The following is a 57671-nucleotide window of genomic DNA, read 5'->3' on the forward strand; positions in this document are numbered from 1 at the left end:
AAACGCGTAAACAAAAAACAAAACGCTATCGAGATCAAAACCAACAAACCCACTCGCGCGAAGTTCCCCTCGCACCGGGGGACCCGATTTTAGAGCACAGAACTCCCTCAGCGGTTCATTCCGTAGCTTTGCCATCCGGCCCGATTTGCTACCCTACCGACTTAGTCAGTCGCAAGAGCAACGGATATATAACTTAGTAGGTTTCCTACGCAGTGTCAAATCGAAGTTAATCGTCCGCGTTTTCCCCCAGTTTTCAACTGTTTAGGACACTGCTTCCCGGCGCAAAGCATCCTTCAGTTTTATGCGTTCACCGGTGGCCAGGATTCCTCTGCGATACAGCCGCGCCCCCAGCCATACCAAAATCGGCAAAATCGCCAGGTTTATCAACATAGAGAGCCAAGGCTCCCACCACTCCACGGTGGAGGAGGCAAGCTGACGTGCCGGCATCGCGTAGCAGTTAAGGAACGGAATTAGCGAGACCACTTTGATGAACACGCTTCCGGGAGTGAGTACCGAGAAAATGGCGGCGTAGAACCCGCCCAACTGCAGCAAAATGAGCGGAAGCGTGGACTGGCCAACATCTTCTTGACGCGATGCCAGCGCTCCCGCCCCGGCGAATAGCACCATATAGGTCGCTAAGCCCAAGATAAACCACACCAGGTACCAGCCGGAGAAACTGGCCAGGTCAATTCGGATTCCGCTGGTCAAGCCCGAAATTAACAAGGCCACCAGTCCGGCTGAACCCATGATTACGATTTGCAGGGCTCCCAATAATGTGATGCCCAGAATCTTGCCGATGAGGAGCTGCTTAGGAGTAACCGTGGAAACCAAAATTTCCACTATTCGTGAGGACTTTTCTTCGACTACCCCGTTAGCCACCAGTTGTCCCGACGCCATGACGACAATAAATAGCAAGGTAATCAGCACCATGACCACCAGGTAAGCAGCGAAGTTAAAGTCATCCCCGCTAGCCTCGGACTCTGAGATGTCTCTCACCTCGACCTGCACCTGCTGCATTTTCTGACCGATTTCCTGGAAACTACCGCCCAGATTCCCGATATACGAGCTCAACATGACGCTTTGCGCGGTGGCATTAATCATCAACATCGCCGTGGGAGAAGCCGGTCCATCACTAAACACCACCGGCTTGTCCGCAGTGCCACCAATCCCCAGGCTAATTTCTTTGTTTTGTACCGCTTGTTCCAATTCCTGGTCGTTGGCGTATCCCTTGACCTTATACATCGGCACCATCGGGGAAGCCGTATTCAGAAAGGGATTCGCCTCGGGTTCAAAGGCCGGTGCGTAACTTTGGGTTTGGGTGGTTACGCCGATTTTCTCGGTGTCCGCTTCGGAGAGGTGAAAGAAATTTGCCAATCCCCCTGCTATTAGCACCACCAGCACCACCACGATAGTAGAGATAATGGCGGATTTGGATTTCATTCGCACCGAGAACTCGCGCCCGGCAATAATCATGATTTGTTTCATTGCTGACCACCTTTCACATCCTCAGTTTCGGTGCTGACCGTCTCGGTTACCCCGGATTTTGGTTCGCTTTCTTCCACGGCGCTGCGGAAGATTTCCGCAAGCGTGGGGATTACGGGGACAAATTCGGTAACGCCCCCTGCCTCCACCGCTGCTCGCAGTATGGCGTGAGCTGCAGAGCTTTCTGAGAGAACCGGCACCAGCAAACCGCCGGGAATAAACTGTACCGATTGGTTTAATTTCCGGGCAGCTTCCGTCCCTGCCGCAACGGCAGCTTCATCGCCGCACAACCGAACCATCGGAGTCCCCGCCTCTCTTCGCAACTTTTCAACCTCGCCCGAGGCAACTATGGAGCCGCCCGAAAGAATCGATACGTGCGTACACAGCGACTCCACCAGGGACAGCTGATGAGACGAGAAAATGACCGGCACCCCTTGTGACGCGTACTCCTGCAAAACTCCACTCATGACATCTACCGCCAACGGATCCAAGCCCGAAAACGGTTCGTCGAGAATCAACATCACCGGATTGTGAACCAACGCCGCCGCCAGCTGCACGCGCTGTTGGTTGCCGAGGGAAAGTTTTTCCACGTTGTCTTTTAATCGCTCTGACACTCCCAAACGTTGTACCCAGCGCTGGGTTGATTCGCGTGCAGTGCTTCGAGTCTGACCGTGCAGTCTGGCGAAGTATTCCAACTGCTCCCCGACTTTCATCTTTGGATACAGGCCGCGTTCTTCTGGCATATAGCCGATGGAGGTCCGGACCAGGGCGTCAATAGGTTCGCCCCCGAAAGTCACCTGTCCTCGGTTCGCATCAGTGATGCCCATCACGATGCGCATGGTTGTGGTTTTCCCGGCTCCGTTCGCCCCCACAAAACCCATGACCTGGCCAGGTTCCACGTTCATGGAAACACCTCGCAAAACTTCGCGAGTCCCAAAAGATTTGTACAAGCCCTCTATACGCAAAGCTTTACTGTTTTGTTCCAAGATTTCCCCTCACACCAAATCTTCCACCCAAAATGAGGATACAACCATCCCCCGAGCTTCCGGTTCCGTTTGTCCAAGTTTACCGGTGTGGCGTATAGGATAAAACCCATGTCATGGTGGGAAGCGCTAATCCTCGGTATCGTCGAGGGCATTACAGAATACTTGCCGGTCTCTTCAACGGGACACCTCACGATTACTGAATACCTGATGGGTAAACAAATCGATGACGTAGGGATGGTTGCTTTCACAGCGGTCATTCAAATCGGCGCCATCGCAGCGGCAGTACTGTACTTTTGGAGCGATATTTGGCGCATCATTAAGGCTTGGGTGACGGGGGTATTTCACAAGTCCGCCCGCCGCCATCCCGATTACCGTTTCGGCTGGGCCATCATCATTGGGTCCGTGCCGATTGCAGTGGTGGGCTTACTGTTTAAAGATTTTATCGAGACTGGCTTGCGTTCCATGTGGTTCGTGGCGGCCGGATTGGTGGTATGGTCAGCGGTACTGTTCGCTGCCGACCACTATGCAGCCCGCCGGATGGCAAAAAAGCCCGCTCACAGCTTGCGAAACCCCAAATCTGATAATCAAACCACCATAATGCAGGCGTCACTCATTGGTTTGATGCAGTGTGTATCGCTGATTCCTGGGGTTTCGAGGTCCGGAGCAACAATTTCTGCAGGATTGTTCCTCGGCTTTGACCGGGTGCTAGCGACCCGGCTGTCCTTTTTCCTGGGAATTCCGGCTTTGGTCGCCGCGGGGGCTCTCGAGGGCATCAGCAACTTCGATACTATCGGGGAAACCGTAGGCTGGGCACCCACCGTTTTGGGGCTGGTCATGTCGTTTGTAATCGGGTACGTATCCATCGCCTGGTTACTAAAGTTTGTCTCAAAACATAGTTTTAATTCTTTCATCATCTATCGTCTGTGCATCGGCGGGCTGATTGCGGTGCTGCTGATTGCCGGCATTATTCCGGCAAACTGATTTCGGGTATCGTGGAATCCATGAAGACTGAACTGGGGTTGTTTATCTCAACATTCACCACATTGTTTGTAATCATCGACCCTTTTGGGAACCTCCCCGTGTTCATGTCTCTGACCAAAGACCTCCCCAAGAAACAGCGTCAAACCGTCGCTTGGCAGGCTAACCTGTTGGCGATTATCATCCTGTTCGTATTTGGGTTCTTTGGCTTTCAACTGTTCGGCCTGTTAGGAATCAGTCCCGCAGCTTTACAGATTTCTGGCGGACTGTTGCTGTTGATTGTGGCTCTGCAGCTGTTGACCGGCGCGGAAGGGACTGTCGGCGAAGAGGGTGGCTCGTTGAATATCGCCGCCGTTCCTCTGGGCACTCCCCTGTTGGCAGGACCGGGAGCAATAGTAGCTCTGATGGTGGCCATGGGACACGCCGGACAACATCCCCTATCCGTCATCGCGGTGACGGGTGGAACTCTCGCAGTGATGTTCACCTCGTGGCTCGCTATGCATTTTGCTACGCCTATCATCCGGTTCCTAGGCAATTCTGGCGTCGCGGTGATGACTCGATTGGCAGGCATGCTTCTCGCCGCCATCGCTGTGGAGCTGATGATTACCGGTGTCATTTCAATCGTTCAAGATGTAGCAAAAACTCTTTAGTAATCAATAAATAATAAATTATACCTAGATTATGTATTCTATTGTTCCGACGAATATGTACCTGCAGCGGATAAACCCAGCACGGCCCATAGGTAATTGAACTAAGCTGAGGTGGCGACAGGGCGAGTCGACGCTTCACGATTATGCGACACCGCGGCTTCGCCAAAACCTGAGGAGGAAAGCAATGACGCAAGTAAAAGCTTATGCGATGGACGGACCTGATCAACCCTTTCACCCGGTAACCCTGGAACGCCGTGAGCCCGGCCCTACCGAGGTGTATTTCGAAGTGAAATACGCCGGGGTCTGCCACTCCGATATCCACACGGGCCGTGGCGAATGGGGGTCAGTCATCTACCCGCTCACCCCGGGTCATGAGATTGCGGGCGTTGTCACCAAGATTGGAACGAACGTTACAAAATTTAAAATCGGTGACCGCGTCGGCGTGGGCTGCTTCGTGGATTCCTGCGGGCACTGCGAGACTTGCCAAGCTGGCAGCGAACAGTTTTGCCGCAACGACGGAGGCACCATCTGGACTTACAACTGCGTGGGACGTGATGGACTGCCCACAGCTGGAGGCTACTCGCAGGGAATCACCGTTGAACAAGACTATATTTGCCACATTCCGGATTCCATCTCCCTGGACAAAGCTGCTCCGATTATGTGTGCGGGCATCACCTTGTACTCCCCTCTGACTCGCTGGGGCGCGGGTCCCGGCAAGAAGGTTGCTATCGTGGGGATGGGCGGTTTAGGCCACATGGGAGTCCAGATTTCTGCAGCTCTGGGGGCAGAGACTCACGTCATCTCACGTACGCGCTCTAAAGAGGCTGACGCCATGCGTTTCGGGGCAGTGCAGTTACACCCCACCAGTGAAGATGGCGCTTGGGAAGCTATGGCTGGACAATTCGACCTCGTCGTCTCGACACTGAGCGACGGGGTAGAACTTGATGATCTGGTTGCTTGCGTGAAACCTGAAGGTGTCGTGGCTGTAGTCGGACTGCCCGAGCATAGGCAAGAATTCTTGATGCGCAGTGTCGTCAATGATCAAAAGATTATCGCTGGTTCCAGCATCGGAGGCATCGCCAAGACTCAAGAAGTCCTGGATTTTTGCGCCGAGCATGGCATTGCTCCTCAGATTGAAATCATCAGCGGGGATAAAATCAACGAGGCCTGGGATAACGTGGTGAATTCCAAGGTGCGGTATCGCTACGTGATTGACACGTCAACTTTCTGATTCACGCGAGTCCAAAAAGATTTTCCGCGTCACGAAGTTCCACACCGCAACAACCACGGTGGCAAGGATTTTTGTGATGAGAGGGTCGATACGGAACACGACATCGCCGACATAGAGCATGATTTCGTTGATGCCTAAGCCGATGACGGCACCTACGAAGAAGAGGACGATTTCACGTCGGCGCGTCATGTCACTCTTGTGACTGAAAACATAGCGCATGGATGCTGCGTAGTTAAATGCCAGAGAAACACAAAAAGAGATAACCGCCGAGATGAGGTAATGAATTCCTACGATTTTGTACAGAAAAGCAAAAAGTGCATAGTCAATAAAGAAAGCCAGTAATCCGACAATCCCGAAACCGATAATCTGCTTGCACAGATGCCGCAGTTTCTTCCAGAGATGAGACGATTGCGGTGCTGTGGCCATTTCCATATGCTCTACTGTTGTTTACTGCAAAAAAACGGAATCGGTTTCATCCGATTCCGATTCTGATTGTGGAGCATAGGGGATTCGAACCCCTGACCTCAACATTGCGAACGTTGCGCGCTACCAACTGCGCCAATGCCCCGGTTCGTATAGATTGTAGCGGTTGGAGGAGCTAACTTCCAATTTTCCCGGCCCTATAGACAGGCCGGCAAAAATGCGCCGGAGATAGAACGAAAATGCGCTTTAGTCTCCGCTGACGCGACGCCGCTCCAGGATGCTCTCCAAGTCCACCGGGTCCGCACTGACGTCTTCAGCGGCCAGAGCCTCGCCGGCAGGCAGAATCTGGGCTGTCTGAGGACGCATGGGTACCGGGGCATATTGCCAATCGGCACGAAAATCTTGCTCCACCACTACCTGGCGTATGGCACCAGTCTTAAGCGTGTAGGACGGGGTCGGAAGATCAGCCGGATTCCACTTTGTGGTGGTTTCCTGCACAGTTTCAACAGGATTCTCAACGTTTTCAATACCGGAGGCGGTCTCGGATTTCGCATTTTCACCGCGGCGGGAGTCTAGCTTTGCTGCTGATACCTGAGCTTCAGCATTCGTGTCATTTTGTACCGGACGTTCCACATCGGTGCGGCAGTCCGCCTCTTCGGCTAGGCTCACCGCCGTGGCAGACGCGGCTTCATTTGCTATCCGAACCGCTTGAGCCAGCGTACCGGACGCCGGCTTTCCTCCCGCCAGCGAAGCCGCAGCAACCTTGGCCCACTGCTTAGCTCCGCGCATCTCGACAGACTGCAAGGCCGCGCGCCCCGCGGGGCTTTGCGCCAAACGCTTTTCGAGAACTCGAATGGACTGCTGGAAATGACGATCCTGCTCGCGGCCGCGCTTTGCCGCTATCGCTCCCCACGAGATTGTCGCAACGATGCCCAATATGGGTGCCGCCAACACCCACCACGCCAGGAAACCAGTGGCCGCAAAGGCGCTGACTATCGCCAAAGCTAGCATCATGCCACCCAACAGTCCTGCACGACGCCGAGCCGAAGTGACACGATTGGAAGCTGCCGCCGCACGGTCGGCTTTCACTTCCGTGTAGGCTCTCAAATCCTGGGCCATTTTGATGGGCCGAGTCGCCGCACGTCCGAGTTTACCTTGGTTTTTGTGCAGAGCGACCTCGACGGAGTGCGCTTGTTTAACCTGTTGATCCAAGTCCAAGAGGCGCACCCCGTCCGAAAAACGATCATCATTTCGGGCTTGACCCATCAGACGTCGCGATTTGGCCACCTGAGGCAATAGCACCACGGTGACCACCAGTGTCAGGCCTAAAAGAATCCATGCAGAGATACCCACAAACCCAAAATAACGACCGTGCGGTACAAAACGGTCACGCCACTCCGTACTCCCCTCGGAATACCACAGTTTGACTCACAACGAAAACCTCAATAGTTAACAGACACCACAGTGCTAACACTGTTCACGCTGTCTTGCTAGCTAATGTAAACCAGCGGCTAGCCACGCTAACGTGCCGTCTCCAACCTGGCCACCATGCTGCCGGGATGCCATTCTTCCGTAGTAATCGCGAAAGAACTATGATCACGCCACGCCCCATCAATGTAGAGAAAACGCTGGCGCAATCCCTCATAGCGCAGACCGAGCTTTTCTACGACCCGCAGCGAGGGACTATTTTCCGGCCGAATATTAACTTCTAAACGGTGCAGACCGTAGGAGGCGAAACCCCAATCGATGACCATAGCGAGTGCCAGCGGAGTCAGGCCTCGACCGGCGAAGCGAGAGGTAATCCAATAGCCCAGGGCAGCACTCATCTCCGCTCCACGTTGCACCGAGCTGAGAGAAATTTGACCTGCTAGGCGGCCCTCGGCAACGATTCCGAAATACATCCCCTGCCCCAAGCGCACGGTGCGTGCGGCATCTTTCACGAACTCATCAATACTGACCGGGTGCCCCAACCCCGGCGGTGCTCCGGCTTCCCAAGGTGCCAGCCACGCCCGGTCTCCCATTCGCAACTTTTCGATAGCAATGAAGTCGCGACCCTTTAGTTGGCGCACTTCTAACCAATCGAAGTCCGTCTGTAAACCTCGTTGTTTCAGGTTTTCTTCCCGGATAATAACCCGTCGGTACGCCCCCGGGTAAACGGTTTCACCTCGCAAATTACGCATTTTGTAACGCTCATTCCAAAACCATGCAGTGTAAGGTTTGCTGCGGCTGGACTTCCGTAACGTCTTCCGGAACGACCGCGAACGCATTGGCCTGGGCCAAAGCCGCTAGGCGGGCCTGCGGATGCGACCCCAACACTTTTCCGCGGTAGTCTCCAGGTTTTCCAGTCAAAGCCACGGGAACGAACTCACGACGTTCCGCGGGAGAAACCCAACCTCGTGACATTTTGGCCGGCACGGAACTACGGTACAGATTCGACCAGCCCGCCATCTTTCGCAAAGCCGGACGCACAAAGGTCTCAAAAGCAACTTGGGCAGCCACCGGATTACCCGGCAAACAATAAATCGGCACCTCGCCCAGCTTACCCACCCCCAACTGGCGACCCGGAGCAATGGCCACATTGTCAAACCGTACCGAGCCTAAAGGCGTGAGCACGTCCTTTACAGTGTCTGCCGAGCCGTAAGACAAACCTCCCGTGGTAACAATCACATCAGCACGCACCAGCTGGTCTTCGATAGTCTCACGCAACTGCGAGCGCTCATCGGTGACCATAACCCGAAAAGTTTTCGCGTCAACTTCTTCGGCAGCCGCGGCCAAGCAATGACCATTCGCATCATTAACCTGACCCGGTTCACGATGAGCTCCCGGCTCTACAAGTTCATCACCTATGCTCAAAATCACGACCCGAACTCGGGGATGGACCCGCACCCGACTCCTGCCCAGAGCAGCCAATAAGGCGATTTTCTGCGCATCCAAACGTTGGCCGGCGCGCAGTACCGTGGTACCGCCGGGGACATCAATATCGCTGGGAATGACCATAGTGGCGAATCCCGGAGAAACCGGCTGATTGATAGTGACTTGGGAAATACCCATATCTGTAGACTCCACCGGCACAACAGCATCCGCCCCAGGTGGCAGCGGAGCCCCTGAAGCAATCCGGATGGCGCTGCCCGGCACCAATCGAGTCCACACGGTGTCACCCGCTTGAATATCCGCGGTGACAGGCAAGATTGTGGGAGCGTGAGCCACGTCCTGCGCCCGAACCGCGTAACCATCCCCACCAGCCAAATCAGTTGCGGGAAGGCTGGATTCGGCAACAATATCCGCCGATAATACGCAACCCACCGCATCTTCCAGGGGTACTGCCAGTTCCGGCAGCGGCTCGGCGGCCAGTAGGCACAGATTGAGATGTTCCCCAACAGAACGCATCAGCAAGCGCCTGCCTTCCTGCCCTGACCCGCGGCGCTTTCTGTGGAAGTGGGAGCTGCTCCCGGTCCGTCAGGCGAACCGACTAAGCCCCGCATATATTCTCGAAGATGAGCACCGAAATCAGGATTTTCCAGGGAAAGTTCCATTTGCGCCTGCAGGTATCCGGACAAATTACCGGTATCGAAGTGGCGTCCGCGCGAAACAACCCCCCAGACACCGCCGCCTTCCGTAACCGGAATCTCAGCAAAGGCCGCCAGCGCATCCGTAAGCTGGATTTCATTGTTGCGTCCCGGCGGGGTTTGGGCCAAAATCTCAAAAATACGAGAATCCAAAACGTAGCGTCCCATCAAGGCATAAGGCGAACGAACCTGATCCGCTTCCGGTTTCTCAATAATGTCAGCGAGCTTGAACACTTCGTGCCCCGCTGCTGCTGCACCCAGTTCTACCGGCTCAACCCGTGCGGAACTGTAAAGTTTTGCCTCTGCCGCACTGACTTCCATCAGCGCCACCACGCACCCTCCGGTCACCGCGTGCACGTCCAACATAGTCTGCAACAGAGGATCTTCCGGGTGATACAAATCATCCGGAAGCTGCACGACAAAAGGCTGCTCTCCCACGTAATCACGAGCCTGCAGAACGGCGTGACCCAATCCTCGAGCCTGTCCTTGCATGACCAAATCAACCTGGGGCAAGGGTAAATCCTGGGGATTCAACTCGCGGTCGGCGTGGGTAAAAAAATCTCTCAGAGCTGGCTTCCGAGGGCTCGTCACCACGTGAAACTGCTCAATTCCACAGCGGAGGGCTTCATCAATCACTGTCATGATTACCGGCCGATCCACCAAGGGAAATAACTCTTTGGGTACTGATTTCGTCAGAGGATACATCCGGGTTCCCTTCCCAGCGGCGGGGATGACGGAGCACCTAACTTCTAAACTCATGAATCAAGCCTAATCTATCCCGATGTAATAACAAGATAAATAAACGTAAATAAGGCACAATGTTAAGGTGCATGAGATGGAGCTAAACTTACCGGATTTACGTGGGCAAGAGCCCGAAGATGCTAAGCAACAGTTAAGGCAACTCATTCGCAGCGCTCGGGCTCGGCTCAATGATAGCCAAGTTTCCCAGGCCGGTCAGGAAATTAGGAATCGAGTGCTGGAGTTCGCGACAGACTTTCACACAATTGCCTGCTACGTCTCAGTTAAGAACGAGCCTCCGACCTTGGATTTAATCGAGGCACTCTATCAGCAGGGCAAGCGACTGTTGGTGCCAAAGCTGGGCTCGAAACTCAACCGTGATTGGGCTTTTTATGCGGGTCGCGATGATTTGGCTAACCGCTCACCGAACCGGCCAATGGAACCCAGCGGGGAGGCTCTCGATTCCTCTGCCTTAGCAGCTGTAGACCTGGTCATCACCCCTGCTCTAGCGGTTGATCGACAAGGAAATCGCTTGGGTCAAGGCGGAGGTTGGTATGACCGCGCTCTGCCCTATGTCCAGAAACAGACCCCAATCTATGCACTGTGCTACACCCATGAGTTGCAGCGGGAACTGATTCTTCCCACGGACCAGTACGATATTCCGGTAACCGGGGTATTGACGCCCTCTTGTTGCTTCAAGTTGGAAGGCTCCGAGTTTCAAAAGTCGGGAATTTTGCCCGCTTAATTCCCTGCCATAGACCCATTGTCCTGCTGTTTTACTCGATTACAGAGGGTTTTCCACAAGGGTGATAAAAATCGGGTTTTCCACAGGTAGATAGCCCCGGTAGTGGCACGTTTTCCGTCATCTTCCTAGCGTGGACTCATGAGCATGAATCGTTTTTGGAATTGGCGTTACCCCCTCGCCGCGGGTCTGGCTATCATGGCCGTGTTCGTTGTGGTGACGCTCTTTTTACCTGAAAAAGCTGGAGCCACCGTGGTGGTGGTCAAACACGAAATCTGTGCCGGCTGTGAAATTACTGCAAAAGACGTGAGGCTTTCCACCCTGACTCCCTCCGGTGTCCCCCAGGACCACTTTCAAAAACCTGACCGTGTCATCGGGAAAACCGCAGCGGTGAACTTAAGTTCCGGAACCGTGCTGCAGCCTGCATTGCTAGTGGAAAACGCGGTTGAGGACCTGCGGACAGGAGAAGTCGCCTTTGCCATCGAAGTCAGCGACCCCGCGGTAGCAGGGTTCTCCAAGACCGGGCAACCGGTTGAAATTTGGTGTTCCGGGGGGAACGTAGATGGGGAACTGTTAGCTTCCAATGCTCGGGTTGTCGGGGTAAAAGCCGTCTCCGAGAGTTTTCTGGGTACCGGGAGCTCTGCCGCTATCGCTTACCTGGCGGCACCCGAGGACGAAGCTCGCCGAGTCATCGCCGCCAAAGCCGACTACGACCTGAGTTTCGTAGTTCGTCGGTAGTAAATCCCCGCTTACAGTTTCCCGAAATGCGGGGGAATGTCGGCTTTCAGTCGTTTGTCGTTGGTTTCGTCGATTTCATCTGGCGTTTCCGGAGGCGCCTCGAGACTTCCGCCACCGGGAACCGCAAAGGGGTTGTCTTTGCCTTCGTCTTGCCGGGAGATATAGGTGGCCCTACGGTGACGGCGAATTCGCTGGCGTTCCCGTTTCGGTTCGGGCTGAGTCTTTTGAGCGGCAAAAATGTCTCGTGGAGTAGGTTTGTTCTGTTCCATCGTTCTCCTCACAAGGCAGTATTGCGCCGCCGTACCACGTGGCGCAGCACGGCGTCGACTTGGGCACCACGGCGCGATAGCTCTAAGGTCTCCCGCAGTTCCTGCACCTGTTGGTCCTCACTGCGTGCCACCCCGTCAGATTGAATCCACTCCAGCAACTCGTCCAACTGGTCGTCTCCATAAGCTGCCAGGGGCAACCCTTTAGCGACGGGGGGACGCGAGCTGCGAGTGGTGCCGACTACGCGAAGGTTTGGGGCAGCGGGATTTTCCGTAACGGTCTCTCCTGCAGGGTCAGTCTTGACGGAGTCCTCAGTAGGAGTTTCCCCAGGTTTCTGCACCGCAGTGGCTGCCGATGAAGACATTTCTGTACCGTTCAGTACAGGATTTGGATTCTCCGATTCATCCGGGACTTCAATTTGAGGAGCCGCGATGAGAGGAACCGAAAGGGCATTTTTACGGCTAGCCAAAGTCTTTTCCACCGCGTGACGAACTTTTGCCGCCTGTGCCGCCGGGTTGGCAAAAACTTCCATGGTGTAACAGGTAATAACTGTCCAACCGGCCGCCTCAAGGCGAGCGGGCCACAGTCTTTCCCGCCTGCGCAGGGAAGGTTCTCTCACGTAAGTGTCGTCATCGGTCAGCACCGCCACCAGCAGTTCGCTGGGCAACTCGGCGGATCCGATGGCCAGGGGAATCTGAATGCCGTCTTTCAATCCGAAACGAGGAACCACCGTCAGCCCCGCCCGCCACAGACGCTCCGCCAAATCCACCAGAAGACGATCGGGTTCAGATTCGAAAGATTCCGGGGTAGTTAAAGCCCGCTCCATGCCTTCGGGGTTGTCGGCGGACCCCAACAGATCCACCAGCATTCGAGCCCCCGGCTCGCTAAGTTTGGACGCATCGACTTCGTTGGCTCTAAACGCGCTGACGATTTCGAGTCGTTGACGCACGACTTCCAGACAACCAACCACGTGCGCAACCCCGGAAGGGCCAGAAACCGGACCAAAGTTTAACTGGACCCGCCCGTGCGGCGTCTTGGACATACCCAAACTCATAATGACCACGTCACGGCGCAACCCGCCAGCCGTGGCAGAATCGACCACAACGAAAGGCTCCCTCCCGCTCTGGAAGAAATCCTGAGCCTGCGGAACTTTTGCCAAGGCATCGTTCAGGGCGGAACGAATCCGCACGACTGCCCCGGGGTTCAAGCAGACTACCGCCAGGGACTGAGAGGCCCGATTCAGGGCATGATCCAAAATCAGCTCCACCACGCGGGAAATTTCGACCCGAGAGATGACCGGCAATCCATCCCGCGCCAAAGGAGACTCTGAACCGGTTACAACGTGGAGCTTCACCAAAGAAGCCGGGCGTGGGGACGGCACAGGCGCCACGGAGTCACCGTAACCGTGACTGGCCAGGAACAGCGCGACCTGCTCGGAAAGCTCACCCAAATCCGAACGCAGAGAAACGACCGGCAAAACCTTCGCTGCAACCTGAGTAAATCCAGTCCATCCTCGCCGAGAATCACCGAGTACTACCAGCTGCTTGGCTCGCGCAATGAGCGGAATCACTTGAGATAAGTTCATAAAATCCAGATGATCCAGCACCAGGACTTCAATTGTGGAATTTCCATAAATCTGGGCCAGCAGATAGGGCGAAAGCGCCCAGACCGGGCACAGCTGACGGATGAGCGGGGCAAAACTTTGGAAGTCTGACAATGCTCCCATGTCGCCGATTTCTAACACAGATTGCAAAGCTGCGGTGGCGGGAGCCTGTCCCTGGCGCACTCGGTTCGCTAGCTCGTGCATGGCTCGCGCCACGGGATAAGGTAGCGATTCGATTTGTGCCAAATCTAAGGAACGTAAGGTATCCGCCAATTCGTGCATGGCGGCCCCGTCAATACCGGCCAAGACCGGGTCGCTATGCATAATTTTTAGCAAAATGGCTGACCACCAGGCCAAATCTAGTTCTGCCAGAGCTGAATCAGCGGGTACTCGCCGAGCCCGCAAATCATCGAGAAGCGGGCCTAACCCGGACTCTTTCAATTCCTTTAGCAGTTGCACCTGCCGGGGCAGCCGTAAGGCCTGGTCCGTAGTTTCATCGAGGGAGTTTACTAAATTCAAAAGGTCGGCCAGCGGCACTTCCTCCGGTTTCGTTCCTTCCGGAGTGGTGACTTGGCAAAGGATGGGGGCAACCGCCGCAACTTCGGCGAAAATTTGCGCCGAAAGTTCCTGTACCGCCTCGAATTCTTGCGGAATTCGGGGCCAGGCACCCGGCAGTGCATGACGGCGCCACAGGTCACGAAAACTTTGGACGCGCACCAGTTCGCCGTGTAAATCCTGAGGCGTGATTCCCGGACGCAAAGCGTCTTTGGCCTGCTTCACCAGATTGCGCTTATCCTTCCCCTTAATCGGTAAGGAGCGTTCTTGTCGCCATTTGCGACTGGCTGTAGCTATGACCATGTCCGCGGCCGAATGCTCAAAAATTTCGGGTTGGAAAATATCCAGAGATTGCGCCACCCCGGTCAGCATTCCCAGCTGTTCTTTCCAGGCGTTCAGGGTCGAAGGGAGGACCAGCCCAGTTTCTTCGCTGACCCGTTCTAATTCCTGATGCAGCCTTTCCAGGCGACCGTCTGCAAGCGCATGAATTTTTTCGATGGCATCCTGGGCATCTGATTCGGTGGACAACACCACCCCTTTCCAGGGGGATTCTTGCAAGTCTGGTTCAAGCAGACCGGCATCTTGGGCTCGGGTCAACAGTTCACGAGCCCGTTCGCGTCCTTCTTTGCTGGAGTGTTCGTCATCGGCAAGTTCCAGTTTCACTTTTGTGCGCGGCCCCGGCTGAGCGCTGGTTAAATCTGCGAGAGCCTGCAGTGCGGCATAGGCGGAAACCCCCCACGGTTCACGCACCACGTGCAAACGTTGCGTATAAGCGCTGAGCTTGTCTCGAGTTTGGCGCAGCCTCTCGTGTGCATCGCCCAATTCCGTAACTGGTACGGGCGGTTGCGGATACGCGGTGTCCCCGCTCAGCAGTTGGTTTCGGAGAGCGCTACGCCACTCACTAGCTCCTGTCAGATCCAACACGAAACGGCCCAATCCGGCCTTTTGCAAGCCTTCCACCGTCGCCTTACCAATCCGGCGCACTCCTGGTACGTAGCAAACGTGTTTCCCGCTAGCTCCGCAATCAGCCAAAATGGCTTGTACAGTAGATGAACCGGGAGCACCCGGAGGAACCTCAACAAAAATGGAACGTCCGCTGGCAATCAGCTCCACAACTCGAGCCTGGCTTACATCCAAGTCGCCGATACCGCGTTCCAAATCCGGGTCGCGATCCGCCGGACTGGTTTCTGGTAGCGACTCTAAGAGCTCAGCAGCTGCCGATTTGTCTCCCGCAAAGGCTCTGACCAGCGGATTTTTACCGGCGACCGGAAGGATGGTGTCCCAGTCTGAGCTGAGCACCGCACTGGAGACCCCTAGATTGGCAACTAGCAGGTTTTCCTTGAGGTCAAACCCCGGGATGAAGTCCTGTCCCATCCGGCGAATCGCTTCGAGAGCTGGGGTGACGTTCAATCGGCCATCCTCTAAGCTCGAAGCGATTATGGCTTCGGGATTGCAGTCGATATGACGATCCTTAAATGCTTTCACCAAGACCGGGTTCATCACGACCGATCCGCCCATTTTTAATGTGTAGTCCCCATCAACCGCTTCTAGTTCCAACGGACGCATCAGCACGGGCAGGTTAAATTGTTCCAGTTTGAAATGACTCAGCTCAGGGCGAGTCCCCCGTTCAGATTCTTTAAACGGCGGTAGTTGAGTCCAGTTGGCTACCCCAATCACCAGATTCGTGGGGTACAGCCCACAGCGGGACACTGAAGATTTCTTTTCCGCGTCGAGCTTCCTCATCACCGCTCGGGCAGCACCCAAGGCAGCGCTATCACGCAGCAAAGAAGATAACTTTGTCAGCCGGCCGCCATAGAGCTGGGCTATGCCCGCGGGATGCGCCCCGGTTAAATCAAGAAGGTTCTCCAGGGAGTCGATGTCACGGATCCCCTGGGCTCCCGGTGAGGCTGAGGCTTCGCCGGCCCATAGTTTCAGACGCTCTTGGACCGGGTCTACCTCTACAGACTGTAAAACCTCGGTGGCAGCGTCATTCTGGTCAGAGGAATCGGGGTTGAAATTTTCCGCACTCCCCCCAGAGTTTTGTACCGGCTGTTCCAAATCTTCTTCCACATATCCACGATATGTGAAATATGGCACAATTCCGCGATGGCACGCCAAAAAGAGGCGAATCTAGGGAAGTAAAAATGCAGAACTTGCAGTCATGATTACCCCACGGTTTCCAGCTGCCCCAATAAACGCTGAATTACGGTTCCCAGCACCGCAATCAGGTCCTCGCGGCTCATGGAGGCGAGAGGCTCCAGCTTGACCACGTAACGGGACAGCAGAACCCCCAGCATCGCGCTCATCATGAGCTCGATGGGCAAATCCAAATCCGTCCCAATATATTCCCTGATGCTGGCCATAATCTGGTTTTCCACATAGTTCGCAAAAGTCTGTTGGGTCGCCGAATCTTGCAGCAATAGATTAAACAGCGTCTCCAAGGTTCCTGCGGTAGCGGCTTGTTCCCAAGTATTCAGGATGGTGGCAGCCAAACGGTGTCCGGTTTCTTCCGGAGGACCATCCGCCAATGCTGCTGTCATCAACTGTTTGGGGTCTCCTGGCAATGCCAACGATTCCCGCAGGAGCTGAGACTTGGAACGAAAGTAATACGCAATGAGGGCCGGATCGACTCCAGCGCGGCGGGCAATTTCGCGGTAGGTAGCGTGTTTATAGTCCAGTTCGGTAAATGCCGCGTTGGCAGCTGTAAGGATTCTTTTTCGGGTTTTCCCCCGCGGCCCCGTGGGTCCTCTTCGTGATGCGTTAGTATTCTTACCCATTTAGCAAGCCTTACGTTACGTAATTATTTTTTCGAGTTTCAATATTAATTCTCTAGGCTCTACGGCCATTTTCCCGGTAAGCCCAAGGATTCTGTGTTCTATATTATTCTAATTTCAACGCGTTAAAATTTCTCAGTTTTCTGGATATGTTCCTAGCAAGCACGGCAAGCAAATGAATTGAGGCCAATCGTATGAGTGTTACCCCCGCGAACATCATCCGCCTCGGAGTTGATGTGGGCTCCACCACTGTCAAAGCGGTGGCCCTCAACGCACAAGGGCAAAAAGTCTTTGCCGACTATCGCCGTCACAAGGCCGATGTGCGTCGCGAACTCACTCAGCTTTTGGAAGATGTCCTCACCGATTTGGGCGACGTGACTGTGCAAACCGCAGTCACCGGTTCGGGCGGTCTCCAGGTTGCTAACTCAATGCGAGTTCCTTTCGTCCAGGAAGTCATTGCTGAAACCGAAGCGGTGCGCAAACATAGTCCTCACACTGACGTCATCATCGAGCTGGGCGGGGAAGACGCGAAACTGACCTACCTGCATCCGACTCCTGAGCAACGAATGAACGGGTCTTGTGCGGGAGGAACCGGGGCCTTCATCGACCAAATGGCAACCCTGCTAGACACCGATGCCGGGGGGATGAACAGGCTTGCGTCGCAATCACAAACGATTTACCCCATCGCTTCACGTTGCGGTGTGTTTGCCAAATCCGACATTCAACCTTTGCTGAACCAAGGTGCCGCTCACGCGGACATTGCCGCCTCTGTATTCATGGCGGTAGCTACGCAAACTATTGCGGGCCTCGCCAACGGCCGCCCTCTCCGCGGCAACGTCATGTTCCTGGGCGGCCCACTGCACTTCCTGCCGGAACTGCGCCAGGCTTATGAAAAACTGCTTCCCAAAGTGGAAAACTTTTACACACCCCCCGACGCGCAACTCTTTGTGGCCCTGGGCAGCGCCCTACTGGCCGACGGAGGGCGTGCGGGAGGCCAAGCTGCCACCCCGGAGCGCCTAGAAGTCCTGATTGAACGCCTGAAACAGGCCGAAGTCGTCCACGAGTCCACCCGGATGCGCCCGCTGTTTAACAACGACGCGGAACTGAAGGAGTTTCGTCAACGTCACCAGCGCAATTGCATCCAGTCTCTGGACCCAAAGGAAGCGAAAGGACGCTGTTGGCTGGGGATTGACGCCGGCTCTACCACCATTAAAGCGGTGGTCATCGATGAGTCTGACCGCATTGTTTTCTCTCATTACGCCACGAATGAAGGCAATCCTCTCCGGGCAGCCATCGACATTGTTCGCCGGATTCGCCAGGATCTTCCGGCAGGCACCACTATCGGGCGGTCTTGTTCTACCGGCTACGGGGAAGGCCTGATAAAGGCCGGGCTGACCCTGGACGAAGGGGTCGTGGAAACTATGGCTCACTACCGGGCGGCCAACCATATCGCTCCGGGGGTGACTTCGGTGGTGGACATCGGCGGCCAGGACATGAAATTCATCAAGATTAAGGACGGTAGCGTCGACTCGATTTCGGTCAACGAAGCGTGTTCTTCCGGTTGTGGTTCGTTCCTACAAACGTTTGCCGCCACAATGAGCACCACGGTGCAGGAGTTTGCCGCCGCCGCGGTGCAGAGCCCCGATCCGATAGACCTGGGTACCCGGTGTACCGTATTCATGAACTCCTCGGTCAAGCAAGCCCAGAAGGAAGGCGCCGATACCGGGGCTATTGCCGCGGGTCTGTCGTATTCGGTGGTGCGCAATGCCCTGTATAAAGTCATCAAACTCAAAGATCCCTCAGATTTGGGCGACAAAGTCGTGGTGCAGGGAGGTACTTTCCTGAATGATGCCGTCTTGCGGGCTTTCGAGTTACTGACGAAACGCGAAGTGATTCGCCCCAATATCGCCGGTCTGATGGGAGCCTACGGGGCGGCCTTGAGCGCCAAAATGCACGACGACCCCACCACGCAGTCCACGTTAGCCAGCTTGGCGGATTTGGATGCTTTCGATGTCGAAACTACCCACAAAACCTGCAATTTTTGCCAAAACCACTGCAAGGTAACGATTTCTACCTTTGCTAACGGCTCTCGCCACGTCACCGGCAACCGTTGCGAACGCGGCGCTAGCTTGGAAAAACGGCCTCAAAAGTCCCAGACTCCAAACCTTTATGACTGGAAATACCGCCGGTTGTTCGCTTACCGTCGTCTGACTGAGGACAAAGCCACTCGCGGGGATATCGGCATCCCTCGGGTCTTGGGGATGTATGAGGATTACCCACTGTGGTTCACAATTTTGAGCCAACTCGGTTTTCGCGTCATGATTTCGGGGCGGTCCTCCCACGAGCTGTTTGAACAGGGAATGGAATCAATCCCCTCAGAAAATATTTGTTATCCGGCGAAACTGGCTCACGGGCATATCGAGCAACTGCTGGAAAAAGGGGTGAAAACAATTTTCTACCCCTGCGTGAATTACAACATGCCCCGCAATCCTAAAGCGGATAATAACTACAACTGTCCGGTCGTAGCCACCTATCCCGAGGCTCTGCGTCACAACCTGGAAAGCCTCGATGCCCCCGGAGTGCGCTTCATCTCGCCGTTCTTAAACATGGCAGACCCAGACTTTGTGGCGAAACGTCTGACTGAAGTCTTTGCTGACTGGAACGTCACTATCGAGGAGGCCACCGCTGCAGTTCACGCCGGTTATGCCGAGGACGCGCGGGTCAAAAACGAGATTCGCGAGCAGGGTCGTCTGGCTCTGGAATGGATGCGCGCAAACGGCAAGCGCGGTGTGGTGCTAGCAGGTCGTCCCTACCACTTGGATCCGGAAATCAATCATGGGATTCCTGAGGCGATTATCAGCTTGGGCATGGCCGTACTGACGGAGGACTCTATCGCTGACGGACGTCTGGAACTACCCCTGCGGGTGCGTGACCAGTGGACTTACCACTCTCGCTTGTACGAGGCAGCCGCACGAGTCGCCGCGGAACCAGACTTGGAGCTGGTACAGCTGACCTCCTTTGGCTGTGGTCTCGATGCCGTCACTGCAGAGCAGGTGCAAGAAATCCTGGAAGGCCAAAACGATATCTTTACCCAACTGAAGATTGACGAAGTCTCAAACTTGGGAGCGGCAACCATTCGGCTGCGTTCCCTAGCCGCGGCCTCCATAGAGCGCGAGGAACGCACCAAACGTAAGGAAAACACCATCAACGTCGCCGGCCTAACCGGCAGCGCTAACGTTGACAACACGGGCAGTGTAAACATAAGTTTCCTGCCCAATACTTCGACCGAAACTGCTCAAAACGATTACAAGGCCGCTGGTGAGGCTCTCACGTCGGCGACGGTGGCTACTTTCCCGGTCAGCCCCACCCGCCCGGAGGGGGTACCCAGTCCCCTATCCTCGGTCTTTGCTGCCGCCAAGAATCCTGCGAGCCACATCTACGAGGCACATCCCTTCACGAAAGAGATGCGAGACGCGGGCTACACCATTCTGGTGCCGCAAATGGCCACCATCCAATTCCGTATCGCGGAGCCGATTCTGAAACGCAAAGGGTACAACATTCGGCTACTGGAAAATGTTGACGCCCAAACCATGGAGACCGGGCTGAAATACATCAATAATGATGCCTGCTACCCCTCGCTGGTGGTGCTGGGTCAGCTCATTGACGAATTCGTCTCTGGACGGGCCGATCCGAATAAAACTGCCGTAGCCATGAGCCAGACCGGCGGTATGTGCCGGGCGACGAACTATGCTTCGCTGTTGCGCAAGGGACTGCGAGATGCCGGATATCCGCAGGTTCCGGTTATTGCCATGTCCTTGCAGGGGCTGGAGGAAAATCCCGGGTTTACGTTTACGATTCCGATTTATCATCGAATTATTCAAGCCTTGGTCATCGGCGATGCCATTCAAAAGATGCTGCTGCGGGTACGCCCTTACGAGGCGGCTCCCGGTTCCGCGATGGCTCTCTATGAGCGCTGGAACGAATTGTGGCGCGAATGGTTTGCTTCGGGAGGAAAACGGGTCGGCGGTTTCGGGCGCGTCAGCTACTCCAAGCTCACCAAGATATGCGTGCGCGAGTTCGATGCCCTCCCGCTGCGGAATATCCCCCGCAAACCGCGGGTCGGGATTGTCGGAGAGATTCTGGTCAAGTTCCACCCCTACGCCAACAATCACGCGGTACAAACCATCGAGGATGAAGGCTGCGAAGCGGTCCTTCCTGGCCTACTGCAGTTCTTTGAGTACTCGCTGGCGGACGGGAAATGGGACTGGGAAAACCTGGGGATGAATCCGATATCCCGGTTTACAAAACCGCTGGCACTGTGGGTTTTGCGCCAATATACCGCAACGGTGAACAAGGCGATGTCCGCCACCAACGGCAAATTCCTGCCCGGTCGCAACATCATGGATATGTATGAACGTTCCAAAGACATTGCGTCCATGGGTAACCAAGCTGGTGAAGGCTGGTATTTGGTTTCTGAAATGGTGGACATGATTGAAGATGGCTGCCCAAATATCATTTGTGTGCAGCCCTTCGCTTGCCTGCCTAACCACATTGTTGGCAAAGGCATGTTTCGACCGTTGCGCAACCGCTATCCCCAGGCAAATATTGTCGGAATCGACTATGACCCCGGGGCTTCGGCCGTAAACCAGCTGAATCGGATTAAGCTCATGATTTCGACCGCAAAGATTAATGAGGGGCGCGATTTGGACTTCAGCAAGTCGGAGGCGGAATTGCCCGAATTGTCAACGGCTAAATCCGCCGCAACGTGTTGTCCCACCCCGGACGAACCGGCACTGCTGGGTATGCCGACCTTGCCCAGCCAAGAATAAACGAAAGCGCCCCCGAGCCGATTCGAACGGCCGACCTACCGCTTAGGAGGCGGTTGCTCTATCCACTGAGCTACGAGGGCAACGTTACCAAGTCTACTGTGTTTTCAGCGTGATTTTAAACCTGACTGACACAAGACCGACTGTGATAAAAAGTGAGAGTGGAGCCGGAATCCCGACTCCACTCGACTAAGTTATAAAGTTACTGGCCGATGCGCACGTATTCAGGGTTGCCGTAAACCTGCTGCACCCTCACGGATTCGCCAGGGCGCGGAGAGTGGACCATCTTGCCTTCGCCGAGGTACACGCCAACGTGGCCGCCATAGTAGACGATGTCGCCCGCTTGGGCTTCCCCAGCGGAAACATGCTTACCGGAGGCGCCTTGCCCCCACGAAGTGCGGGGCAGGGCAATCCCAGCCTGGTTGTAGACGTACCCGACGAAACCGGAGCAATCAAAACCATTAGGAGAGGTTCCGCCATAAACGTAGGGCACTCCCTGGTAGCGCAGGGCAATGTCTGCAATAGAACCACCGGCGATATTGGCCGGGATGGAAATGGGAGCGGCCGAAACCGCGGCGTGGCCGACGTTGCGATTAGCAGTGCCGTGATTGTTATTAGCACGCCGAGTCTGAGCCTGCGCTTGCTGTTGCTGAGCCGGTACCTCGACTTGGCCTTCGGTCCAGGCCACGTTCTCCGGGGCAGTTACCACCGGGTTGGCGGCAACGGCGAGGTGTGCCTGCGCAACAGCATCGCCTACCTGGGCGGAAACCGGTACTTTAGCCTGGGAAGGGGTGTCTGCGGCTTCTGGAGCAGCGATGGCCGAGCCGGCCCAAACGGTGCCCAATGCCAAACCGGCGGAGGCCGCGGCTACAAACCCTTTCTTTCCATCGATATTTTTCAAAGAATCTAAAGGTGTAACAGGCTTTGTTGCGGCGCGATGCCGAGCCCGTGAAGTGGTGTTAGCCAACCTTGTCCCTTTCCTTGAAGGCCTGATTTCAAGTTCAGGTTCCGGACGGTTCAATCCGTCCTAAGAACGTGTTCCTAACACTACACCAAAGAAATTCAAATGTCACATTTGGATAACAATTCCCCGTGATTTTGACAAGACTTGGACAATTTTTGCCTATAGCTTTATGAAAAAATGCTTAAAAAGGTCGCGAGGAATTGCTACTACCGGCGAGTCTTTTTCACTACTTTTCCCTGTACTTTCAAGGAAAAGTGCGGCAATCTCAGCACCATCATCAAACCTGAGTGTAACCTTAGAGCCAGGTAACATTTTGGCTTCACTTAATTTCTTAAGAACACCCTCTGAGGCCTGCACCGGCTCTCCGATTCTTCCAATCTGGACAGTTCCTCCGTCAGGGTGACGGCGCCAGTAAGAATCCAGGGTAGCTCCTTCAACGGCGGGGTCGAAATTCTTATAGTTCTTAACCCGGCGGGGTATCGGATTGCCGTAGGGATCTTGGTCGGGCATTTGCAGCAGAGCCAGGAGCAAGGACTCAACTTTTGCGCTCATGACGTGCTCCCAACGGCAGGCTTCATCGTGGGCTTCGTCCCAGGGCAGACCAATGACATCGGTTAAGAGCCGTTCCGCCAGCCGGTGTTTGCGAATGACTTCGGTGGCCGCGTGCAACCCCTGTTCTGTCAACGTAATTTTCCGGTCGTCTTCCAAACTCAGCAGTCCGTCGCGCTCCATGCGAGAGATGGTCTGACTGACTGTCGGCCCTGAATGGCCTAATCTCTCCACGATTCGGGCTCGCAACGGAGCCACTCCGTCTTCCATCATCTCGTAGATGACCTTGAGATACATTTCCGTAGTATCGACCAGTTCACTCATTCGCGTGGCTCTTTCTGCATCGTGACTTCTCAGCAACAATCAGGTTTTACGCCGCCAAGAACAACTCTAACTTATCAAAATTCTTAACTAGCGGGCACCTCTCCGGTCAGGTTCGTTCCTTCAATCAGTGTTCCCGGTCTGATTCTCTATTCTTCACAAGAGCCTTGGGGCTGGCTTCCGCGGATTGTTCGGGCTGATGCGGGTGGTGGCATAATCAAAATGTGAGTGAATATGCGAACTTAAAGATTCCCGCCGAACTTTTACCGAAAGACGGCCGTTTTGGCTGCGGCCCCACCCTGATTCGTCGTGAGCAACTGGAGCATTTGGGTAATTCAATCCTCATGGGTACTTCCCACCGTCAGCCCCCGGTAAAGGATTTGGTGGCCGACTGTATCTCTCGGATGCGTACCCTTTTTGAGGTTCCCGCTGATTACACGGTGGCTCTAGGCAACGGCGGAGCCACCACCTTTTGGGCTGCCGCCACAGCGTCTTTGGTTCGCCGCCTTGCCGCCCATGCCGTTTTTGGTTCTTTCGGTGAAAAATTTGCCACAGAGACTTCGGGGGCGCCCTTCCTTGAGGAATCACTGATTACCAAGGCGGAGTTGGGCGACTCGACCCTTCCGCAGCTTAGCGAGCAGGCCGATGTTTACGCTTGGCCGCAGCAGGAAACTTCTACCGGGGCGATTGCGCCGGTGAAACGCCTGGGTCACGCGGATCAGCTGGTGTTGATTGACGCGACTTCCATCGCCGGTTCTGTACCGGTCGATTTAACCCAGGCTGATGCTTACTATTTTTCCCTGCAAAAGGCTCTGGGGTCAGATGGCGGGCTGTGGTTCGCTTTCCTCTCACCCCAAGCGGTGGACCGTGCCGCTGAGATTACCGAAAAGCCCTCCGCGGGTCGCTGGATTCCCTCCATCTTGAACTTGAAAACTGCAGTGGCAAATTCCGTAAAGAACCAGACTTTGAATACGCCGGCCATCGCTACGTTGGAATTGCTGCACTCCCAACTGCAGTGGTTGGATAGCCTCGGCGGGCTTCAGGCGGCGCAACAGAGGGTTCGCGCCAGCTCGGATGCAATCTATACGTGGGCCGAATCGAAGCCGTTCGCTTCTCCCTTTGTCTCAGACCCCGCAAAGCGCTCCCCGGTCGTTTCTACCGTAGAGTTCGATGGCTCTGTTGACACCGCGGCTCTGCTCCAGATTTTGCGCGCCAACGGCATTGTAGATGTCAGCCCGTACCGCGCGGTAGGACGCAACCAGTTGCGCATCGGAACTTTCCCCTCGACCGACCCCGCCGCCACGGCAGCGCTGCTGGCGTGTCTCGACTACGTCGTCGAACGCCTCTAGCCGGAAATAAATGTCAAAAGACCCGACCAACGTCTTGGCCGGGTCTTTTGTTGCGGGACTCAGTTAGGCAAAAAGAGCCTGAATGGGTCCCAGGGCGAAGTAGATAACGAACAAGATACCTACCACCCACATCAACGGGTGAATCTCTTTGAACTTACCGCGCGCTAATTTCACGATGACGAAAGCAATGCAGCCAAAACCAATACCGGCGGTAATCGAGTACGAGAAAGGCATCATGGCGATAGACAGGAAAGCCGGAATCGCGTTTTCCGCGTTCTTCCAATCTATGTCCGCCACCTGCGTCATCATCAAAAATCCCACAAAGACCAGAGCAGTTGACGCAGCTTCTGCCGGCACCAGCTCTACCAGCGGAGCAAAGAACATGGACAGCAGGAAACACACCCCAACCACGACGGAAGACAAACCGGTACGGGCTCCCGCGCCAACACCGGAGGTGGACTCCACGTAGGACGTGTTCGAGGAAACACCGCCCAAGCCGCCGGCCATAGCAGCCAGAGAGTCAATGAGCAGAATCTGGAGAGTGCGCGGCGGGTTGCCTTTCTCATCGAGCAAACCACCGGCGGCGCCAACACCGACCATCGTACCCATGGTGTCAAAGAAGTCTGCCAGCATCAGGGAGAAAATCAGTAGCAACACGGAAATTACCGGGAGCTTAGCGAATGCCCCAAAGAAGTCAATTTGACCAAAGGTGGCGAAATCCGGAAGTTGTACGGGCGAGCCCTCCAGAGCAGGAACATTCTTGGTCCAGCCGGTCTCGTTGACGACTTTGCCAGTCTCATCAGTCATCAGCGGAATCTTGAGAATCGCTTGGAGAATGACCGCGAGAACGGAAGACACCACAATCCCGATGAGGATGGCCGCCTGAACCTTGCGAACGTAGAGAACCAAAATGACTACAAAACCAATGAGGAACACGACCATCGGCCAGCCGGCAAAGGATCCTCCAATACCGAGCTGAACCGGGGTGCCTCCCGGACGAACCACCCCCGCGTTGATGAGGCCGACCAGCGTAATGAATAAACCAATGCCAACGGAGATAGCGACTTTCAGCTGGCTGGGGACGGCATTAAAGACGGCTTCGCGGAAACCCGTGACCACCAGCAACGTGATGGCGACGCCCTCCCAAAAGATGAGTCCCATCGCTTCGCCGTAGGACAGTCCGAAAGGACCAAGCACCAGGGTAAAAGACACCATCGCGTTCAGCCCCATGCCGGCAGCCAGCGCTAGGGGGAAGTTTGCTACCAGCCCCATCAGGATAGTCATCAAGCCGCCGACCAGAGCCGTTCCAGCTGCGATGGAAGCGGGGGTGACATTTTCAGCTCCACCGGCGCCGGCCGCCGCAATCAGGATGGAGGGGTTGACGACCAAGATGTAAGCCATCGCAAAGAAGGTCACCAGGCCGCCGCGGATTTCTTGCCTTACGGAAGATTTACGCTTGGAGAGTTCGAAAAAACCATCAAGTCCTCTGTTGGTGCGCGGGGAACCACTAGTGGTTTTATTACCGGAATTGTTTGCAGTTTTCGTTGTATTATTGCTCACCGCTTAACGCTAGTCTTTTCTGTGACGATAAACCAAAACGCAACGTCACAGGCTTATGCGTCCGGAGCTTTTCCCGAAAGGGTAATCTCATCCGGATTGAGTTCCTGCAAGGATTTGTCGTCCAAAAAGGTCCTCCCCACCGGCAGCGTACTCGGTGTCAGGTCTGCATCTGTTTCTGAGTGCGCCCCACAAGTGTGATCCATCGCCACCACGTGTCCGTCGTCAGGACTCCAGGCATTGGTACACAAGCCAAACTCCAGACGCAGCGAACCACTGACTTTCCAAAGGTAACCGCAGGTAGAGCAGGGATTCTCCGGCGGGTTACCGTGACGGTCCAGTTCGGTACGGGAATGCACGTCACGCAGCCAGCGTTTCACCGCCGCATTGCGGCCTTCCCGGTTCAACACCCGTTTCCGTCCCAGTCCCAGTTCCCACAGAGCCAGTTGATCAGCGTCCTCGTCGGTGGCTTCATATCCTTGGTCGAGGTTCGGGTCGTCAGGATCGTAGGGAGTCCGGTCCTTGCGCCCCAGGTCACCGGGCTCTAACCGCTGTGACCACGGCACCCACGGGGGTGCCAACAAGGCGCCTTCAGCAGGCAGCAGGTCGGTTTCACACACCGTACCAATCCGTCCATGCGGAACTCGGGTCAGGCTGACTGCCCACACCCAGCCTTTGTATCCCGGTTTCAGGCACTCAAAAAAGTGCGTCACCAACCGCTGGCCAGTCGCCTCCACTCGCAGGTGGTTCCCCACTTCTGTGTCTTTAGTAATAGATTTTAAAGCATCGCGGGCCAGGTCGGACTGTTTAGCCAGTACTGAGTCGGGTTCCGGCGTCCCGGTTGGCTGAATAGTTTGTATTTGTTTTCGAGCCATCAAAAGCTCCTTCGTGTCACTTCTTGGTCTGGTTCATTCTGGAGATGCTCACGCTTCGAAAGACTGCGCCACAATTTTCAGCATCTTGGCAATCTGTTTGCCATTTTCGGGATATTTTCCCCGTCGCAGACTTCCCGAAGCATCATCAAGAATCCTGATGAGATCTTCTACGATAGGAACCATATCGGCAGCTTTTTTGCGTTGCGCTTTGGCGACGGAAGGAAGTTTTTCTACCACGGTCACATTCATGGCCTGGCGTCCGCGTTTACCATCGACCACCGAGTATTCGACCTTGGTACCGGGATGCAAGTCCACCACGGTCTCAGGCAGAGCCGAGGCATGCAGGAACACCTCTTCACCATCAACTCCGGCTATGAACCCGAAGCCTTTGACAGCGTCGTACCATTTCACTTTCCCGCTCGGCACATGTCCTCCTCTGTAAATCTTGGTTCGCTTACCGCTCAAATCTAACGATTTCGGCAAATATCTCAACCCAACCAGTCTAACTGCAAGCCCCAGCTGAGATAAAGTTGTAGGTGACGTTTGTTCTGTTCGGAAGAAAGTAGCAAAGTTACTGTGTTCTCAAGAATTCGTTCCATAGCGGTAGGTTTTGTTTTACTGATGGTGGGGTTCGCTCCAGCGAGCTTCGCTCAGGCTTCTCCTGTTATTCAACCCGCAGCAGATCCCCTGGATATCTCCAGCAACCAGATTTACGACCCCGACAACAAACTGGGTGATGACGGCATCTACCAGGTGAAAAGTTCCATTGAAGCCGCCAAGAATTTCAACATGTCGGTTTATATCGCCATCGTCCCCGATTTCGGTGAGCTCTCTCCCCGCGAATGGAACGAAAAAACGATGCAACTGTCGCACATGGAAGCCAACTCTTATCTGCTTTCAATTGCCTACAGCCCCAATGAGGACGGCGCGGGTGAGATTGCGGCCTCTTCCACCGCAGGTTCAGCTATCAACAGCGCCCAAGCGGGCGACCGGGCAATGCAGGTTTTGCCTTATCAGTTGAGTAACGGCGAATACGCTTCAGGCGTGAGTTCTTTCGTCCAGCAGTTAATGGATCTGGCCATGTCCGCAAGTTCTGGTGCGGCGGCCCCTGCGGACAACGCCGATGTTTCAGGACGCTCCACCAATAACTGGTTCATCCTCATGCTCATTTTGGCGATGTTGGTCGCCGTCGCTCTGGCTATCGCGATTTATCGGCGAAATTCCTACAACACCGCAGCAAAGCCTCAAGATACCGTGGACTTCGACGCGGTTGAGAGTGCTGATCACGACAGCGAATTTGAAAGCAGCGAAGCGCTTACCCCCGGAACTGCGGCAGGAAGCATACCTCCAACTAATGACGAGCAACCCTTCGTCACCCCCTATGTTGCCGAGGCTACCCCAGAAACAGTTCCGGCAGATGTCTACGCTGTGGCCCCACCGGTGGAACAGCTTCAGCCGGAAGCACCGGTCTATCCAGAGCCAGAAATGCTCTTTGATGAGGCCGCCGCCGCGGAAAGCGAAGCTAACTTTGAACGTGGACTCAAGGCTTTGAAAGACTTGAACGAGTCCATTTTTGCAGCTACCGAAGATTTGCACGCTTCCGTGGAAGCCTTCGGAGAAGCGGAAACCCGTAACTTCGCCGCTACCCTGGAATTCTCTCGAGAACAAGCCAATGCTTTGTTGAACTGGCTGGCGGGAGCGGATTTAGTCAGCTCCGAGGAAGCCGGACAAGTTGAGGATTCGGCTCGGCAAGTAAAGCAGGCTCTGTCCGCTGAGGTACTGGCATTCGCGAAACGTCGCCATAACCCTGACCAGGTCGGAGCTTCCCTGAATCGGTTGGCAGCTTCCTGGAACCGCGCCCGGAAGTCTCTGGCCCAAGTTGAGACTGTGGAAAAACAGCTGGAAATTGACTATCCGCAAGCGAATTTGGGGCATGCCAACGCGAACCTAAACCAATCGAAGCGGTTGTTAAAGGCAGCCTACAAAGGCATCCTGTCCGGGCAACAGTGCCTGAAGGAGGGCGAGACCAAGACCGCAATCCGCTACACACGCGGTTCTGAACGGGCTGTCACCCAGACCGAATTCGCTTTGGAACACATCACAAAACTCGGCACATTCTTATCCGAAACCACAAAACACCTTTCCACCATGTTGGAAACACTGGATAAGAACGTGCAAACCATCCGCACTTACGACCCCGATGCAATTGGCCAAGAGATTGCCATCACCTTACGAACAATGGAAAAGGCCCGCCAGGCTCTGGCTGGGCAGGGAGATCCAATCGAGGCCTTGAGTAAACTCTGCGGACTGCAAGCCAACCTGTTCAATGTTTATGGCACTTCGGTTCTGGCCCAAGATTTGGCTCAGCTGCAAGCACAGTTCCCGCAGCGTCTAGCGTGGGAGCTACAACATCTGGAGCTGTTGCGCACGAATATAATGCTGCGCCGCAAGAGCATTGACCCACAAATAGAGCTGGAACTGTCTCGCTGCGAGCAACTTATCGCCCAAGCGCGAGAGAAGCTCCCACAAGAACCGCTCATCGGGATGACGATGCTCTCCACCAGCGCAGAAATGTTGATTCAGCTGGGTAGCGGGATTCCAGCAGCTTTCCCTACCCCGGCTAAATAGCCAGACAATTTGTTTTAACCCGGCTGGGTGAGAGATGTTTTTCGGAAAGTTATCCGACTGACGCCACGGTTAAAAAGTTGTAAACTACTGAGACGTTTTGAAAATTTCGGGATTTCTGTGGGAAATCTCGGCTGTTCAATTTGTGAAAATTTAAAGAAAACACCATAAGCAAAGAAAAACTCAATGAAACTGCAAATTCCTGAAGAAGAAACAACTTACCTTCTGGTCGATGGCGAAAACATCGACGCCACCTTGGGATTGAGCGTGTTGGGACGTCGCCCCGACCCTGACGAACGCCCCCGCTGGGATCGGGTTCGCGACTACGTTTCGGAAACTTTTCCCGGACAGACCAAAGGGCTGTTCTTTTTGAACGCATCGGCCCATATGCCCATGACTTTTGTCCAAGCCTTGTTAGCGATGGATTATCAGCCGATTCCCCTCACCTCTGAGGGGGATGAAAAGGTCGTTGACATTGGCATTCAGCGCACCTTAGAGGCCATCGACAAACAAGAATACGGAAATGTGGTATTAGTTTCTCACGATGGGGATTTCGAGCCTCAACTGCGCAGTTTACTGCGTAACGACCATGATGTTACGGTGGTGGGATTTGAAGAATTTCTCTCTGGCGAGTTGCGCACTCTTGAGGAAAGCGGTCTGAAAATCGTGGATTTGGAGCGTGAAATTCACGCTTTCAACGCGCCGCTGCCCCGTATCGGAGCAATTGTGCTAGACGAATTTGTCCCGGAAGATTTTATTTAATCGCCGCTAGACGTTCTTGGCGCAAACGCTGCAGCCCTGGAATTTCCGGTATTGCCAGCGGAAGGGCCGCCCCCACAGCGCGTGCTAGCAACAAATCCGCCAGCTGCGGGTTACGCGCTAAGCACGGTCCGTGCATATAGGTCGCAATGATGGATCCCTGGACGCAGCCCTCCACCGCTTTTCCGTCCTCTGTGGCACGGTAACCATCGGGAATCTCCCGACTCACTTCACGTCCCTGCTGCACTCCGGCTTCTGCGCTGACCCCGTCAGCCAACCCCGGAGCCACCCCGGGCTGGCCGTTGCCAACGCCATAGGTCACGAAGCCCAACGGTAGCGCATCCCTACCTAAGAGGGTTGCACCACCGTGGTTTTCAAAACCGGTCAGGGGCTCGGTCAACTCACGCTCCAACTGTAAACCGCTGGCGGAACTGACCAATTCTCCGATGGCCCGAGCCCCTTGCGGCAAGGTCACCACGTCCAGTAGCCCTGCCCCCTCGGTGCGTTTGCCTTCCGCGTCCGTATACCAAGTTCCCAAGACCTGGAAAGCGGCACATATGGCCAGCACGGGACTCCCATTTTGTACCGCGCGTTCCAATCCGCGGTCCGTCAACAAACGGCGCGAGGCAATGGTTTGCGCGATATCCTCCCCGCCACCCAAAGTGTAAATATCCAAAGTCTGCGGAATCGCATCCGTGCAGCTCACATGCACAATCTCAGAATGGTATCCCAATAACTTGGCGCGATGAGCCAGCACCACCGCGTTTCCACTGTCCCCGTAGGTGCCCAAGACCTCGGGCATCAGCACCCCGATACGCAACGTTGATTCATTCACCGCAACCACCCCTGTGCTATAAATTCTTCCCGTGCGTCACGAAAACTCGTGTAATTCAACAACATATCAACCTCGCCGGGCTCAACCATCTCGATAGCTTCCAAAACTGTCGGAGCCCAGCGCGTTTCGATGCCCGCGTAGTTCAAACGTACCTGTAAATCTGCACCGCGTTCGCCCGTGGCCACCACAGTTTTTCCGCTCAATGCTTCAAAGTTCACATCCCACAGCCAGCTCAGGTCAGTTCCATCGGCGATTTGACCGTTGACTCCCACGATGATCTCAGCCTGCGGATTGAGCATCGTCAAGGATTCCATCCACCCGGCCGGATTCTTTGCCAACAACATCCGAATGTGGCGTCCCTGCACGTTAAAACTCGCGTAGCGTCCCGCCACATCCCTCACTCTGGCGATTCCTGCGGCAGCATTTTGTGCCTCTACTCCCAACAGCCTCGCGGCAACAAAAGCCTGCAGGGCGTTGCCGCGATTGGCTCTCCCCGGGAGCCACACCGTCGCGGTCGTTTCTTCCCCACTGGCAGTATCGACCAGCCTCATGGGGGAACCGGCGTGGAAATTCTCAGCTTTCCAAATCCACTTCGGATTAGGACGGGCAAAATCGGACTGGGTTGGGGGCCTGTCCCAAGGCACCTCTTGGGCCAGCAAATCCTCAACCGGAACCGAACGCCACGACACCGTTCGGTCAAAACCGGAAGCCAGTTCACGCGGTTCGCCAGTCAGCGTATCCGGCTCATCCTGGGAATAAATAATCGCTCCGCCGGTTCGAGGTGCCGTCAGCGAGTCTCCGCTCCAGCCTTTGCCCGCCGCGACCCAGACAGGGTGCGCACTGTCCCAAGCTGCCGAGGTCACCAGGGGGTCATCCACGTTGGCGACCACGTAGGCCTGCGGATTTTCATCGACTGCGGCACGAATGCGCTTTTCAATGACCGCAATCTCCCCCACCCGATCCAGCTGATCACGCGAGAGATTCAACAGCACTATGACCCGTGGACAGGTCGCTTTCGCGATAAGTTCCAGGTGCATTTCATCGATTTCCAGAACTGCCACTCCAGCATGCAAGTTCGACATCAAAGCTGTAACAACACCGGGGGTCATGTTGTCCCCGCCGCGGTTTGAGGCTACAGCCGAGCCCCCCTCCAAAACCGCTTCACTGAGCATCCGCGTAGTTGTGGTTTTCCCGTTAGTGCCCGTGACCAGGGCAATAAGTCGATTCGCCGCCAAATGTTCCAGAATCTCCGGTTGCAGCCACAGCGCCACTCGACCCCCAATCATGCCCCCACTGCCGCGCCCAGTGAGTCGGGAGACTCGGGCAGCGGCATTGCCTACCGCAATCGCGAAGCGATCGCGCCACCCCAGTCGAGGCTGCGAGGTGGGGGGATTGGGGGCAGGCACGTTGCCAGCTGTAGAATTAGTCACAGGAAAAGTCTAGCGAAAAACTTTGCCCCACCCTTATCGCAGCTTCATAAAATTTAAATACTAGCATGAAGGAATGCTGAAAATACTGCCAGGGTGTGTGCTATGTAAAAAATGAATCTCAGGAAGTAATTCTGCCGTGACCAAGGAGATCGCGATGAAGCAAATTGTCATTCTCGGTGGCGGCACGGCCGGTTCGATTGTGTCAAACCGGCTGTACCGACAGCTACCGCAGAACGAATACCAAATCACGGTGGTGGATCGCGACAACAACCACCACTATCAACCGGGGTATCTCTTTGTGCCTTTTGGGATGTACAAACCTCGCACCGTGGTTAAGAAACGCTCCAGATTCTTGCCCTCCGGGGTGCGTTTTGTGATGGACCGAATCAAGAAAGTCGACCCCGTTGCGAAAACCGTGGAACTGGAAAATGAAACCATCCCCTACCACTACCTAATCATCGCCACCGGGTGCACCATTCGTCCCGACCAGGTACCGGGAATGAGCGACCCGAAGGTTTGGCGCAAGAGCGTCTTTGACTTCTATACCCTCTCGGGCGCCGGACGTCTGCACCAGGCTCTTAAGAACTTCGAGCGCGGCCGCCTGGTGGTGCATATTTCCGAGATGCCCATCAAGTGCCCGGTCACACCCCTGGAGTTTGCTCTCCTGGCAGATTGGTACCTATTTATGCGTCGACGCCGCTACGACGTTGATATCACCTTCGTCACCCCGCTGGACGGCGCATTTACACAGCCGGTAGCCAAAGCAGAACTCGGAGACTTGCTGCGTAAACGAGATATCGAGATAGAAACCGATTTCAATGTCAAGAAAATCGATCCGGACAGCAAAACCCTGGTGGGATATGACGGTCGTAACATTCCCTTCGACCTGCTGGTTACTATTCCGCCAGTGATGGGTCAACAGTATGTCGCAGATTCTGGCCTAGGCGATGAGAGCAACTATATTCCCATCGACAAACACACGCTGCAGTCCGAACAATACCCCGATATTTTTGTGCTCGGGGATGCCGGAAATCTGCAGACCTCTAAAGCGGGGACGGCGATTCACTTCCAGTCCGATTCCTTTATCCCGAACTTCATTAACTACCTCAACGGGTGTCCGATGACCGAGTCTTTCGATGGACACACCTCCTGCTTTATTGAGTCAGGGTTTCACAAGGCGCTGCTGTTGGACCTCAACTACGATGTGCAGCCCGTTACCGGCAGGTTTCCCCTCCCGTATGTCGGCCCGCTGCGTCTGCTCGGCGAATCACGTCTGAACCACCTGGGGAAACTTGCGTTCTATGTTTTCTATTGGGGGGTTTTGGTTCGCGGGTTGACGCTACCTTTCCCGCACGATATGTCCAAGGCGGGCAAGGACTTCCGCAAGTGGGGGTTGCAGCCTGACGGGGTGACGCCTCTTCCCCGCAGAAAACCCGCCCCCGTCGAGGCGGAGCCGGAAATCAAGATACCAATCGTCCGGGTCATCGACTCCAGGCCTATAGCCACCCAAACAACTCCTCAACCAGCCAATATACCGACCAACACAACCAAGGGCGACCTCATTCCCGTGATACACGAAGTTAACGGCAAGCCCATAGATGTGACCGATGAGGGTTTCATGACACGAAAGGATCAGTGGAATGAAGAGGTCGCCGCGGCTCTAGCGCAGGCACTACACATCGAGCTTGATGATCAGGCGTGGTCCGTGATTCGCTTCGTGCGTCAAGACTTCGAAAAACATTCGGTATCTCCCACTCTGGGACGTATCTCCAAAGCTGGCGGCTTCGACGTCAGAGCCCTGTTTGCCATATTTGGCACCAAACCAGCCAAGAAACTCGCCTATATCGCGGGAGCGCCCAGACCAATCGGATGCGTCTAAACAGCCCGCCAGGAATCTAACGACCTATTCCAGACATATCGAAGGAGAAAAAATCATGGCACCAGCAGCGGAGGAATCACAGTCTCAACCCCGGAACAACCAGACTGCGGTCAACGCCGAAGACACGCCTGGCGAAACCATCACCTACGTAAACCGTAAAATGGCTTTCATCTGTTCAAAGGGAAATCTCGATATGGCTTACCCGGCGCTGATTATGGCGCACGCCGCACTCAACCAGGGCGTCCACGTAGATATCTTCTTTACTTTTTGGGGACTCGATATCATCAATAAACGCACCATGGACGACCTCAAATTCACCATGCAGGCGAACACCGCCATACACATGCCCGCCCTGGACAAATTTTATCCCGGCTGGGGCAACGCCTACATGCCTCCCTCGCTCGGAGTCCTTCCCGGCATGACAAGCTTGGCCACCTGGTACATGAAACGCGAGATTGACAAGATGGAGATTCCACCCGTACGAGACCTTTTGGAACAGGTCGCACAGATGGGTGCGAATATGTGGGCCTGTAAGATGACAGCAGACCTACTGCAGCTCAAGCCGCGGATGCTACACAAAGCGGTGAAAGGCATCATTGATGCCGGTACCTTCATCGAGTTGTCCGAAGGGTCACAGATTATCTTCATCTAAGTTTCCCCCCGGGTAGGTTGCCTCGTCACCAGTGGGGTAAAGTGGCTTGGTATCCTTTATTTGAGAGGTGAGCGATGTCAAAGATATGCGTCATAGGAGCGTCAGCGATGGGCACGGCGCTCTGCCGACCGCTCATCGACACGGGCTGGGATGTAGCCATGTGGGGAACCGAATACGACGATGCAGTCCTGGATGCTTATGCTCTGGGACAAACTCACCCGGCGATTCATGTCCCCCTGGCGCCCCAGGTTAAGACCTATCGCGCCAAGCACCTCGACGCGGCAGTAAAAGGTGCGGAAGTCCTCGCTATTTGCGTTGCTGCCGTTGGTTTACCTGACATCACCAGACGTTTAGCACCTTACTTCAGCCGCGTGCGAGCGGTATGGGTGCTGACGAAAGGTTTTATCAAGGACGAAGCAGGCCACGTACATTTGTTGGCTGAGGCGATGGAACAGATTGCTGGCGAAAACGGAGCCGAGCTGCCGACTTTGGTATCCATTGGAGGACCGGTCATTGCCCGCCAATGCGCACTGAGCGAGCCTACCGCAACGGTCTATGCCTGCCAGGATTTCGGAGCCGCGATTCACTATGCCCGGACGGTACGCACCGATTACTACCGGGCCTTTCCTACTGAGGACACGACCGGAGTGGAGGTTCTGGCTCCTCTAAAGAACAGCTATGCCATTGCTTTGGGCGTGACCGAGGGTATTCAGGAATCAACCGGTTCTCCGCAATCCAACTTGCGCGCCGCCGTGTTCGCCCAAGCAATTCGAGAAATGTCTCTGGTTTGCGAGGCTTTGGGTGGACGCCAGGAATCCGCCATTGGCCTGGCGGGAGTAGGCGACCTGGAGGTTACCGGCATTTCAGGGCGTAATAAATTTTTCGGAATGCGCCTGGGGCGCGGCGAGCACCCGGTCGAAGCCGAAGCACAGATGAAAGCGGCGGGACATACGGTAGAAGGGGTGCACTCAACCCCCTTGGCGGTAAAACTCATCGAGCAGCGCTGCCCGCAGCTGTTGGACGAACTGCCTTTGCTGCGCGCTGTGGATGAGGCAATTCGAGGCGAGGTGGACATTCGTAAGATTTTGGTCTCGGCAGCTCTGCCCGCTTATCCCGCGGATGTTTTCGCGGCCTCGCAGCAAAGCAGTTGGAACTCGGACTGGAAGCCTGTCGATGCCGGTCGTGTGTGGGGGCTGACGAAGCTTGTCAACCGCGTTAAAAATCTGTTTAGCCAGGAGTGAGGCACCCAACAGGGCACGTAGCAGCACAAATTTCGTTAGAATTCTTAATGACTTTCAAAGATGAAATCATGAAGCGGTGGGGCCTGGTATGAAAAACGTGGTGATTATTGGCGGAGGCACAGGCGGCACAGTCACAGCAAACTCACTGGTGCGCCGCTTGGACAGCAAAGAATACCGAATCACTGTCATCGATTATTCCGCCCGGCATTACTACCAGCCCGGTTTTGTCTCGCTGACTATGGGAAAAGTTCCCAACCCACTACTGTGGCGATGGCGGCGGCGAACTTTTCTACCCGGTATCCGATTCCTTCAGGATAAAGTCATCGCGGTGGATCCGGTCGCGAAAACGATTACCACTCAGGCCAAAAGCATTTCCTACGATTACCTGGTTTTGGCGACGGGATGCGAGTGCCGTCCCGAGCTGGTCGAGGGAATGACGAGGGGAACTGTCCTGAACACGGGGATTTATTCTTTCTATACCCTGGCCTGGGCGCGGCGCTTGCGCCGGGCACTGCAGACCTTCGACCACGGCCGCCTGGTGGTGCATATCTCTGAATTTCCTATCCGCTGCCCCGTAGCTCCGATTGAGTTCGCTCTGAAAGCCGATCACTATTTCTTTGAACACCGGGTTCGCGACGATATCGAAATCATGATTGTCACCCCGCAATCCCAGGTTTTTGAGCAGCCCGTAGCCGCTCGGAATCTTTCTAACCTCTTGCGCCTACGCGACATCGAGGTTAAGCCTGACTTCGTGGTGCGCCACATCGATGCCGGAGAAAAACGAATGTACTCCTACGATGGGAAGGTTGTTGACTACGACATGCTGGTGACCGTTCCCCCCATGCGCGGTCAGCAGTTCATCGTGGATTCCGGACTGGGCGATGAGATGGGATTTATTCATCCCGACCTGGAAACCCTGCAACATCGTGAATACCCGGATATTTTTGTCATTGGCGACACTGCCGATTTACCGACTTCCAAATCAGGTTCCGCAAGTGTATACCAATCTCGGGTATTAGTTTCTAACTTGCTTGATTACATGGCCGGCAGACCGATGGTTCGCCATTATGACGGTCACGCCATGTGCATTGTCGACACAGGTTACCACCAGGCAACCGTGATTGACCGTTCTTACACCGTGCCCGCAGTGACTGGAAAATGGATTTTTCCCTATTTGGGCCCCCTGTCCCTGCTAAAGCAGAGTCGCAGAAACCACCTCATAAAACGGTTCATGTTCGTGTTCTACAGTGTGCTCATGGTGGGTCTGCGAATTTTCGATAGAATTTCTCATATACAGCTTTTGGGTAAGGAATTTAGTCGGTGGGGTCTGCGGCCTGACGGTACGACTCCACTCAGCACTCCGAATCTCTCTCAAGATTCCGCAAGTTTTATCGCCCCCACTTGGAAACGCCATCCCAACGCTTGTCTGGCGGCGGCGATATCCACAAAAGTTTTAGAAATTCCTGTGCTTCGCGAGGCCGGTGGGGTGCGTATTGACGTGAACTCGGAAGGGTTCATGACCAAGCCACATCAGTGGACTCCCGAGATTGGGGCTGACCTGGCTCGCGCAATTAACTTAGAGATGACGCCCCGACACTGGGAAGTCATCGAATTCGCGCGGGACAGCTTTGCAAAATACCATGTCAGCCCCACGCTGAGACGTCTCGAAATGGCGGGAGGCTTCCCGATTTCCGAACTGTTCGAGCTTTTCCCCTTTAAACCGGGGAAACTTATCGCCTACGTGGCCGGAATTCCCAAACCAGTAGGCTGTATCTAGGTTCCTGCAGGAGAGTGAAGTTATGGACAAATCCACCGCTGATTTTTTTGACCAGGATTTCTGGCGCGTCTCGGAACCCCTGCTACACGTGGACCAGCGCAAGATGGCCTTTATCTGTTCTAAAGGTAACCTCGATATGGCCTACCCGGCGTTGATTATGTCAATCGCAGCTCTTACGGACAAAATCGACGTCAACATTTTCTTTACTTTCTGGGGTCTAGACATCGTCACGAAACGCACCATGGACTCCCTAAAATTCACCATGCAGGGAAACGCAGCTCTGCATCTTCCCTTCCTGGAAAAAATCCGCCCTGGTTGGGGCAAGCGCTATATGCCTCCCAGCCTGGGAAATCTTCCGGGAGCCACGCACCTCGCCACCTGGTACATGAATAAAATGATGGAAAAGAACGGCATTCCCCCCGTACGCGATTTGTTGGAGCAGATTGTTGAAATGGGCGGTCATCTGTGGGGATGCAAAATGACCGTGGACCTCATGGAGCTGCGCCAGAACATGATGTTTAAAGGGGTTTCGGGAATCATCACGGCCCCCGAATTCATCAAAAAATCGGAAGGCGCCCAAATTATTTTCATCTAATCGCGGTTCCTCAGCACACTGGCTTGAGCCGATGGTTCCGCGTGACACTGCCTAAGGGTGAAAGATAACCGGACCTGGGGGGAGGTTTTCGGGTCTCCAGGTAGTCGCGGCTTGTTGCAGGATTTCTTTCGTGGGACAGGTCAACAGTTCAGTCGCGTCAGTTTTCGCTACCGACCATCCCAACGTTTCCAACGCTCTCAAGAGAATCTGTTGGTCAGACCACCCCAGGAAGTTCAGCTCGGGACGGGTCACCGATTTATCTCGCTTGGCTAGGCGCTGCCCCTGCGCATTCATGACCAGCGGCACATGAGCATAACTGGCTGGGCGACCTCCCAACGTTTCGGTGAGCCAGGCCTGCACCGGAGCGCTGGAGGCCAAATCAGCCCCCCGCACAATCTGATTCACGCCTTGATTCATGTCGTCCACCACCACGACCAGCTGATAAGCCCAATCCCCATCGGTACGCCGCAACACGAAGTCGTGGAGCAGACCGGTCAGCGGCCCCAACAGGGAATCTTGTACCGTATATTCCACTCCTTGCGGGGCTCGCAGTCGCAAGGCCGGTTTGCGGCCTTGCGCTGCCAGGGCGGCTTGTTTTTCCACCCGCTCTGAATCACCCAATTCCCGGCAGGTTCCCGGATAAATCCCGGGTTTACCATGCGGGGCGCTGGCAGCGGCTGCGATGTCTGCCCGCGAACAGTAGCATTCGTACACCAGACCCTTTTGTACCAACTGTTCCAAAGCTGCTTGGTACAGCTCGTGACGTTGCGACTGGTATACAACCCTTTCATCGCTCTGCAGACCCAGCGCCGTCAGGTCCTCCAGGGCTTGGGCGGCAAAATCGGAACGAGACCGTCCGGTATCGATATCCTCTATTCGCACCAAGAACTCGCGCCCGCTGGACTTAGCAAACAGGTAGGCTGCCACCGCGGTGCGCAGATTCCCGAAATGCATGACTCCCGACGGGCTGGGCGCAAACCGGCCAAAGCCGCTTCGACCCACCCTACACCCTCTTGACCAGCGGGAACGTAATAGTTTCGCGGATTCCTGCTCCGGTCAAGGTCATCAGCAAACGGTCCAGACCCATCCCCATACCGCCGGCGGGAGGCATCCCCTGTTCCATCGAAATGAGGAAGTCCTCATCCACTTCCATCGCTTCCGGATCTCCGTTGGCGGCATCCAAAGCCTGCTGTTCAAAGCGTGCCCGCTGTACCACCGGGTCGTTCAACTCGGAATATCCGGTGGCAACTTCAAAGCCGCGAATCATCAAATCCCACTTTTGCACCTGGCCGGGCTTGTCAGGGTGCGTCTTAACCAGGGGCGAAGTGTCCTCGGGGAAATCACAAACAAAGGTCGGCTGCCACAATTTGTCGCCAACCAGTTCTTCCCACAGGACTTCCACGATTTTTCCGGAGGTATAGTAGGGTTCCAGCTCAATGTCGAGCCGATCCGCCAAAGCGACCAAGGCATCCTTCGGGGTACGTACCGTCACTTCTTGGCCCAGTGCCTCAGACAGGGAACCATAGAGGTCAATCCACTTCCATTCCCCGGATAAATCGAACTGAGTGCCATCGTTCAATGTCACGACTTCGGAACCAAACACGTCCCGGGCGCAGCGCTGAATCATCTCCCGAGTCAGGTCAGCAATCTGATGGTAGTCCCCGTAAGCGCAATACACCTCCATCATGGTGAATTCCGGGGAGTGCGAAGAATCCGCGCCTTCGTTACGGAAGTTCCTGTTGATTTCAAAAACCTTGTCTATTCCGCCAATCAGGCAGCGCTTCAGGAACAGCTCCGGGGCAATACGCAGGTAGAGCTCCGTGTCGTAGGCGTTCATGTGGGTCACAAAAGGACGGGCGGCAGCCCCGCCGTGCAAGTTTTGCAGCATGGGGGTTTCTACCTCGAGGTAGCCGTGCTCATCCAGGTAGCGGCGCAGCGTTTGCACCACCCGGGAGCGATTGCGCACCATGTCGCGAGCAGCGGGGCGCATAATCATATCCAGGTCGCGCCGACGAACCCGCATGTCTTCACTCAACGAGACTTCTTCGCCGGCTTCATTAACGTATGACTTCGGCAAGGGACGCAACGCTTTACAGGTCAGCTGCCAAGAATCCACAAAAATGGACAGTTCTCCGCGTTTGGAGCTGATGACCCGGCCGTGGACAAACAGGTGATCGCCCAGGTCAACCTCTGCCTTGTAGGCGGACATCGATTCCGGGCCGACTTCCCGCTCACTAACCATTATCTGAATGGTGGAACCATTGCCCTCTTGCAAAGTGGCGAAAGCCAGCTTGCCGCTGGAACGCATCAGACGAACCCGCCCGGCCAAGCCGACATAATCTTCGGTTTCTTCCCCCGCCTGCAGATCCGGATACTTCTGGCGAACTTCAGAAATGGTTGCGGAAATATCCACGTGTACCGGGTAGGGAGTCCTGCCCTCGGCCAACATCTTGGCACGCTTTTCCGCACGGATTCGAATCTGTTCAGGAGCCTCGGCCGCATACGTCTCATCGTCGCTCGCCGCCGGCGCTGGGTTTACTTTCTCAGTTTTGTTTTTGTTTTCAGCCACCGTCCTAGTTTAGACCATTCCCCGGTAGCGTTGTTCCGCAAGGGTTTTCCACCTTCAACCGGGTCCCCGACAGGCTTGCGGCAGGTAAAATAACGCCAAGAGGTTAATCACGTCGTTTAGGGGATTCAATGCAACTTTCCGCCGCTGACAAAATGACTGTTTCCACCCGGCTGAGCGAAGCTAAACAGTCCTTAGATGAGGTCATTGGTCTCCTGGATACTGATGCGGACGCGAGCGTATTGATTTCTAAGCTGAACGAGTCATCGCGGCGCTTAGACAGAGCCTCTTTCGCACTGATGGTCTCCAGCTTGCAGGGCACAGCCGAAGCCAGTGAACCGGAACGCGCGGCAAACATCAAGCACCTCGAGCAGCTGTTCCTGCACATCGAGTAAGCGGCAACACCCGGAGTTAGTTAACCGGATGGTTGTTCGCGTCTACGTGCACCACGCGAGGAGTCAGGTTCCGAGCTGTTTCTTCATCAACAGTGGCGTAAGCGATGATAATGACCAGGTCTCCAGGAACCACCAGCCGAGCAGCGGGTCCGTTCATCTGAATCGTGCCGGAACCACGGGTACCGGCAATCGTGTAGGTGGTCAGGCGCGAACCGTTATTGACATCGACCACATCAACTTGTTCCCCCGGCAGGATGTCGGCACGCTGCAGCAGATCCGCGTCAATAGTGATGGATCCGACATAGTTAATGTCCGCATCGGTCACGGTAGCGCGGTGAATCTTGCCGCTCATCATGGTTCGCATCCGCATATTTTCCCCTCAACAGGTTTCCCGATTCGCTCCTCAGGGAGTGATACCCCAGGGGTCTTTCACAGGGTAGTCCGAAAGATGGTACGGCCGCAACATTTCCCCCGCACGCAAAGCTCACCCCGAAAGGCGCGGCAGAACCCTTGTGACCTCTACAGTTGCACGTCCATATTATCTATCAGTCGTGTGGACCCGACTTTCGCCGCCAACGCTAGGATTGCGTTGCCGTGATAATCGCCAGTAATCGGCACAAACCCCACCGGATTCACCAGGGCGACATAATCCACGTCTATACCCGGCACCGCTTCGAGGCGCTGCCGCACTTTGGCTGCCAAATCGCCCGCACCAAGGCGGGATGCGTTTTCCCGCCCCCATTTCAGAGCCTGGGAAAGGTTGAGGGCGGTGTCGCGTTCCTGAGGTGACAGGTAGCGGTTGCGCGAGCTCAAGGCCAGACCGTCAGGTTCCCTGCGGATTTCCACGGGCAAAATAGTCAGGGGGAAGTCCAGATCAGTAACCATCTGGGAGACAATAGCGAGCTGCTGGGCATCTTTTTTGCCGAAAGCAGCCACATCGGGACGGGCCAAGTGGAACATCTTGCCCACCACCAGCAGCACTCCGGCAAAGTGCGTGGGGCGAGTTTTGCCTTCCAGGATTGTGGCGGCGCGACCGGGGTCGAAACGTACCAAAGTCTCGCCAGCCGGATACATCACTTCAGGGGTAGGCGCAAACAGCGCGTCAGCGCCGACCGCCTGGAGCTTGGCAGCATCTCCCGCCAGGTCGCGCGGATAGGTGTCATAATCCTCGCCGGGAGCGAACTGGGTAGGGTTGACGAATACCGTCACCAGCACGGTATCCGCCTGGTCTTTCGCGGCCCGAACCAAATCTAAATGCCCCTCATGCAGAGCCCCCATCGTCATGACCAGGCCGAGTCTGCCCTGAACACCTTTGCGCCAAGCCGCCAATTCTTCTCGGGTTTTCAGTAATTCCACGGTCTTATTCCTCTCTGAAAATATCTGTCTGTTCCTCGTTAGAGTCGGCACAAGGCTGCGTATTCGAGATGACGCGTTCCAGCCAGGCGGCTGGGGGTTCCTTCTCGCGCGCCATGTCCGCGTGTGAGACTTGCAGTTCCCACAGACTTTGCGCGGAGGCAGTAGGCAGATGGTACACCGTGGTTGGCACGACCCCCGGTACCAGGTGCAGTTTAACGTTCGCCATTCCCAAAGCCCGTTGCATCGGTCCTTGCCGCAGGGCTACGGATTGCATCCGGCAATGCGGCACGAAGGACACGCGGCGGGTGATTCTTCCGTCACGAATCATCACCATCGTTGTGGTCAGCACGGCAGCTTTGCGGTTCCACGTAATCCAGTCAAGCCAGCGGGCTTTCGGCGAAGCGGTAAAAATACCGGGAGCTGACCCGGAGCCGTACATCATGACTTCCAAGAGATTTGTACCGGCTGTTCCAATTTCGGTGCCGTTGAGGTCGGTGACCGCGCCGAGGTCTTGTTCCATCATCCACAATGCCTGCAAGGCCTGAGTTCGGGTTCCTACCGGCAGCATCACGTGGGAGCTGGTCTTGCTCTTATTGTTACCATTCCCTTCGGCGGCACCCTGATATCCGGCCATAGTTAGCTCGACTCGCCACCAGTCCTTGCCCCGCCACAACAGGGGCTGCTTCAAGACTACGGCGTGGACTCGTCCGGGAGGAATGGTTTGGGAATCATGGGTCGTCAGTCCGTGACGCAGTCGGATTCCATCTGCAGAAGCCGCCGCGGTAAAGTTCCACCCTTCGTTGACTTTTTGGCCTATCGCCGTGATAGTAGCAAAAATACCGGCAAGCACACCGAGCAGAGCTTGAGGTGCCAATAACAGCGCGGCCCAGAAACTGTCCGCGTCACCGCTCATGAAGATGGCTATCGCCGGGATTAACCCCAGTACCAACAGCAGGGGGATGAGCAGCACCGCGAACCAGGTAGAAATGGAACGCAGAATGGAACCTACCAACATATCGGTTGGCACTTCGTAAAGCGTTGTCTCAGGTGCTTCTCCGCTGGCGGCGGGTAAGGCTCCCACCAGTCCGGCCTCACCTATCCCGATAACTTTTGGACCATTCGTTAAAGAATTAGTGGTATCCGTCGCGGAGTCAGTTGGGGTTTTTTGACCGGATGCCTTCGATAGCACTTCAGCCCGCAACGCCTGAGCCTGGGAGGCTTTCAGATACATGATGTCAATCTGAGAACCACTGGCTCCCGCGGAATCTACGTGCAACTTCGCCAAACCGAACAGACGCGGCACTAACGGAGCGATTACGTCCACCGCCTGAATCCGGTTTAGCCGCATATGACGTTCTTTTTTGAAAATGATGCCGTGGCGAAACAAAACCGCTTCATCAGTCAGCGCGTAAGCGGTAAATCTCCAGCTCAGATAGGCAAAGAGAACCAGCAACAGCAGAAGCACCACGATTCCCAGCAGGGAAAAAAGCAGCACCGGCAAGACCTTTCCCCCTGCTCTTATCGCCGACATCGCCTGGGAAACGTCGCGTATCGAGTCAAGCTGCGAAAGAATGACCGCTACCAGCACCACCAGAGCCCCCCAAACCTGGGTTAGTGGTGTCAAGGGGTGCACTTTACGCCAAACCGGAGGTTGCGCGGCGACGCTGCTGAGGTCAGAACTGGCCGGAATCCCCTCCGACAAGCCCTGTGAGGGCAAAGCCGCCGAAGATTCTTTCGGCTTTTCATCCGAGGGTTCCCAGCCCGGATTAATTGGTTGTTTCATCTGTCGTTCCTCGCCGTGTTCACAATCCCGCTCGCAAGGATTCACCGCGCGCGGTGAGGATTTGACGTAAGCGATCTGCCTCGTCTCGATCCAGTCCGGGAATGCTCGCCGCCGATTCCATCGAAGCGGTCTTCATACTGACCTGGGCGATACCGAAAATCCTGTCGATAGGCCCCTGCTGCACATCCACGAACTGCATCCGCCCGTAAGGAATCGCCCACATTTTCTTAAACATGATGCCGCGACGTAAGAACAAATCCCGCTCAGACTCGGCGTAGCCCCATGCCTTAACCTGTCGCGGAATTAACCACAGCTGCCACACCAATAGACCAATCGGTACAATTTCTAGGAGCCAAAACCACGACACCCCTTGCGTGAACATCATTGCCCCCGCAAATATCCCGAGAGCCAGCGCGAAAACCACAACCCACACCAGTAGCCCCAAAATCCGCACCGTGATGAGCTTCATAGAAATCGGCTTAAACGTCACACCCTCAGGGTTAAATAATTCACCACTCATAGGGACATCTTATCCGGGTACACGGGGATTAATCGAGGCAGAATCTGCACTTAGTCCAATATTTTACGAAGCTGGTCGAACTGGGTGGGGCTCAAATTTCCGCGTAGCCTCAGACGTTGTGCCGCGGCTCTTGCCAAGGCGCGGTAGGAGTCGGGGACGTCAGCCAAATCATCAAAAGGCAGTGCCGGGTCCAAGTCGTCTTTATCAAGGACGGGTCCGTCCTGCAGCGCATTGAGGTGTAGGACGACGGTTTGAGAGTCTCCACGCACCACTGGCCCGGACAGTCCCGCTTCCCCCTCCTGTATAGCTCTGTCAAAAGCGGCCTTAAACAATGGCTCGACATAGGCTGACGGGTCGTCCAGACCCGCCATTCGCAGCGCTCGCAAGGCTTGGGACACCACAATCACCAGGTGATTTGCCCCGTGCGCTAGGGCTGCGTGGTACAGGGGACGTGCAGAATCAGGCAACACATGCGGTATCCCACCGAGGTCCAAAACTAGAGCTTGAGCCACGGCCAGCAATGCCCGTGGAGCATTGACTGCCCAATGGGTTCCCGGTAAACGCTGCAAATCCAAGGACGTCCCGGAAAACGTCTGCGCCGGATGCAAAGCCAGTGGAATAGTTCCCGCTGCGGCGGCGGGCTGCAAAACATCCAATCCGTGAGCCCCCGAGACGTGAGCGACCAGCTGACCCGCTCGAAACGCTTGTGACTGGGCTAATTCCGTAACCAGAGGGGCGATTTCTTGATCTCGCACGGTAAACACCACGAGGTCGCACTCGGGGACCAGCTGTGCTGGCGGCACCACCGCAACACCGGGGAGGATGGCGTCCACCCGTTCTTGGGAATTCTGCGAACGCGCAGAAACCCCCACTAAAGTGTGTCCTGCCTGCGTGAACGCTGCGGCCAGGATGGGGCCAACCGCCCCCATACCGATAACGCCTACCCGCAGAGCCGGGCTGGGACTCCCACCAATTTCAGACATGACACTATCGTAAACCACCCGCACCACGGGGGACACGGCGCGAGTCCATGCTGCCCAAACCAGATTTTCCCCACCCAGCTGCTGACCGGGGACTCGTGAATTCAGAGAATCTCAGGAGTATTCGATTGGAAATCCGCTCCAAGCTGCACCCAGCACTGACTTTTGCAGTTAAGATGTATGTAAGGAGTGCCGTGCCTCCTAACTTGCGCGGCAATTTGAACATTTTGTTTAACGAGGATGGTTATGGAACCTGCAGTGAGCGAAGCACGACTTTTGGTCGTGGATGATGAACCTAATATTCGCGATCTCCTGGCGTCTTCCCTGCGTTTTGCGGGATACGATGTCTTGAGCGCCGGGGATGGTACCGAGGCCTTGCGCCTGGCCACAACGGAGAAGCCGGATTTGGTCATCTTGGATGTCATGTTGCCGGATATGGACGGCTTTACCGTGACCCGTAAGCTGCGGGCTTCCGGCATCGATATGCCAATTCTGTTCCTGACCGCCAAAGACGACATGCGCGACAAGGTCGAGGGTCTGCAAGCTGGCGGTGATGATTACGTCACCAAGCCGTTTGGCCTGGAAGAAGTCGTGGCTCGTATCAACGCTATCCTGCGCCGCACGAAGCACTCCGCAGTAGAACAGCCGCTGCTACGCGTGGCTGATTTGGAGCTGGACGACAACCTCTACGAAGTACATCGCGGCGGTCGCCTCATCGACCTCTCCCCCACCGAATTCAAACTGCTGCGTTACCTCATGGTCAACGAAGGCCGGGTGGTCTCAAAGACGCAAATCCTCGATCACGTGTGGGAATACGATTGGGAAGGTGATGCCGCCATCGTTGAATCCTACATTTCTTACCTGCGTCGCAAACTTGACGCCCCTGACGAGAACGGCAAGATTCCGCCTTCGCTCATCCAGACGCGTCGCGGTGTCGGCTACCTGTTGCGTGACCCCAACGAGTAGGTATTGGAGGTTTACCGCCGCAGCGAAAGGTGAGAGCCTCTGGCGGTAGTAAACCAATTCCCCGCCACCTGGTGGAACGTGTCGGACTTTCGAAAAAGCACCCGAGTCAGATGAGGAGTGGCAAGTGCGTGGAATAGGGAAACTGTGGATCTCCCTGGCCTTGGCCACGCGGCTGACGATTATTTTTGCAGTCGCCTTGGTGACAGCGCTGTCGTTGGCTGGAACCGTAACGGTGCTGTCGCTTTCGTCGTACCTGACCAGTCAGCAGGACGCGCAGCTTTCCGCGGCGGCCAGGGTTATGGGTCCCAACGCCGCCAATCTCTCGGACACTACGGTGTTTTCCAATAATATGCCCAGCGATTACTACATCTACGTGCAGTTCACGGGCTCTATGCACCGTCCGGACCGCGAATTTATTACCCCGGCAACAAAGAGTAAGTCAGGCATTCCGCAGCGTCAATACTTGCCGAAAAAAGCCGATATCCCCACCATCAGTAATGCGTCTTCGCTGGTCATGCCCGGAACTACGGTCCCTTCGACCAAATCAGGTCAAAAATGGCGGGTTTTGTCGATTTTACTAACTTCGCAGGGCAAAGTCGCCGGGGCTGCGACTGTCGGTTTGTCGATGACGCCGCAACGCAATATGCTCCAGGCCATCATTTTCACCATCTCAATCTCGACTTTGATTATCGCTATTGTCGGCACTTTGATGACAAACTACCTGGTAGGGAGGGCTTTCCGGCCTCTGCATGAGATTGAGGGGGTCGCGAACAAGATTGCGGCCGGGGATTTGACCCAACGTGTTAAGAAAGCCCCTACCACCACCGAAGTGGGTTCGCTGGCGAACTCTTTGAACGTGATGCTTTCCAACCTGGAACAGGCGTTCTCAGCGGTGGAGCTGTCCGAACGCAAGATGCGGCGTTTCGTTTCTGACGCGTCCCACGAGCTGCGTACCCCCACCGCCGCGATTCGCGGTTATGCGGAACTGTCGCGCATGGGCGGAGTGGGCCCGGAGCGTCAGGCGGAGGTTATGGCGCGTATCGAGTCCGAGGCCACCCGCATGGGCAATATGGTGCAAGACTTGCTGACGTTGGCACGATTGGATGAACACCGTCCGATGACCTTCGAGCGCACTGATATTACCGCTTTGGCGCGGAACTCCCTGTCGGATATGGCCGTGCTGGATCCGGAACGCGACATGCAGCTGCTGAACATGGAAGATGAGACGCTGGAGGAAGTCTACAGTGTCTATGCAACCGTGGATGCGGAAAAGATTTCACAGGTTATCACCAATTTGCTGACTAACGTGCGGCAGCACACTCCGGCCAATACCCCCGTCGAGGTGGTGGTGGGTTACCACATGTGGCCTGATGAAACCGGAGCTCCCCTTAAAAATGCCGCGGCTTCAAAGATTCCTGCGTTCCAGCGGTGTGCTGTCCTGGAGATTCGTGACCACGGTCCGGGTGTGGCTCCCGAGGATGCCAAAAAGGTTTTTGAACGTTTCTATCGTTCCGATACGTCACGAGTGCGTACCACGGGCGGTACCGGACTAGGTTTGGCAATCGTTTCCGGTATCGTTTCGGCTCACAACGGTACGGTGGCTATGCTCCAGACTCCCGGCGGTGGCGCCACGGTGAGGATTAAGCTACCGTGCCAGGCTTCGCACGTGGATTCTCAAGGCGAGAACCCGAGCAGTCCAGCCGCGAAGTTCGCTGCGGCTTCAGCCGCTATCAACAAGGCTTCCAACGCCAAAGAAAGTTCCCGGCAGACCCCATCCCCCGCTCGTAAAGCGCCAGCCAGCGCTCCGAAGCCGCAGAGTATGCCTGTCGTAAGACCGGTGCCTCCGATGGTGCGACCTGCCGTGCCCACCCCGGTGGTACAGCCAACTCCACCCGTGGCAGCTTCCCCTCGGCCTCCCGCAAAACCGGTTCCCAAGCCGACGAAAGTTCCCCCGCCTCCACCCCCGCCGCGTTCCGCTTAGGTCTATGAGTTCTTCTCGACACCAAAGGTGGGGCTTCGAAATACGGTTTATACCGTCTGGAGCTTCGGTTTTAGGCGAAAGTCGTTACTACCGGGATAAACAGGTATACTTGGTAGGTTGCTTTGGGTTTCCCCAAGCTGGCAGAGGATGATGTGTATGGCCGAGATGATACCGGCTTGGTTATTGTCGGGTTTTGCCCGTTCTGTTGCCGCTGAAGGCGGTACAGCTCCACGAGACGTAGCCCAATCCGTAGGCACCGAGTTGGCGCAGCGGTGGATGGCTCCGGAGCGCCATTTTCATAACCTGGATTATCTGAAAACCACCCTGGAAAACGTTGATATTCTCAGCGAACAAGCTCGGGACGTGGATGCTATACGCTTGGCTGTGTGGTATCACGGTGCGATTTTTGATGTTTCCGAAGCGGCGGTTGAGCGCGGGGAAGCGGGGCTGAACGTGCTGGGTTCCGCCGATTATGCTGCTGATTCTCTAGCTGAGCTAGGCGTTAGTGAGCCGCAGATTGATAAAATTACCGATCTCATCCGGGGTTTGTACCGCCATCAGGCGGTTGACGACATCGATGCCCAGGTGCTTTCCGATGCGGATTTATGTATATTGGCGGCGGATCCTCAGGAGTACTTGGAGTACTTGCGAGCTATTCGCCGCGAATACGCCGCCTATGACGAGGCTTGTTTCATTTCCGCCCGTTCCAAAGTCATCGGCAGTTTGCTGAACCGCCCGCAACTGTTTTGGACGCACGGGGCTGCATCGTGGGAGGAACAAGCCCGTGAAAATCTCCGCGCCGAATTGGAACGTTTGGAAAAAACCGGTACTGCCGGGTTGGACATCGCTGGTGCCGGGGTTGACCCCACGGTTCAGACCGGCGCGATTCCCGCTGCGACACCGACATCGGAACTGCCACCCACTCCGCGGGAGGGCACCCCGAAAGTTGCTGTCACCAACCCCGAAACCGGGGACTTGTCTGGTAATTCCCCAGGGGATGGGGATACGGAGGATACGGATGAACCGGACGAGGTCAACCCTTATGCGCCTCCGGATGAAGCGGATTTGGGTTCGACCCTCGAGAACGTCGCTGAAGCCATGGATACGATGGTCATGAAAGCGCTAAAACCCGCTGAAGTTGACTCTAAAACCATCTCTGAAGTGCAGGAATAGAGTTTTCCACAGGGCGCACGATTTCGGGGTTTTCCACAGGTAGATTTTTTGTGACTGGGTAGCTCGCACGTATTGCCTTAGTTTGAAAGTGCGAAAACCAAAGTTTGGTTTTCCCTCACTTTAGAAGTGTTTCAAACGAAAGGAATCACCATGCAATTTCAAGTTGATAGCGATGCCGTAGCTGCCGCCGGCGCCCAAACTCGCGCCTGTGCAGAGGAAGTCAGTGCCCAAGTTTCAGCGATGATGGCGAATCTGACAGCCTTGCAGGAATCCTGGACAGGTGCCGCCTCCGGAGCTTTCGCGGCTCTCGCGGCTCAATGGCGCGCCACCCAAGCCACCGTGGAGGATAACCTCCGCCAGATTGGTTTGCAGCTAGACACGGCCTCCGCGAATTATGCCGAAGCAGAATCGAATGCCGCAGCGTTATTTGCCGGAGCATAAAGGATTTCGGTTCAAATCCCAGATCGCCAAATCAAAGAACTGAGAGACCCCGTTGGGAGTCTCTCAGTTCTTAATGATTTATGAAGTTTGCGAGGGGGCTTTGTCGCAATTTAGCGACGCAAACCCAAGTTGATTTTCTTTCCGGTCACGATTGAAATCACGACCGCAGCCGCAACTCCGGCACCCACGCACAGCAGCATGATAAAGACAAAGGAAACCACACCGGGAACCGAGTCAATCGGGGAGGAAACGAAGGCTTGCGGGGCGTTCGCATTAATCGCCGAGATAGAAGTCTTGGCTTTTTCGGGTGATTGAGGAGCCACATTGGCATGAATCTGAGGTTCCGCATTAGCTACGGAAGCCGGAGCCTGAGGATACATAACTTCAGGACCAGCCGGGACATCGACATCATTGCCGCCCGCGTTCAGTTCCGCAGTGGAGGGAGCCGCGGGGGCAGGAGCTACGGGATTGACGGCCACATCGGAGGCGCCGGAGGGCATCGAATCCAAGCTCACGTGCTCCATGACCGTACCGGCCGAATCTCCGGACGTGTCCGGGGAAGGCAAAGTATCTGCGTAAGCTGCCGGGCCGAAAGCCAATCCCAGCACCAACGCCGCTGCTGTAATCAAAAACTTTTTCATCGCGTCCTGCCTCAGTTTCGAATTCTTATGTCCAGGGTTCTCCCAGTTCCTCACCACACGATTTTCCCAGGTTCAAAACCGAGGAATCCTTGCGGCTGTTACTTAACATTGTAACCTCTAAATATTTTATCGGGAACCCCTCAGGTTTCATTAGGAATCTTTTCGGAGTTTTTGTGTAATTCTCAAGGTTTTTTCCGGTAGTTTTCCAAACCTTTGTAACAACATTCTCACCTTTGCGCTCTCGTGGGCAGCCCCGAACTGACCCAACCGAGATGGATTCAAGGACCGAAGAACCATAAAAACCCATCGGGGCGACCCCACGCAAAAGCAGGAAATCGCCCCGATGAAAGTTATGAATAACTCGAAGGGTTCAGTACCGGTCTAGTACATGCCGCCCATGTCGTCGCCAGCCGGAGCCGGTGCCGGTGCCGGAGGCTCGGGCTTGTCAGCCACCACCGCTTCGGTGGTCAGGAACAGCCCCGCGATAGAGGCCGCGTTCTGCAGAGCGGAACGAGTTACCTTAACCGGGTCAGCCACCTTGGCTTCCAACAGATCCTCGTACTCGCCGGTGGCGGCATTCAGACCCTGACCCTTGGGCAGGTGACGGACCTTCTCAGCCACAACCCCGCCTTCCATACCAGCGTTAGCCGCAATCTGCTTCAGCGGGGATTCCACTGCTACCCGCACGATGGCCGCGCCAGTCGCTTCGTCGCCTTCCAGCTGCAAATCCTTGAAAGCCTCAGTGGCAGCCTGAATCAGAGCCACACCGCCGCCGGGAACCAAGCCTTCTTCCTTGGCAGCCTTCGCGTTGCGCACAGCATCTTCGATGCGGTGCTTGCGCTCTTTCAGCTCCACCTCGGTAGCGGCGCCGGACTTGATGACGGCCACACCACCAGCCAGCTTGGCCAAGCGCTCCTGGAGCTTCTCACGGTCGTAGTCGGAATCGGTCTTTTCGATTTCCTGGCGAATCTGGCGAATGCGAGCGGCCAGAGCGTCCTTGTCGCCAGCGCCGTCCACGATGGTGGTGTCATCCTTGGTGACAACGACCTTGCGGGCGGTACCCAGCACTTCCAGACCCACGTTCTCCAGCTTCAGACCGAGATCCTCGCTGACGACCTGGGCGCCGGTGAGGATTGCCATATCCTGGAGCATAGCCTTACGGCGATCGCCGAAACCGGGAGCCTTGACCGCGACGACCTTCAGTGCACCGCGGATACGGTTCAGTACCAAGGTTGCCAGAGCTTCACCTTCGATGTCCTCGGCAATAATGGCTACCGGCTTACCAGCCTGCATGACCTTTTCCAACAGCGGCACCAAGTCTTTGATAGAGGAAATCTTGGTGTCCACCAGCAGGACGTAGGTGTCCTCCAGAGCGGCTTCCTGACGGTCCGCGTCGGTCACAAAGTAGGGGGAAATGTAGCCTCGATCGAAACGCATGCCCTCAGTGACCTCAAGGTTCAGGCCGAAAGTGTTGGATTCTTCCACGGTGATGACGCCCTCTTGGCCGACCTTTTCCATAGCCTCGGCAATCATTTCGCCAATGGTTTCGTCAGCGGCCGAAATCGAGGCGGTCGCGGCGATTTGTTCCTTGGTCTTAACTTCCACCGCGTCGGCGAGCAAACGAGCCACTACCGCGTCCACGGCCTTTTCGATGCCGTGACGCAACGCAATCGGGTTCGCGCCCGCAGCCACGTTGCGCAGGCCTTCCTTCACGATAGCCTGAGCCAAAACAGTCGCCGTAGTGGTACCGTCACCAGCCACGTCGTCAGTCTTCTTGGCGACCTCCTTAACCAGCTCGGCGCCAATCTTTTCGTAGGGGTCAGCCAGGTCAATTTCCTTAGCGATAGACACGCCGTCATTAGTAATGGTCGGGGCGCCCCACTTCTTTTCCAACACCACGTTGCGGCCCTTGGGTCCCAAGGTTACCTTGACGGTGTCAGCCAACAAATCCAGTCCGCGTTCCATGCCGCGACGGGCTTCTTCTGCAAAGGCAATCATTTTTGCCATTTATTACAACCTCCGCTTTTATAAGGTTCATGTGCGGCGAATGCCCGCGACGGACGGCTGGGGTTGTGGCGGTTCACGTCTCCGCGCGACCTGCAGCCTCATTCACCAACTTGTCACTCTGACATTGAGAGTGCTAACTCAATCTTGGCACTCTCGCCCCTAGAGTGCAAGTTTTAAACTTCCGAGTCCGCGGCGAGTTGCTACGCAAAAATGACTTGTCCGGCTGGCCTTAGAGCCTGCCGACCAACACAACCTGAATCTTGTCCAGGCCGTCTTTGGGCACAATCATGTCGATATTCAAGACGCGCTGCACCTCGCGCGCTTCCGCCTCGCGGTCGGAGGGGTAATAGATGGTGTTTACTGCGGGTTTGGTGCCCTGGAAGTTATCGGCAGACACTTTCGTAAAGCCATCCGCTGCCACTTTGTCCTTGATTTTTGCAGCCAGTCCGTTGATTCCCGAAGCGTTCAAGACACTCACGTTGATACTTTTATCGGCAGAAGGCGGCTCGGGCGTTTTTTCCGCAGCGGGCGGGGTGCTTTGGGTCGGTTCCTCGCTGGGTTCGACACTTTCTGTGGGTTCTTCGCCGGGTTTTTCGGTTTCAGAAGGGCTCGGGGTCGCCGCGGTGTTTGGGGTTTGGCTCATCTGTGGCTTATTCGCCGCATCGTTGGCAGTTGAGGGGTGCGACCCTATCAGGAGCAGCATGGCCCATGCCAACAAGGGCGCGGCAATAATCACGATGACAAAAGGCAAAAAGCCGTGCCACCAGGGCTGACCAGGCCGGTGCGCGCCCTGGGGCAAGTTTTTCCCAATCCGGTCGAATTCATCCTCGGGGTATCGTGCTTCATCCACGTGTCCAGCTTACGGATTGCATCAGTTTTCGGGCTGTTCCCACGCCGTTAACCCAGCGGAAAAGTTACGCAAACGCGTCGTTAACCGATCACTCACGGCAGGCGCCAATCCACCGGCTGACCGCCTTGGGCCACCAACAATTCATTGGCTCGTGAAAAGGGACGGGAACCAAAGAATCCTCGTGAAGCTGAGAGCGGGGAGGGATGAACCGATTCGAGGTATGGAACGCGGGGCATAAACTCTTTGGTCTTGCGCGCATCGGCACCCCACAAAATCGCGACCAGCGGCAGCCCTTGCGCGGCGTGATGTTTAGCGAGTTGACGGATAGCGAACTCGGTAATAGCTTCCCAGCCTCGGCCCCGATGGGAGGCAGGTTTCCCCGGTTGTACGGTCAAAGCTCGGTTTAGCAGCATGACTCCCTGATTTGCCCAGGGTCGCAAGTCTCCCGAAGTCGGCAGGGGCAGGCCTAAATCCTGGTGCAGTTCCTTAAAAATATTAACCAGCGAACGCGGAATTTCTGTACCGGGCATTACAGAAAATGATAGTCCCATGGCGTGCCCCGGGGTGGGATAGGGGTCTTGGCCCACAATCAGGACTTTCACCCGCTCCAAAGGGTACTGAAAGGCGTGAAATACATTCTCTCCAGCCGGAAAGTATCCCCGTCCCGCCGCCAATTCGGCACGCAGGAAATCTCCCATGGCGTGAATCTGGTCCTCGACCGGAGCCATAGTTTGCGCCCAGTCCGGGGACATAATCCGTTCCAGTCCGCCTCGGTTCTCGCCTGTGTTCATGGCCACTCCCTACATGTCCAGGGCCAAATCGAGAATGGGAGCGCTGTGCGTGAGGGCTCCCACAGAGATATAGTCCACCCCGCAGGCGGCCGTCACCGCCGCGTCACTCAGTGTCAAACCCCCGCTGGCCTCGGTTTTCACTCCGTGCGGGGCGGCGATTGCCACCGCTTTGGTCATGGTTTCCGGACTCATATTATCCAGCAAAATCAGCCCAACCCCGAGATTCGTCGCCTCCCGAACCTGTTCCAAAGTGTCGCATTCGACTTCCAGAGGAATCTGGGGGGTATGCGCTCGCACCGCCTGCACTGCTGCCGCCAACGAACCGGCTGCGGCGATGTGGTTGTCTTTGATGAGCGCCGCGTCCCCCAACCCCATCCGGTGATTTTCTCCGCCGCCGCAGCGCACCGCGTACTTTTGCAGCACGCGCATTCCCGGAATCGTTTTGCGCGTGTCACGCACCCGTGCTTTTGTACCTGTCGTTCCACTCTCTCCGGAGGCAGCAGCAATCGCATCCACATAAGCCGCCACCGCGGTCGCCACGCCGCTGAGCTGACTGGCCAGGTTCAACAGGGTCCTCTCGGCAGTTAGCATGGTCCTGGCACCGGCAGTAATCTCTAAAATGACGTCTCCTGGCTCGACTCGTTCCCCATCCTGGCGTCGCATCGTCACCCGCGGTGTCGGGGCGCCGCCCTTTTGCGCCAGCACGAAAGGCACCGCGGCAGCGAGGGGAACCCCCGCCAGACACCCCGGCGCGCGGGCGACCATCCGGGCTTGCACAGTGAGATTGTCATCAAAAATGGCATCCGTGGTGACGTCTGGCCCGTAAGCCAAATCTTCGTCCAAAGTCGCCTCAATAAAGTCCGTGACCTGGTGGGAATCCAACCTCGCGGTCGCTAAAGCGCTGGTGATTTCTGGGGGTAACATCATTTTTCTCTCCTTTTTCACTTCCGGCTCGCCCTGTGGGCTCACACCGGGGTCTCGCTGACTTCCAGGGAGATTCCGTCTGGGCCCAACTGCACGTCCAGGTGCCGGCGCCATTCCTCGCGGCGGTGCGGGAAATCCGTTCGTCGGTGGGTACCGCGGGATTCTTCTCTGGCCAAGGCCGGTGCCACCAGGGCTCGGGCTACCAGCGTGGCGTGGGGAGACAGTTTCTCCAGCTCAGTCTGAGCCCGCTGCAATCCGGCGTAATCGCGCAACACATAGACATCGCGGCTCATGATTTCCTGGATTTTTTCCAGTACCGTCGGCGCAATGACCACCGGTTGGGGAATCGTTGCGGGTTTCGCCACCGGGCGGCGCCGCAGCTGCGGCAGGTCCACTTCCGCCAGCTGCTTGGCGACTAAACTGCCCATGACCAGGGCTTCCGTCAGGGAATTTGAGGCCAGACGGTTTGCGCCCTGCACCCCGGTACACGCCACCTCCCCAATGGCATAGAGCCCCGCCACGTTCGTTTGACCGCTCATAGTGGCCGCAATTCCGCCGCAATAATAGTGGGCTCCGGGGCGGACCGGAATGGGCTCGGTAATGGGGTCTACCCCGCGGCTAGAAACCAGCTCATAGATGGTGGGGAACATTTCTTTCCATTTCTGAGCCCCGAAACTGGTGGCATCCAGGTAGAGGTGATCCAAACCGTGAGCCACCATGTATTCCTGTTCTGCCGCCGAAACCACGTCACGCGGCGCCAGGTCCTCTTGTGGGTGAACTCCGCGCATGACCCGGTTGCCCTGCCCGTCCACCAGGAACGCGCCCTCCCCGCGCACCGCTTCGGACACGAGTACCCCCCGGTCGCCCTTAACTTTAACGGGCGGTACAAAAATGGTGGGGTGGAACTGCATGAATTCGAGGTCGCGACCGATGGCTCCGGCGCGCAGGGCTGCGGCCAAACCGACTCCGTTGACGACTTCGGGGTTTGTGGTCGCATTCCACAGCTGGCCGATTCCGCCGGTGGCGAGGATGACCGCAAAAGCGGAAACGACCCCGAATCCGCGCTGGGAATCTCGCACCGTGGCGCCACAGGCGCGGCCTTCTCCATCGACCAGGACATCGCACAACTCGCAGTCCTCCAGGACTTTCAGTTCACCTTGCCCGCCGGTGTTCCAGGTCGCGCCGTCCATAGCGGCGACATTTTTTGCCAGCGTAATCTCGATTTCATGGCCCGAAGCGTCCCCGTTGGAGTGCAGGATGCGCCGCGCGGAATGCCCCCCTTCCAGGTGCAGGTCGATTTCCCCGGCGGCGTTGCGGTCGAAGCGTGCTC

At 55.8% G+C, this 57671-nt stretch carries 49 protein-coding genes and 2 tRNA genes (1 of these 51 running past the window's edge); 19 read left to right on the plus strand and 32 right to left on the minus strand.

Annotation, left to right across the window (positions count from 1 at the left end):
• Positions 1–261: 261 nt before the first annotated feature.
• Both Q0V70_RS05170 and Q0V70_RS05175 read right to left on the minus strand, forming a co-directional pair.
• Positions 262–1485, minus strand: coding sequence for an ABC transporter permease (locus tag Q0V70_RS05170; RefSeq protein ID WP_297589202.1), 1224 nt, complete (start codon positions 1483–1485; stop codon positions 262–264).
• Positions 1482–2468, minus strand: coding sequence for an ABC transporter ATP-binding protein (locus Q0V70_RS05175; protein ID WP_297589204.1), 987 nt, complete (start codon positions 2466–2468; stop codon positions 1482–1484). Before Q0V70_RS05175 ends, Q0V70_RS05170 begins: the two co-directional genes overlap by 4 nt.
• Before the next feature lie 108 nt (positions 2469–2576).
• Here Q0V70_RS05175 and Q0V70_RS05180 point away from each other — a divergent pair, with 108 nt between their 5' ends.
• The 3 genes from Q0V70_RS05180 (at position 2577) to Q0V70_RS05190 (ending at position 5327) form a co-directional block, all read left to right on the plus strand.
• Positions 2577–3449, plus strand: coding sequence for an undecaprenyl-diphosphate phosphatase (locus Q0V70_RS05180; protein WP_297589206.1), 873 nt, complete (start codon positions 2577–2579; stop codon positions 3447–3449).
• Positions 3446–4096, plus strand: coding sequence for a MarC family protein (locus tag Q0V70_RS05185; RefSeq protein WP_297589626.1), 651 nt, complete (start codon positions 3446–3448; stop codon positions 4094–4096). The genes Q0V70_RS05180 and Q0V70_RS05185 overlap by 4 nt, the downstream gene beginning before the upstream one ends.
• Positions 4097–4280: 184 nt before the next feature.
• Positions 4281–5327: an NAD(P)-dependent alcohol dehydrogenase gene (locus tag Q0V70_RS05190; RefSeq protein ID WP_297589208.1), complete on the plus strand. Its 1047-nt coding sequence runs from the start codon at positions 4281–4283 to the stop codon at positions 5325–5327.
• Here Q0V70_RS05190 and Q0V70_RS05195 read toward each other — a convergent pair.
• The 6 genes from Q0V70_RS05195 to Q0V70_RS05220 all read right to left on the minus strand — a co-directional run bounded on the left by Q0V70_RS05195 (position 5316) and on the right by Q0V70_RS05220 (position 10075).
• Entirely contained in the window at positions 5316–5753 is a 438-nt protein-coding gene (locus tag Q0V70_RS05195; protein ID WP_297589210.1) for a GtrA family protein, read from the minus strand. The genes Q0V70_RS05190 and Q0V70_RS05195 overlap by 12 nt on opposite strands.
• Before the next feature lie 69 nt (positions 5754–5822).
• A tRNA-Ala gene (locus Q0V70_RS05200) sits at positions 5823–5895 on the minus strand.
• Positions 5896–5996: 101 nt separating this feature from the next.
• Entirely contained in the window at positions 5997–7103 is a 1107-nt protein-coding gene (locus Q0V70_RS05205; protein WP_297589213.1) for a hypothetical protein, read from the minus strand.
• 167 nt (positions 7104–7270) lie between these two features.
• On the minus strand, positions 7271–7930 hold the full coding sequence (locus tag Q0V70_RS05210; protein WP_297589216.1) for a GNAT family N-acetyltransferase: 660 nt from the start codon (positions 7928–7930) through the stop codon (positions 7271–7273).
• 10 nt (positions 7931–7940) lie between these two features.
• Complete coding sequence (gene glp, locus Q0V70_RS05215; RefSeq protein WP_297589218.1) at positions 7941–9137, minus strand: gephyrin-like molybdotransferase Glp; 1197 nt, start codon at positions 9135–9137, stop codon at positions 7941–7943.
• Positions 9137–10075 (minus strand): UTP--glucose-1-phosphate uridylyltransferase, encoded by a 939-nt coding sequence (locus Q0V70_RS05220; protein WP_297589221.1) that lies wholly within the window; start codon positions 10073–10075, stop codon positions 9137–9139. Before Q0V70_RS05220 ends, glp begins: the two co-directional genes overlap by 1 nt.
• Before the next feature lie 76 nt (positions 10076–10151).
• Between Q0V70_RS05220 and Q0V70_RS05225 the strand changes: the two genes are divergently transcribed.
• Positions 10152–10799, plus strand: a complete 648-nt coding sequence (locus tag Q0V70_RS05225) for a 5-formyltetrahydrofolate cyclo-ligase (RefSeq protein ID WP_297589223.1) — start codon at positions 10152–10154, stop codon at positions 10797–10799.
• 138 nt (positions 10800–10937) lie between these two features.
• Positions 10938–11534, plus strand: coding sequence for an SAF domain-containing protein (locus tag Q0V70_RS05230; protein ID WP_297589225.1), 597 nt, complete (start codon positions 10938–10940; stop codon positions 11532–11534).
• An 11-nt stretch (positions 11535–11545) separates the two neighbouring features.
• Here the strand turns inward: Q0V70_RS05230 and Q0V70_RS05235 are convergent, their stop codons facing one another.
• The 3 genes from Q0V70_RS05235 to Q0V70_RS05245 all read right to left on the minus strand — a co-directional run bounded on the left by Q0V70_RS05235 (position 11546) and on the right by Q0V70_RS05245 (position 16736).
• Positions 11546–11803 carry a hypothetical protein gene (locus Q0V70_RS05235; RefSeq protein ID WP_297589228.1) on the minus strand — a complete coding sequence of 86 codons (258 nt, stop codon included), beginning with the start codon at positions 11801–11803 and terminating at the stop codon, positions 11546–11548.
• Positions 11804–11811: 8 nt separating this feature from the next.
• The gene (locus tag Q0V70_RS05240) at positions 11812–16029 is read right to left on the minus strand and encodes a DNA helicase (RefSeq protein ID WP_297589230.1); all 4218 of its coding nucleotides are present in this window, start codon (positions 16027–16029) and stop codon (positions 11812–11814) included.
• 95 nt (positions 16030–16124) lie between these two features.
• Complete coding sequence (locus Q0V70_RS05245; RefSeq protein ID WP_297589233.1) at positions 16125–16736, minus strand: TetR family transcriptional regulator; 612 nt, start codon at positions 16734–16736, stop codon at positions 16125–16127.
• Positions 16737–16927: 191 nt separating this feature from the next.
• Between Q0V70_RS05245 and Q0V70_RS05250 the strand changes: the two genes are divergently transcribed.
• A complete protein-coding gene (locus Q0V70_RS05250; protein WP_297589236.1) occupies positions 16928–21562 on the plus strand; it encodes an acyl-CoA dehydratase activase-related protein in 4635 nt (1544 codons plus the stop codon).
• 7 nt (positions 21563–21569) lie between these two features.
• Here the strand turns inward: Q0V70_RS05250 and Q0V70_RS05255 are convergent.
• The 3 genes from Q0V70_RS05255 to Q0V70_RS05265 form a co-directional block, all read right to left on the minus strand.
• Positions 21570–21642 (minus strand) — tRNA-Arg (locus Q0V70_RS05255).
• Positions 21643–21761: 119 nt separating this feature from the next.
• The gene (locus Q0V70_RS05260) at positions 21762–22526 is read right to left on the minus strand and encodes a C40 family peptidase (RefSeq protein WP_297589238.1); all 765 of its coding nucleotides are present in this window, start codon (positions 22524–22526) and stop codon (positions 21762–21764) included.
• Between the two features lie 156 nt (positions 22527–22682).
• Positions 22683–23396 carry a metal-dependent transcriptional regulator gene (locus Q0V70_RS05265; RefSeq protein ID WP_297589240.1) on the minus strand — a complete coding sequence of 238 codons (714 nt, stop codon included), beginning with the start codon at positions 23394–23396 and terminating at the stop codon, positions 22683–22685.
• 221 nt (positions 23397–23617) lie between these two features.
• On the opposite strand from Q0V70_RS05265, the gene serC reads away from it, so the two are divergent.
• Positions 23618–24742: a phosphoserine transaminase gene (gene serC / locus Q0V70_RS05270; protein WP_297589243.1), complete on the plus strand. Its 1125-nt coding sequence runs from the start codon at positions 23618–23620 to the stop codon at positions 24740–24742.
• Positions 24743–24805: 63 nt separating this feature from the next.
• Here serC and Q0V70_RS05275 read toward each other — a convergent pair whose 3' ends face one another.
• Genes Q0V70_RS05275 through Q0V70_RS05285 form a run of 3 tightly spaced genes read right to left on the minus strand, consistent with a single transcriptional unit; the run spans position 24806 to position 27600 of the window.
• Positions 24806–26302 (minus strand): NCS2 family permease, encoded by a 1497-nt coding sequence (locus Q0V70_RS05275; RefSeq protein ID WP_297589246.1) that lies wholly within the window; start codon positions 26300–26302, stop codon positions 24806–24808.
• Between the two features lie 53 nt (positions 26303–26355).
• Positions 26356–27174, minus strand: coding sequence for a DUF3027 domain-containing protein (locus Q0V70_RS05280; RefSeq protein ID WP_297589249.1), 819 nt, complete (start codon positions 27172–27174; stop codon positions 26356–26358).
• A gap of 48 nt (positions 27175–27222) precedes the next feature.
• Positions 27223–27600 (minus strand): cold-shock protein, encoded by a 378-nt coding sequence (locus Q0V70_RS05285; RefSeq protein WP_297589251.1) that lies wholly within the window; start codon positions 27598–27600, stop codon positions 27223–27225.
• A gap of 150 nt (positions 27601–27750) precedes the next feature.
• Here Q0V70_RS05285 and Q0V70_RS05290 point away from each other — a divergent pair, with 150 nt between their 5' ends.
• Both Q0V70_RS05290 and Q0V70_RS05295 read left to right on the plus strand, forming a co-directional pair.
• A complete protein-coding gene (locus Q0V70_RS05290) occupies positions 27751–29802 on the plus strand; it encodes a TPM domain-containing protein (RefSeq protein WP_297589253.1) in 2052 nt (683 codons plus the stop codon).
• A gap of 183 nt (positions 29803–29985) precedes the next feature.
• Positions 29986–30561: an NYN domain-containing protein gene (locus Q0V70_RS05295; RefSeq protein ID WP_297589255.1), complete on the plus strand. Its 576-nt coding sequence runs from the start codon at positions 29986–29988 to the stop codon at positions 30559–30561.
• Here Q0V70_RS05295 and Q0V70_RS05300 read toward each other — a convergent pair.
• Together Q0V70_RS05300 and Q0V70_RS05305 are read right to left on the minus strand one after the other, a co-directional pair.
• Positions 30554–31393 (minus strand): type 1 glutamine amidotransferase, encoded by an 840-nt coding sequence (locus tag Q0V70_RS05300; RefSeq protein ID WP_297589258.1) that lies wholly within the window; start codon positions 31391–31393, stop codon positions 30554–30556. The genes Q0V70_RS05295 and Q0V70_RS05300 overlap by 8 nt on opposite strands.
• Positions 31390–32823 (minus strand): MurT ligase domain-containing protein, encoded by a 1434-nt coding sequence (locus tag Q0V70_RS05305; protein WP_297589261.1) that lies wholly within the window; start codon positions 32821–32823, stop codon positions 31390–31392. Before Q0V70_RS05305 ends, Q0V70_RS05300 begins: the two co-directional genes overlap by 4 nt.
• A gap of 154 nt (positions 32824–32977) precedes the next feature.
• Here Q0V70_RS05305 and Q0V70_RS05310 point away from each other — a divergent pair, with 154 nt between their 5' ends.
• The 5 genes from Q0V70_RS05310 (at position 32978) to Q0V70_RS05330 (ending at position 38967) form a co-directional block, all read left to right on the plus strand.
• On the plus strand, positions 32978–34702 hold the full coding sequence (locus tag Q0V70_RS05310; protein WP_297589264.1) for a TusE/DsrC/DsvC family sulfur relay protein: 1725 nt from the start codon (positions 32978–32980) through the stop codon (positions 34700–34702).
• A 55-nt stretch (positions 34703–34757) separates the two neighbouring features.
• Positions 34758–35354 carry a DsrE/DsrF/DrsH-like family protein gene (locus Q0V70_RS05315; protein WP_297589266.1) on the plus strand — a complete coding sequence of 199 codons (597 nt, stop codon included), beginning with the start codon at positions 34758–34760 and terminating at the stop codon, positions 35352–35354.
• A gap of 74 nt (positions 35355–35428) precedes the next feature.
• Positions 35429–36595 carry an NAD(P)H-dependent glycerol-3-phosphate dehydrogenase gene (locus tag Q0V70_RS05320; RefSeq protein WP_297589268.1) on the plus strand — a complete coding sequence of 389 codons (1167 nt, stop codon included), beginning with the start codon at positions 35429–35431 and terminating at the stop codon, positions 36593–36595.
• Positions 36596–36683: 88 nt separating this feature from the next.
• Positions 36684–38372, plus strand: a complete 1689-nt coding sequence (locus Q0V70_RS05325) for a TusE/DsrC/DsvC family sulfur relay protein (protein ID WP_297589271.1) — start codon at positions 36684–36686, stop codon at positions 38370–38372.
• A gap of 22 nt (positions 38373–38394) precedes the next feature.
• Positions 38395–38967: a DsrE/DsrF/DrsH-like family protein gene (locus Q0V70_RS05330; RefSeq protein WP_297589273.1), complete on the plus strand. Its 573-nt coding sequence runs from the start codon at positions 38395–38397 to the stop codon at positions 38965–38967.
• A 51-nt stretch (positions 38968–39018) separates the two neighbouring features.
• Here Q0V70_RS05330 and gluQRS read toward each other — a convergent pair whose 3' ends face one another.
• Entirely contained in the window at positions 39019–39969 is a 951-nt protein-coding gene (gene gluQRS / locus Q0V70_RS05335; RefSeq protein WP_297589276.1) for a tRNA glutamyl-Q(34) synthetase GluQRS, read from the minus strand.
• A 1-nt stretch (position 39970) separates the two neighbouring features.
• Complete coding sequence (gene lysS, locus Q0V70_RS05340) at positions 39971–41536, minus strand: lysine--tRNA ligase (RefSeq protein WP_297589278.1); 1566 nt, start codon at positions 41534–41536, stop codon at positions 39971–39973.
• A 128-nt stretch (positions 41537–41664) separates the two neighbouring features.
• On the opposite strand from lysS, the gene Q0V70_RS05345 reads away from it, so the two are divergent.
• The gene (locus Q0V70_RS05345) at positions 41665–41928 is read left to right on the plus strand and encodes a hypothetical protein (RefSeq protein WP_282922259.1); all 264 of its coding nucleotides are present in this window, start codon (positions 41665–41667) and stop codon (positions 41926–41928) included.
• A 16-nt stretch (positions 41929–41944) separates the two neighbouring features.
• Here Q0V70_RS05345 and panD read toward each other — a convergent pair whose 3' ends face one another.
• The 5 genes from panD to Q0V70_RS05370 all read right to left on the minus strand — a co-directional run bounded on the left by panD (position 41945) and on the right by Q0V70_RS05370 (position 46570).
• Positions 41945–42298 carry an aspartate 1-decarboxylase gene (gene panD / locus Q0V70_RS05350; protein ID WP_297589284.1) on the minus strand — a complete coding sequence of 118 codons (354 nt, stop codon included), beginning with the start codon at positions 42296–42298 and terminating at the stop codon, positions 41945–41947.
• Positions 42299–42447: 149 nt separating this feature from the next.
• On the minus strand, positions 42448–43284 hold the full coding sequence (gene panC / locus Q0V70_RS05355) for a pantoate--beta-alanine ligase (protein ID WP_297589288.1): 837 nt from the start codon (positions 43282–43284) through the stop codon (positions 42448–42450).
• 4 nt (positions 43285–43288) lie between these two features.
• Positions 43289–45067, minus strand: coding sequence for a PH domain-containing protein (locus Q0V70_RS05360; protein WP_297589290.1), 1779 nt, complete (start codon positions 45065–45067; stop codon positions 43289–43291).
• A gap of 19 nt (positions 45068–45086) precedes the next feature.
• Complete coding sequence (locus Q0V70_RS05365) at positions 45087–45587, minus strand: PH domain-containing protein (protein ID WP_297589292.1); 501 nt, start codon at positions 45585–45587, stop codon at positions 45087–45089.
• A gap of 50 nt (positions 45588–45637) precedes the next feature.
• Positions 45638–46570: a Rossmann-like and DUF2520 domain-containing protein gene (locus Q0V70_RS05370; protein ID WP_297589294.1), complete on the minus strand. Its 933-nt coding sequence runs from the start codon at positions 46568–46570 to the stop codon at positions 45638–45640.
• Between the two features lie 237 nt (positions 46571–46807).
• On the opposite strand from Q0V70_RS05370, the gene Q0V70_RS05375 reads away from it, so the two are divergent.
• The 4 genes from Q0V70_RS05375 to Q0V70_RS05390 all read left to right on the plus strand — a co-directional run bounded on the left by Q0V70_RS05375 (position 46808) and on the right by Q0V70_RS05390 (position 51128).
• The gene (locus Q0V70_RS05375) at positions 46808–47533 is read left to right on the plus strand and encodes a response regulator transcription factor (protein ID WP_297589296.1); all 726 of its coding nucleotides are present in this window, start codon (positions 46808–46810) and stop codon (positions 47531–47533) included.
• 124 nt (positions 47534–47657) lie between these two features.
• The gene (locus Q0V70_RS05380) at positions 47658–49514 is read left to right on the plus strand and encodes a cell wall metabolism sensor histidine kinase WalK (protein ID WP_297589299.1); all 1857 of its coding nucleotides are present in this window, start codon (positions 47658–47660) and stop codon (positions 49512–49514) included.
• A gap of 156 nt (positions 49515–49670) precedes the next feature.
• Entirely contained in the window at positions 49671–50687 is a 1017-nt protein-coding gene (locus tag Q0V70_RS05385) for a hypothetical protein (RefSeq protein WP_297589303.1), read from the plus strand.
• A gap of 150 nt (positions 50688–50837) precedes the next feature.
• Positions 50838–51128, plus strand: coding sequence for a WXG100 family type VII secretion target (locus Q0V70_RS05390; RefSeq protein ID WP_282922270.1), 291 nt, complete (start codon positions 50838–50840; stop codon positions 51126–51128).
• Between the two features lie 110 nt (positions 51129–51238).
• On the opposite strand, the gene Q0V70_RS05395 is transcribed toward Q0V70_RS05390, so the two are convergent.
• The 6 genes from Q0V70_RS05395 to nadB all read right to left on the minus strand — a co-directional run.
• Entirely contained in the window at positions 51239–51769 is a 531-nt protein-coding gene (locus Q0V70_RS05395) for a fibronectin-binding protein (protein WP_297589306.1), read from the minus strand.
• 381 nt (positions 51770–52150) lie between these two features.
• Positions 52151–53776, minus strand: a complete 1626-nt coding sequence (gene groL / locus Q0V70_RS05400; protein WP_297589308.1) for a chaperonin GroEL — start codon at positions 53774–53776, stop codon at positions 52151–52153.
• A 229-nt stretch (positions 53777–54005) separates the two neighbouring features.
• Positions 54006–54626, minus strand: a complete 621-nt coding sequence (locus Q0V70_RS05405; protein ID WP_297589310.1) for a LytR C-terminal domain-containing protein — start codon at positions 54624–54626, stop codon at positions 54006–54008.
• Between the two features lie 92 nt (positions 54627–54718).
• Entirely contained in the window at positions 54719–55417 is a 699-nt protein-coding gene (locus Q0V70_RS05410; RefSeq protein WP_297589313.1) for a uracil-DNA glycosylase, read from the minus strand.
• 9 nt (positions 55418–55426) lie between these two features.
• The gene (gene nadC / locus Q0V70_RS05415; protein WP_297589315.1) at positions 55427–56344 is read right to left on the minus strand and encodes a carboxylating nicotinate-nucleotide diphosphorylase; all 918 of its coding nucleotides are present in this window, start codon (positions 56342–56344) and stop codon (positions 55427–55429) included.
• A gap of 38 nt (positions 56345–56382) precedes the next feature.
• Positions 56383–57671, minus strand: the 3' portion of a protein-coding gene (gene nadB, locus Q0V70_RS05420) for an L-aspartate oxidase (protein WP_297589319.1). 304 nt of this gene lie beyond the right edge of the window; 1289 of the gene's 1593 nt are visible here — the last part of the coding sequence; its start codon lies off the right edge, out of view — the gene reads right to left on this strand; the stop codon is at positions 56383–56385.

This window comes from uncultured Mobiluncus sp. (assembly GCF_947087965.1).
Taxonomy (GTDB): Bacteria; Actinomycetota; Actinomycetes; order Actinomycetales; family Actinomycetaceae; genus Mobiluncus.

Bases quoted from the DNA above. Each gene is read 5' to 3' on its own strand.
- Q0V70_RS05250 (WP_297589236.1), top strand. From the start codon at position 16,928: ATGAGTGTTACCCCCGCGAACATCATCCGCCTCGGAGTTGATGTGGGC.
- Q0V70_RS05325 (WP_297589271.1), top strand. From the start codon at position 36,684: ATGAAAAACGTGGTGATTATTGGCGGAGGCACAGGCGGCACAGTCACA.
- nadC (WP_297589315.1), bottom strand. From the start codon at position 56,344: ATGATGTTACCCCCAGAAATCACCAGCGCTTTAGCGACCGCGAGGTTG.
- Q0V70_RS05220 (WP_297589221.1), bottom strand. From the start codon at position 10,075: ATGAGTTTAGAAGTTAGGTGCTCCGTCATCCCCGCCGCTGGGAAGGGA.
- Q0V70_RS05265 (WP_297589240.1), bottom strand. From the start codon at position 23,396: ATGAGTGAACTGGTCGATACTACGGAAATGTATCTCAAGGTCATCTAC.
- Q0V70_RS05245 (WP_297589233.1), bottom strand. From the start codon at position 16,736: ATGGGTAAGAATACTAACGCATCACGAAGAGGACCCACGGGGCCGCGG.
- Q0V70_RS05295 (WP_297589255.1), top strand. From the start codon at position 29,986: ATGAAACTGCAAATTCCTGAAGAAGAAACAACTTACCTTCTGGTCGAT.
- Q0V70_RS05225 (WP_297589223.1), top strand. From the start codon at position 10,152: ATGGAGCTAAACTTACCGGATTTACGTGGGCAAGAGCCCGAAGATGCT.
- Q0V70_RS05310 (WP_297589264.1), top strand. From the start codon at position 32,978: ATGAAGCAAATTGTCATTCTCGGTGGCGGCACGGCCGGTTCGATTGTG.
- Q0V70_RS05370 (WP_297589294.1), bottom strand. From the start codon at position 46,570: ATGTCTGAAATTGGTGGGAGTCCCAGCCCGGCTCTGCGGGTAGGCGTT.
- Q0V70_RS05170 (WP_297589202.1), bottom strand. From the start codon at position 1,485: ATGAAACAAATCATGATTATTGCCGGGCGCGAGTTCTCGGTGCGAATG.
- Q0V70_RS05230 (WP_297589225.1), top strand. From the start codon at position 10,938: ATGAGCATGAATCGTTTTTGGAATTGGCGTTACCCCCTCGCCGCGGGT.
- groL (WP_297589308.1), bottom strand. From the start codon at position 53,776: ATGGCAAAAATGATTGCCTTTGCAGAAGAAGCCCGTCGCGGCATGGAA.
- Q0V70_RS05210 (WP_297589216.1), bottom strand. From the start codon at position 7,930: ATGCGTAATTTGCGAGGTGAAACCGTTTACCCGGGGGCGTACCGACGG.
- Q0V70_RS05330 (WP_297589273.1), top strand. From the start codon at position 38,395: ATGGACAAATCCACCGCTGATTTTTTTGACCAGGATTTCTGGCGCGTC.
- panD (WP_297589284.1), bottom strand. From the start codon at position 42,298: ATGCGGATGCGAACCATGATGAGCGGCAAGATTCACCGCGCTACCGTG.
- Q0V70_RS05395 (WP_297589306.1), bottom strand. From the start codon at position 51,769: ATGAAAAAGTTTTTGATTACAGCAGCGGCGTTGGTGCTGGGATTGGCT.
- Q0V70_RS05375 (WP_297589296.1), top strand. From the start codon at position 46,808: ATGGTTATGGAACCTGCAGTGAGCGAAGCACGACTTTTGGTCGTGGAT.
- Q0V70_RS05235 (WP_297589228.1), bottom strand. From the start codon at position 11,803: ATGGAACAGAACAAACCTACTCCACGAGACATTTTTGCCGCTCAAAAG.
- Q0V70_RS05195 (WP_297589210.1), bottom strand. From the start codon at position 5,753: ATGGCCACAGCACCGCAATCGTCTCATCTCTGGAAGAAACTGCGGCAT.
- Q0V70_RS05345 (WP_282922259.1), top strand. From the start codon at position 41,665: ATGCAACTTTCCGCCGCTGACAAAATGACTGTTTCCACCCGGCTGAGC.
- Q0V70_RS05385 (WP_297589303.1), top strand. From the start codon at position 49,671: ATGGCCGAGATGATACCGGCTTGGTTATTGTCGGGTTTTGCCCGTTCT.
- Q0V70_RS05320 (WP_297589268.1), top strand. From the start codon at position 35,429: ATGTCAAAGATATGCGTCATAGGAGCGTCAGCGATGGGCACGGCGCTC.
- Q0V70_RS05180 (WP_297589206.1), top strand. From the start codon at position 2,577: ATGTCATGGTGGGAAGCGCTAATCCTCGGTATCGTCGAGGGCATTACA.
- Q0V70_RS05360 (WP_297589290.1), bottom strand. From the start codon at position 45,067: ATGAAACAACCAATTAATCCGGGCTGGGAACCCTCGGATGAAAAGCCG.
- Q0V70_RS05190 (WP_297589208.1), top strand. From the start codon at position 4,281: ATGACGCAAGTAAAAGCTTATGCGATGGACGGACCTGATCAACCCTTT.
- Q0V70_RS05410 (WP_297589313.1), bottom strand. From the start codon at position 55,417: ATGAACACAGGCGAGAACCGAGGCGGACTGGAACGGATTATGTCCCCG.
- Q0V70_RS05315 (WP_297589266.1), top strand. From the start codon at position 34,758: ATGGCACCAGCAGCGGAGGAATCACAGTCTCAACCCCGGAACAACCAG.
- Q0V70_RS05390 (WP_282922270.1), top strand. From the start codon at position 50,838: ATGCAATTTCAAGTTGATAGCGATGCCGTAGCTGCCGCCGGCGCCCAA.
- Q0V70_RS05280 (WP_297589249.1), bottom strand. From the start codon at position 27,174: ATGGCTCGAAAACAAATACAAACTATTCAGCCAACCGGGACGCCGGAA.
- Q0V70_RS05365 (WP_297589292.1), bottom strand. From the start codon at position 45,587: ATGAGTGGTGAATTATTTAACCCTGAGGGTGTGACGTTTAAGCCGATT.
- glp (WP_297589218.1), bottom strand. From the start codon at position 9,137: ATGCGTTCTGTTGGGGAACATCTCAATCTGTGCCTACTGGCCGCCGAG.